The organism is Marinobacter iranensis (genome assembly GCF_029207565.1).
Classification (GTDB): Bacteria; Pseudomonadota; Gammaproteobacteria; order Pseudomonadales; family Oleiphilaceae; genus Marinobacter; species Marinobacter iranensis.
This window is the reverse complement of record NZ_JANCMW010000002.1, coordinates 458,928-514,610: the sequence shown is the minus strand read 5'-3', so window position 1 is coordinate 514,610 and position 55,683 is coordinate 458,928. Positions and strand designations below refer to the sequence as shown.

The following is a 55,683-nucleotide window of genomic DNA, read 5'->3' as shown; positions in this document are numbered from 1 at the left end:
CAACCCGTCGCGGCCAGGGGTATATCTTCAATGCCGTGGACTAACCCCCGCAGCTCCATCCGTAAAAGCCTGTTGACCCTGTTGCTGCCTGCCGCCATTGCGCTAATGGTGGCTGCCTGGATTGTTCACGGCTTGTTGCTGGAGCGAATGGCACGGGGGTTTGTGGAGAATCGCCTACAGGACGAAGTCGCCTTTCTGGAACATCAGTTACGGCAGTCGGGCCCCGAAGAAATCCGGGGCATCGCTGAGGGGGATTATTTTGAAGAAGTGTTCCACCATGCCTTCGCACTTCGCATCGGCAACCAGATTCACAGCTCACCGGAGCTGTGGACGCCAATGCTTGAACCATTATTGGCGGAAGCGCGAAGCGGATTTGTTCGCAAAACCAACCCCGGGACTGAAACAGCCATCGCGGACTTCCTGGCCTTTCGCAAGGCCCTGACCCTGGATGACGAAACGGTCGTCATTGTTGTGGCTGAGGATCTCAGCACCCTGCAACACAGCCAGCAAGAGCTGCACCTTTGGACTGCGGTGGTGTCTGGTATTCTGCTGGTTTTACTGTTGCTTGCCATCTGGTTAGCTATCCGGTTGTCGCTACGCTCCGTTGGCCGCCTTCAGCAAGGCCTCAAGTCTTTACAGACCGGAGCCAGTAATCGACTGGATATGGAAGCCCCGGCGGAGTTCCAACCACTGATCAGCCAGCTCAACCAGCTACTGGACACTCTCGACCAGAGGCTGGCTCGGTCCCGAGACGCCTTGGCCAACCTCTCCCACAGCGTCAAAACGCCCGTGGCTGCCATTCGCCAGGTTCTCGAAGACGACACACGCACCCTGGACCCGGGCATGCGACAACAACTGGCCCAACGGCTTTCCGACATCGACCGGCAGTTAGAGAGCGAAATGCGCCGCAGCCGGTTCGCCGGGCCCCAGGCGGGCATGGCTGCGCAACCCGTCAACCAGTCGCGGGACCTGCTTTGGATGTTGGGCCGACTACATCCCGACAAGAACTTCGAACTGGAGACCAAGCTGAGCCCGGACACTCGCTGGCCAATCGAAGAGCATGACCTGAATGAAATTCTTGGCAACCTGCTGGACAACGCCGGCAAATGGTCTCGCCGGAGTTCTGTGCTGTTCCTGTCCGACACCGGGGATCAGTTGATTGTTACCGTTGAAGACGATGGGCCAGGAGCAGACACTGACGAACTGTCAACATTGGGCAACCGCGGCGTGCGACTCGATGAACAGACCCCGGGGCATGGGTTGGGGCTGGCCATAGTCAGAGAGATTACAGAACGCTATGGTGGTAGCCTAGTGTTCGGTATTGCAGCAACAGGCGGGCTCACAGTCAAGGTACGAATACCCACAGGTAACAGACCATGAAGATCGGCGAAATTTCGAAGGCAACGGGCATTCCGGTGGAAACCATTCGCTACTACGAAAAAATCGGGCTGGTGCCGGAGCCTGAACGGCAAGCGAGTGGTTATCGGCACTACCGGCAAAGCCACCTTGACCGACTGCTTTTCATCAAACGCTGCCGCAACCTGGACATGGCCCAGGACGAAATCCGCGAACTGATCCGCCTTGCAGACCAGCCGGATGCGGACTGCAGCGAAGTGGACGCCCTGCTGGCTCGGCATCTCAACCATGTGCGCGAGCGCCTGCGGGAATTGGCCAACCTGGAAGACACCTTGCAACAACTCCAGAAAGCCTGTTCAGAGGGCCGCACCGTCAGCGAGTGCGGCATTCTGGGCGGATTGGCGGCAGAGCCTGTCGAAGAGCCTTCTGCCGGCGGCCACAACCATGTTCCGGGCACTCATCACCACACGCCGGGAACACGCTGAAACTTTCCCCCACGCCAGCGGTTGACTCTATAGTAGCTACAGGGTTTTAAATGGGCGCATTCTGATAACAGGAGGTATTCATGGCGTGTAGCTGCTCTGCTCCCGAACCCAAATCACCAGCCCCAGGCTTTCGCAAGGCCCTGTGGATTGCCCTGTGGGTCAACCTGATCATGTTTCTGGTAGAAGGTGCTGCCAGTCTTCAGTCCGGCTCCGTGTCGTTGCTGGCCGATGCCATCGACTTCTTTGGTGACAGCGCCAACTACCTGCTGTCGCTATCCGTGCTTTCCATGGGCATGCTCTGGCGTGGCCGGGCCGCCATGGTGAAAGGCATTACCATGGCGGTATTTGGTATTGCCGTGCTGGGCCGGGCAGTCTGGGTTGCTCAAAGCGGCATCACGCCGGAACCCATGACCATGGGAGCCATCGGTTTACTGGCCCTGCTGGCCAACGTCGGCGTTGCTATCATGCTGTTCAAATTCCGGGAAGGTGATTCCGACATGCGCTCAGTGTGGCTGTGTAGCCGCAACGACGCCATTGGCAATATCGCGGTGATGGTGGCTGCACTGGGGGTTTTCGGCACCGGTACCGCCTGGCCGGACCTGGCCGTGGCGACAGTGATGGGCGGCCTCGCCATTACGGCGGGCGTCAGCGTAGTGCGCCATGCCCGCAAGGATATTGAAGGTGCAAAACAGGCGTCAGTCAGCTCCGCCAGCCCGGAAATCCGATAACTCATACTGAAACTCATCATCAGCAATCATTTCGTGGCCGTCATCATCGATACCGCTGGGAAATCAGGGAATAACCAGCGCCACCATCACCGGAATAAAGGCCAGGGCGAACAGCGTACTCAGCAACGCCGTACCCGCAGCCTGTTTCGGAGCGGTATCCAGCAGCGTTGCGATCACCACGGTATTGGCCGCGATTGGCGTTATGGAGATCAGGAAAATCGCCTGGTAAACCGCCAGATTATAAATGCCGAAGAATTGCGCATCCAGCCACCAGAGCACCATCGCGGCTATGGGCCAGGACACAAACTTGCCGAAGAAAGCCAGGCCGGTAAAACGCGGATTGCCCGCCAGCCCACGAAAACTGAGGATGCCCATGCCGATAATCATCATGCCCAGGATGCTGTAGGCGCCGCGCAGGTTGTCGAACAGGGGTGTAAAAACCTCGGGAATGGAGAAGCCTGAAAGGTTCAGCATGACGGCCAGAACAAAGGCATAGACCGACGGCAGCCGCGCCACGCGAACCAGGGCGTCCTTCAGGCTGTAGCGCCCCCGGGCGGCCAGGTAAAAGCCCACGGAATTCTCAAACAGCGTGGTGCCCAGCATGCACACGATATAGAGCGCCAACCCCTCCTGGCCAAACAGCAACAGGGCCACCGGTATACCAAAATAGCCGGTGTTGCCCGTTCCCACAGACAGCGGAATAATACTGGCACTGCCGTCCGTAATAACGCGTTTTGCCACTGCCAGGTGAACCAGGCCAAGAACCGAGCACATGGTGAACGTCAGGAACGGCAACAGAATCACTTCCGTCGACAGGGGGGCTGCCATAACGCCCGAAAACACCACCGAAGGGGTCACAATATACAACATGATACCAGCAATATGCTTGCCACTGGCCTGGAGGTAACGGCCGGCAATCCAGCCCAGGGCAACCGTGACATACAAGGGAAGCAGTTTATAGAAAAGTGCGAGGGCTGCGGCCATGCAGATGCAGACTCCGATAGCAGGTAGGGGGAAGGAAGCGAGTTTAACACTGACCGGAATATTCATTCAGCCGCTAACGCAAACTGGTTTAATTTATTTTAAATATATCTATACAGGTGCCACACTGTGCTTAATGACTTCCCTGGGATGCGCCCATGAAACATGAACCGATTGCCAACACATCTTCATCACCATGCCTGCTGGCGGAAAAAAACCGAGATATCATCTGGCATGAGCCCGCGCCGGAGTCCCACGCGTTACTCAGCGGGCTCAGCCACTGCTTTGGCATTCACCTGAACAACGAAAGCGACCATCCAGACCAACGCTTTCTGAACAAACTTGGCGAGCTGTTCCAGAAATGCCGGATCGAAGCTGAAACCAACCTGGAACGCCATAACCGGCCGTGGGGCAATGTGTACCTGATACAACACGGGGTACTACGGCTGTTTCGGGAGTCACCGACGGGCAAGGTAGCTATTCACCATTTTTTCACCGAAGGGGACCTGATCTGGCCGGTTTTCGGCCGTAGCAGAACGTCACGGAATACCCTGTGTCTGACATCGGTAACCCCTGCGACTCTCTGGGTGGCCGATTTTTCGGCGTTCCGGGCAACTGTGCAGGCACGCGGGGGTGGTGCATGGGAGAAGTTCGCCATTGTGCTGACGGAGGAAGTCGCGGAGCTGACCAGTATGCGGGAGTTTCGAAAACACACAATGCCTGCAAAGGAGAGGTACGGACTATTGCTGGAGGAGTATCCCGAGCTGATCAAGCGGGTTCCGGACAATCAACTGGCGTCCTGGCTGGGCGTGGTCCCGGCGACCTTCTCCAGGCTGAAGAAGGCCACCGGTAACGGTTGAGCGATCGAATATCAGCCGAACAGTTTCACCGCCAATTCCGCAACATGCCTGCCCTGGTAACGGGCGATTTTCAGTTCCTTCTCACTGGGCTGGCGTGACCCGTCACTACCGGCGATCGTAGAGGCCCCGTAGGGGGTACCGCCGCTTACCTCCGACACATCAAAAAACTCCGGAATACCGTAGCCGAGCGGCACAATCACCATGCCGTGGTGAGCCAGGGTGGTCCAGAATGAACTGATGGTATGCTCCTGGCCGCCACCGGTGCCGGTTGAGGCAAACACACTGGCCAGCTTGCCATGGAGTTTGCCCTCCGCCCATAGTCCACCGGTTTGATCCAGGAACGTACGCATCTGCCCGGACATATTACCGAATCGTGTCGGTGTGCCGAAAATAACGGCGTCGTATTCCGGAAGCTCTTTAGGGTTGGCGACGGAAGCCGCCTGATCAGATTTACCGCCCGCTCCCAGGAATGCCTGATCAGACATGGTTTCGGGCACACGCTTGATGGTGACGTCTGCACCGCTGACTTCCCTGACACCTTCCGCCACTGTGTTTGCCATGGTTTCGATGTGACCATACATGGAATAATAAAGAACAAGTACCTTCGCCATAGTTCACGCTCCTTTATGTTTGCAGACAGCTGGTTTGCAACTAAGTAATGTGTTTAGGCTACCGTCTGAACAAGCATCGCAAAACCGGAAGATTTCAGTCAGCTTGTTCAGTTTTTCTGATCGATATTATAACCACGTCATATTCTAGCCATTGCGTACACCTGTACGCTGAAGTACCGTAGTGGCATGACAGACCCAGCCCGGAAAGTGATGCAAACCAATCCCCCGTCAACAGAATCCGTTCACCACCGAATTGAGGAATGGCTGAACATCGCTACCCATGGGCTAGGCGCTGTTCTCAGCGTAATAGGCACGGTTGTATTGATCGTAGCGGCGAGCCACATGGGGGACGTGTGGAAGATTGTCAGCTTCAGCATATTCGGTGCTTCGCTGGTACTACTCTACCTGGCGTCAGCGCTTTACCATGGTGCGCGACATCCACAGTTGCGTGCGCTGTTCAAAACCCTGGACCACTGTGCCATCTTTTTGCTGATAGCCGGCACCTATACGCCGTTCCTGCTGGTCAACATGCGCGGCGCCACAGGCTGGACCCTGTTTGCCATCATCTGGTCCCTGGCCATCACCGGCGTGGTACTGAAGGTTATCTTCAAGAACCGCTTCAAGCTCGCTCGGGTGGGCATCTATATTGCCATGGGCTGGCTGATTATTTTTGCCTCATCGGACCTGATAGCCAACCTTAGTGAAACCGCGCTTTACCTGACCATTGCTGGCGGGGTGGTGTATACCGCCGGCGTTGGTTTCTACCTGGCCGACCGCATTCCCTATATGCATGCGGTATGGCATCTGTTTGTGATTGGCGGCAGCGCCCTTCACTTTAGTGCGGTTTACTATGGAGTGCTCCCCTACCCGGTCTGATCAATAGGCCCAAACCATCGCCATCAGGATACCCCAGGCCAGCAACGATGCCGCCATCACCGTGTAGGTAGCGGACATGGCAACGACATCGTTGTCAGAACGGTGGCACAGGGAACGAATCCCTTGATAGATAAGGGCGCAGGAGAGGAACATGCCCACTGCTACAGCCATCACACTCACCGCCAATATCGGCACTAGCAGCGCCAGAGCAGACAACCACAAGGGTATGGGTGCAATTGTGGCTAACAGATAGGAGTCCTGATAGCTGATCTCCATATTGTGCCCGTCCAGAACCGCACGAATAAGCCAGCCCATAACGAAAAACGTCAGCAATTCCGCCAGGAACAGGATGGTCGTTATGAATCGCCATTCCTTGTCAGCAAACCCGGCCAGAAAAGCGTCGCCATAATGGGTGCCCGCGTAATAGAGCAACACAGGGGGCAGAAACGACATAGGCACAACCACCACCCATGCCAGGAAAGGAATCGAAAAATTCCGGCGTTTGAGCTCCAGCCACACTCCGTTGCCGGAAAAGGGCAATTGCAGTAATTGCGATATCATCATGGCCTACCCCTCACATCCTAACGTGGTCTTTTTGTATTAGCCGAGCCAGCCTACATGGTCAAGAACAGCCAATGACCTTGGACAAGCCAAGCCCTCCACCATCGGAAATGATTGGCTACCCCTATTGCACCAGATTTCCACGAAACTACTCCATTAGGCGTATAACCATTGTAACTTTATGATTTAAATAGGTTATAAGAACATTTCCATCATCCGGCCGCGCGTCTGAAAAACGAGAACCAGCCGGTCTTCCCTGTCCTTGACATTTATCACGATCAGATCCCGTCCTCCGTTTGCAGAATGGCTCCAATAGCCCTCAAGTCACCATCGCCGTGGCCTTGGGTCAGCAACTAAAGGAGCAGTTATCATGGCCAAAACCAACGCCGACATCGAACATTGGGATGTCGAGAACGAGGAGTTCTGGGAACAGGAAGGCAAGCGCATTGCGTCCCGCAACCTGTGGATTTCCATCCCCAGCCTACTGATGGGGTTTGCCATCTGGCTGATGTGGGGGATGATCACCACCCAGATGCAGAACCTGGGCTTTCCATTCACCATATCCCAGCTGTTCACGCTAAGCGCCATTGCCGGGCTTTCCGGTGCCACCTTGCGGATCCCGGCATCGTTCATGATCAAGATTGCCGGTGGCCGCAATACCGTTTTCCTGACCACCGCCCTGCTGATGATTCCCGCCCTGGGCACCGGCATCGCGCTGATGAACCCGAATACTCCGTTCATCGTCTTTCAGGCGCTGGCGCTACTATCCGGTATTGGTGGCGGCAACTTCGCCTGCTCCATGAGCAACATCAGTTCCTTCTACCCAAAGAGCAAACAGGGTTATGGCCTGGGTATGAACGCCGGGCTGGGTAACTTTGGTGTCACCACCATGCAGATTCTGATTCCCATGGTGATGACCGTTGGTGTCTTTGGCGCATTAGTGGGTGGGCCGATGGAGCTGCAAAGTCCCAGTGGCACATTGATTGGGAGAATCGAAGCTGGCACCAACACCTGGATACAGAACGCCGGCTTTATCTGGCTGGTGTTCCTTGTTCCCCTGGCCTTCGCGGGCTGGTGGGGCATGAATAATCTGCGCACCATTACACCGAACCCTGGCAGCCCTGTGTCAGCTTTCGGCAAGATTATCGGTCTTTACGGAGTCGGACTTGCCACTTCATTGGTCGGGGTTTACGCGCTTGGCATCCTGAATATGTGGTTAGCGTTACCTCTCACCATCGCCCTGACACTGGTTCTCCTGCGCCTGATTCCGGGAGACATCAAGCCCAACATCCAGAAGCAGTTTGCCATCTTCAGTAACAAGCACACCTGGTCCATGACCGTGCTGTACATTCTCACCTTCGGCTCATTCATTGGCTTCTCAGCGGCACTGCCACTGTCCATCAGCGTCATCTTCGGCAACATGATGGAAGTGGCCGCTGACGGCACCGTCACCCGTGTCACCAACCCGAATGCTCCCAGCGCTCTCACCTGGGCCTGGATCGGCCCCTTCGTGGGCGCCCTGATACGCCCTGTGGGTGGCTGGATCTCCGACAAGATGGGGGGCTCCATCGTCACCCAGATCATTTCGGTGATCATGGTGGTGGCTTCGGTGGCAACGGGCTACGTGATGATGCTGGCCTACAACTCAACAGACCCCGACAGCTACTTCGCGCTGTTCCTGATTCTGTTCATCGTTCTATTCGCCGCCAGTGGGATAGGTAATGGCTCCACCTTCCGCAGCATAGGTGTGATCTTCGACCAGCAGCAGAAAGGCCCGGTGCTCGGCTGGACCTCTGCCGTCGCTGCCTATGGCGCTTTCATAGCGCCCAGGGTGATGGGCCGGGAAATCCAGGCTGGCACACCGGAAGTGGCCATGTACGGCTTTGCTGTGTTCTACGCGGTGTGCCTGATGGTGAACTGGTGGTTCTATCTGCGAAAGAACGCCTACATCAAGAATCCGTGACGCCGACTTTATTGTTGTGCCACCAGAGGGAATTCATCATGGATAATAGTGTTACGAAGCCACAACAGTACCGGGCCCTGGGTATATCCACCTTTGCCTTCACGCTATGCTTTGCGGTCTGGACCATCTTTTCCATCATCGGCATCAGGATTCGCCAGGAATTCGGGCTGTCGGATACCGAACTGGGTCTGTTAATGGCGACACCGATCCTGACAGGCTCCATCAGCCGGCTTTTTCTGGGCATATGGACGGACCGCTACGGTGGCCGTTGGGTCTTTAGTGTGCTGATGCTGACAACGTCCGCCTGTGTTTACCTGCTAACCTTCGCTAACAGCTACCTCATGTTGTTGGTTGGAGCACTTGGGGTAGGCCTTGCCGGCGGCTCATTCATCGTTGGCGTCACCTACACCGCCGCCTGGTTTGAACGGGAACGCCAGGGCACGGCGCTGGGCATCTTCGGAGCCGGCAATGTGGGCGCCGCCGTCACCAATTTTGGCGCACCCTTTCTGCTCGTGGCTCTGGGGTGGCAGGGCACCGCACAGGTATACGCAACAGTGCTGGCAGTCATGGGAGTGCTATTCATCCTCCTCGCAAAGGAAGACCCTATGGCGAAGGAGCGCGCCAGCAAGCAATCACAATCCTTCCTTGAACAAATGGCGCCACTGAAGGACCTTCGGGTGTGGCGCTTTGCACTCTATTACTTCTTTGTGTTCGGCGCCTTTGTAGCCCTGGCTTTGTGGCTACCCCACTATCTCATCGGGGTTTACGGGCTGAACATCAAAACCGCGGGCATGATTGCCGCACTCTATACCATCCCCGCCTCCCTGTTTCGAATTCTCGGTGGCTGGATGTCGGATCGTTACGGTGCACGCCGGGTCATGTACTGGACGTTTATTGCATCCGTGGTCTGCACCTTCCTGCTCAGTTATCCACCGACCGAATACGTGGTACACGGCATTGATGGCGACATCCGCTTCTTCCTGGAGGTGGGCGTGATTCCCTTCGTGGTTCTCACCTTTGTGCTTGGCTTCTTTATGTCGCTGGGAAAGGCCGCCGTGTACAAGCATATTCCGGTGTACTACCCCAGCCATGTTGGCGCGGTCGGGGGCGTTGTCGGCATGATCGGCGGTTTCGGTGGATTCCTGCTACCGTTGATGTTTGGTGCGCTAAATGACATCACCGGAATCTGGCAAAGCAGCTTCATGCTGATGTTCGTGATTGTCGCTGCCGCCCTGGCCTGGATGCACTATGCCATCCGCACTGCCGAAAGAGTGGAATGGGCTGCCCGGGAAACCAAGACCGATTTGCCGGAACTGGCTTCACCTCAGTTGTTCTATCCGCTGAATAAACCTCCCAGTGACGGCTCCAGATCAACGGGCGACCAGCTACCCCTGAAACACGGCTAACCGTTCAAAGTTGATCCCTGCCAATGAAGCCCCCTACGAAACGGGGGCTTCTTGTCTATAATGCTAGCTTTGAATTGTCCGGGGGCACACCAATGGCCAAGTGGCTGGTAAAAACCGAACCATCTGAATGCAGCATCGATGATTTTGCGAAGGCAGAAAACCAGATCATTCCCTGGGACGGTGTTCGCAATTACCAGGCGCGCAATTTCCTGAAGGAGATGTCGGAGGGCGATGAGGTTTTTGTGTACCACTCCAGTTGCAGGCATATTGGTATTGCCGGGATCGTGAGGGTCGTCAAATCAAGTTACCCGGACCCCACCCAGTTCCGCGCCGATTCGCCCTATCATGATCCCAAAAGCACACGGGAAAATCCTCGCTGGCAGGCGGTGGATATGGCTTTCGTGAGAAAACTCGAGCGCCTCATACCATTGGACGGCATCAAGTCAATGCAGGGCCTGGAGGGCTTGCCGCTGATCAGGCGAGGCAACCGCCTGTCAGTCATGCCGGTCACCGAAGAGCAGTGGCGAATCATCCTCGCCAGCGCCTGAAACACAGTTCGCGCTATCCAACCCGGCCTACTCCCTTTAGAATTCAGGCTCCGCGATCTTTATGGAGCTGTTGTTTTCCATGTCACCCCAACCCAGTCCTGTAACCGGCTTCGAGCAACTGCGCCGCATTGAGTCCAGCCGGATATTCCAGAGCGTTGTTATCGGCATCATCATCCTGTCTGCCCTGACGATTGGCGCCAAAACCTATGAGCTGCCTTCGCTGGTGGAGGGCTCGCTGAGTGTGATGGACAATGCCATCACCATCTTCTTCCTGATAGAAATTCTGTTCCGGTTTGCCGCCTGCCCCAACAAGAAACGCTTTCTGATGGACGGCTGGAACCTGTTCGACACCCTGGTGGTGGTTGGCAGCCTGGTCCCGCTGGACAACTCCGACGCCGTTCTGTTGGGCCGCCTGTTGCGGGTGTTCAGGGTGCTGCGGCTGATTTCAGTGGTGCCGGAACTGCGCTTCCTGATCAACTCGCTGTTAAAAGCCATTCCCAGGATGGGTTACATCGCCCTGCTGATGTTCATTATCTTCTACATCTATGCCGCCATGGGCTCGATGTTCTTCGCGAGCGTAGATGAGAATCTTTGGGGCGATGTCGCCATCGCCATGCTCACCCTGTTCCGGGTAGCCACGTTCGAGGACTGGACGGACGTCATGTACGCCACTATGGAGCAGTACCCGCTCAGTTGGATCTACTACCTGACGTTCATCTTCCTGACGGCGTTCGTATTTCTGAACATGATGATCGGGGCAATTCTGGAAGTAATGAGCGAGGAGCAAAACGCCAAGCAGGCCCAACAGGCCCACGACGAGCGCGACGAGATTGCCCGCCAGTTGAAAGCGGTTCAGGAACAGCTACAGGAATTGACAAAGCAGATATCGGAGAGGTCCGGGGGCCGCTGACCCCCGGCTGCACAAGGGTCAGAAGGGTTTGGCCATAGCCAGGTGGAAAATGGCCATGATCTGGACCAGCGCCAATACTGAAGCAATAAGCCGTACCTGTAGGCTACGGGTTTCCTTCATAGCGAACACGCCAGCCACAATGTAGCCGACCAACAGGAAGATCTTCGCCGTCAGCCATCCGTGCACAAACGGCATCCAGGGCGTTACAAACAGCAGGCTGATCGCCGCCGCCAGCAGCACCGTGTCGTTGGCATGGGGAATCCAGCGCAACGGAGTCTTACGCCAGTCGGGCTTTCCCACGGCATCCAGAAGCAGGCGCAAAGCAAACAACACCACCGTCAGGTAGGCGGCGGTCATATGGACACTTTTCAGAATCAGGTAGCCACTCATAAATTAATCCATTGGGAATCAGATCGATAGCGGCATTGTACGCAAAAGTACCGCCTGATGGGTATGTTCTTCCTATAAACATTCATTTAATGTACACGTTATATTCAGGCAGCCAGTGGAGTCATTGTCATGCAGGCTATTCCCACAACCGACACCGCCGGGGGCGCAAGCATCCGCCAGCTGTTCGGCTACCCGTTCCGCATTTTCTTTCTCTCCATGACCATACTGGCCATGGTTGCTATCCCGGTGTGGGTACTGCAGGTCAGCGGCGCTATTCAGTTGCCGCTGGCCATACCGGGGTTGTTCTGGCACCAGCATGAAATGCTGTTCGGCTTTCTGTCTGCTGCCATCGCCGGCTTTCTGCTGACCGCCGTCTGCGTATGGACCCAAACCGAACGGACCCATGGCCTGCGCCTGGTTATGTTGTGGGGCATCTGGCTTGCAGGGCGGCTGTTACTGGCATTTGGCGCGGGCCTGCCGGATTGGCTGGTTCACGGAGTCAATCTCGCCTTCCTGCCTTTGGTGATGCTGGATGCCGGCTGGCGCATATGGCATGCCAGACAGAAACGGCAATTAATGATCCTGGCGGTCCTCGGATTGCTCTGGCTGATGCAGATCGGCTTTGCGACCCGGTTTGACCCGGCCTTCAGCTATGGCGCCCTGATCATGGCAATGGCGCTGATCAGCATTATTGGCGGCCGTATCACCCCGGCCTTCTCCGCCGGCTGGCTCCGTCAACGGGGGCTGGATGCCTCGCAGGTCAGGACGGTTCCGGCCCTGGACATGGCCGTGCTGTTCAACATGGCGCTGCTGGTGGCCTCTCTGGTGTCCGGATGGCAAACCGTGACAGCCGTTCTCGCCATGACCGCCGCCGTACTGATGGTGGTCCGGCTTGCTGGCTGGAAAGGCTGGCTGTTTCGCAAAGAGCCACTGTTATGGGTGCTGCACCTGTCCATTCTCTGGGTGCCGGTTGCACTGCTTCTGCTCGCCGGTTCCATTCTGGCGGGCTGGCCTGCCAGCGCCTGGACACACGCGGCCGGCACCGGTGCCGTTGGCTGTCTGATTCTGGGCGTTATTGCCCGGGTTTCTCTGGGCCACACCGGCCGCCCCCTGATTCTGCCACGAGGCATGGTCACGGCGTTTGTAATGATTCACCTGGCGGCACTTGTGCGTGTAGTGACTGCTTTCGATGTCATGCCCTGGCATGCGGGTGTGGGTATAAGCTCCCTCCTATGGGTGCTCGCTTTCGGTGTCTTCCTGGCCCGCTATACCCGGATACTGGCATCTCCACGGCCGGATGGCAGGGAAGGTTAGCCCCGCCCCGAATGAGAACGGCCGCAAAATTGTCGTCCCCGCATGCAAACTGCAACCAATGGTCAATAGCCTTAGCCGGAATAACAGCTAAAGTATAAGAAACCATTTTGTAACAGGGACAATGGCATTATGACCCCCGATCACTTTGACAAGGCGGATTTGATCGCCTGCGGGCACGGCACACTTTTTCCAGGAAAGATGCGGCTACCCATCGACGAAATGCTGATGATGGACCGTGTGACTCATTTCAGCGAAACCGATGGACTCTACGGCAAAGGCAGCATGGTGGCCGAGCTCGATATCAACCCGGACATGTGGTTCTTCAAGGTTCATTTTGTCGATGACCCTGTGATGCCCGGCTGCCTGGGCCTTGATGCCATGTGGCAACTGGTGGGCTTTTTCCTGGCGGCCACTGGGGGCGAAGGCAAGGGCCGCGCGCTTGGTTGCGGCGAAGTAAAGTTTACCGGCCAGGTGCTACCCACCAATAAGCTTGTGCGCTATCACCTTGATATCAAAAGGGTCATCCGCCGCAAGCTCACCATGGCAATCGCCGATGCCCGCATGGAAGTAGACGGCCGCGAGATATACACCGCCAAAGATCTGAAGGTTGGCATGTTCAATTCTACGGATGACTTTTAGGAGCCATTAAATGCGTCGTGTTGTTATTACAGGCATGGGGATTGTCTCCAGCCTCGGAACCAATCGAGACGAAGTGACCCGGTCTTTGCGGGATTCGATACCTGGCATCGGCTTCAGTCAGGAAGCCAAGGACAACGGTCTGCGCAGCCATGTGTGCGGCCGGATCGACCTGAACCTGCCAGAGCTGATCGACCGCAAACTGATGCGCTTCATGTGCCCCGCGTCTGGCTATACCTATCTGGCCATGAAGGAAGCCATTGAGCAGGCCGGTCTGACTGATGAGCAGATCCGCGCCAACTCAACCGGCGTGATTATGGGCGCCGGTGGTGCCTCAACGGTGGAGTTGATGGATGCGATTGATACCCATCGCGCCAAGGGCATCCGCCGGGTTGGGCCATATCGGGTGCCGCGCACCATGGGCAGCGCCATCAACGCCTCCCTGGCCACGGCTTTCGGTATTACCGGCGTTAACTACGGTATTACCTCAGCTTGTGCCACCAGTGCTCACTCCATCGGCCACGCTGGCGACCTGATTGCCCTCGGCCGCCAGGATGTGATGTTCGCCGGTGGTGGTGAAGATATCCACTGGACCCTGAGCCTGATGTTTGACGCCATGGGCGCGTTGTCCACCAAGTACAACGACACCCCCGGAAGAGCCTCCCGCACGTACGACAAGGACCGGGACGGCTTCGTAATCTCCGGTGGTGGTGGTGTATTGGTGCTGGAAGCCCTGGAACACGCGGAAGCACGTGGCGCCACCATCCTTGCCGAACTGGTCGGCTTCGGCGCAACGTCTGACGGCGCCGACATGGTGGCACCCAGCGGCGAAGGTGCTGTTCGCTGCATGCAACAGGCCATGAAGAACGTCGACGGCGAGATCAGCTACATCAACACCCACGGCACCAGTACGCCCGCCGGCGATGTGACCGAGCTGAAAGCGCTGAAGCAAACCTTTGGTGACAAGATACCGCCATTGAGCTCAACCAAGCCCCTGTGCGGCCATGCCTTGGGTGCGGCCGGCGTACATGAAGCCATATACAGCCTGATCATGCAGATGGACGGTTTCATTGCACCGTCCGCCAACATCGAAAATCTGGATGAAGGCGCGGAAGGCTACCCCATCGTACGGGAACGGCAGGACAACGTGGACCTGCCCCTGGTGATGAGCAACAGCTTCGGCTTCGGTGGCACCAACGGCACCCTGATTTTCAAGAAAGTCTGATCATCAGGTAGTGGAATACCGGGGCGGGCAAGCATTCGCCGCCCCGGTTGCCTACCCCTTCCTTAAGCCGCCCTTGAGCGGTAGGCACCCGGAGACTTACCCATCCAGCGCTTGAACGCGCGACTGAACGCACTGAGCTCCGAAAAACCCAGTTGCTCGGCAATTTCCACCAGGGACTTGCTGCGGTCCTTCAAGTAGGCCAACGCCCGCTCGCGCCGGATCTCTTCCAGCAGGGCAGCGAAGGTCAGATTCTCTTCCTTCAGCCTCTTGTGAAGCGTATGCCGGCTCATGTGTAGTTGGGAGGCAACGGCTTCCACCCCCACCCGACCACGCTCCAGATGTCCGGCAATCAACGAAGTCACTCGCGCACTGAACGGGGCCTTCGCTGCGAGGGGCTCCATCGGATCTGATTGCATGTTTCTGTCTCCTGATATCTCAATGCAGGCAACGAACACCCGCGGACGTCAGCGTACACATGTTAGCCGAAAATAACCACACTCAACCTTGAGCCGCATCAAGGGAACACACCATCCGATGAGGCAACATGGGTCGCTCCCAACTCTTCAAAACCAATGGCCTTTTCGGAGCCCCAATGCACACCCCAGAGCTGCTCGCCCCTGCCGGCACCGCCGAACACCTTGAAACCGCCTTTGCCTATGGCGCCGACGCAGAAGGCAAATCCTTTGACATCAACCTGATGAACCAACTGGAAGCCCTCTCAAACCGCGGCTACACCGAAGGCTTCCTCCGCCGCCACGTGTCCCAGGAATACCAGAACTACGAACAGGGCTCCTCCCTGAACGGCACTCAGCAGGTGGTCGGCACTATCACTGACGTGGATGACCGATGGCTGACCATCGACGTGAAAAACAAATTCGCCCCCGGTGACTCGCTGGAATTGATCACCTCAGCCGGCAACTTGCGGTTCAGCGCCGAAACCATGGAAGACCACAACGGTGAGACAATGGGATACGCGCCAGGTAGCGGCCATATCGCTCGCATCCCCAAACCCGACTCGCTGCCTGATTCGCTTGATTTCAGTTACCTGACCCGAATCCTGCCATCATCTACGTAGCAGCTTTTGAGTTTGTGGAGACCAGCAATTAGTCGAAGGCATCAGGCGGGGCTGGCTCCCAAAACCGTGCATTGCCAGGGATGGCAATGCCGAGCCCCCATGGATGGGTTCACGGCGTGTTTTGGGAGCCAGCCCCGCCTGATGCCATCCCCTTAGTGCCCCAACGACCGATTAAGGTATAATCACGACACGCGCAATTTAATACCTGACTATTTTACTCTGGTATTGTATACTCGCTCACCAGAAGAAACGGATTTTGCCCTTGGTTATCAACCGGGCAACACCAAATCCGTCACCCAAAAACCGATTGCAGGGCGTACCCACAAGATGGACGACCACTGCAACACCTGAACTTATGACATCCGCCAGGCAGCCCTGCACGAGACTACCGGCGACACCAGGGGCTGCAAGGCCCGAGATGAGAGAATACGGAGCGACGATCATGGCGACCACCGACAAAGAGGTGAACGAGCTGATCAAACGGGAATACGAACACGGTTTCGTAACAGACATCGAATCCGACACGTTCGAACCCGGCCTGAACGAAGACGTCATTGCCCGCCTTTCCGGTATCAAGAAAGAGCCGGAATGGATGCTGGAATGGCGCCTGAAAGCCTACCGTCGCTGGCTGGAAATGGACGAGCCGGACTGGGCCCACGTGGGTTATCCCAAGGTCGACTACAACTCGATCTCCTACTACTCCGCGCCCAAGCGCCCGGAAGACATGCCCCAGAGCCTGGACGAAGTGGACCCGGAACTGCTCAGAACCTACGAGAAACTGGGCATCCCCCTGCACGAGCGTGAAAAGCTGGCAGGTGTGGCCGTTGACGCCGTATTCGATTCCGTTTCCGTGGCCACCACTTTCAAGGAACCACTGGCCAAGGCCGGTGTGATTTTCTGCTCCATATCCGAGGCCATCCAGGACTACCCGGAACTGGTCAAAAAGTATTTGGGGTCCGTGGTTCCCGCTGGCGACAACTTCTTCGCCGGCCTGAACTCTGCAGTCTTCTCCGACGGCACCTTTGTTTACGTGCCCAAGGGCGTGCGCTGCCCCATGGAATTGTCCACCTACTTCCGCATCAACGCGGCCAACACCGGCCAGTTCGAGCGCACCCTGATCATTGCCGAAGACAGCAGCTACGTAAGCTACCTGGAAGGCTGCACCGCCCCTATGCGGGACGAGAACCAACTCCACGCCGCGGTGGTTGAACTGGTAGCCCTGGACGATGCGCAGATCAAATATTCCACCGTCCAGAACTGGTATCCGGGCGACGAGAACGGCAAGGGCGGCATTTTCAACTTCGTCACCAAGCGTGGCGCCGCCATCGGCAAGAACTCCAAGATCTCCTGGACCCAGGTCGAGACCGGTTCAGCCGTTACCTGGAAGTATCCCAGCTGCGTGCTGCGTGGTGACAACAGCGTGGGCGAGTTCTACTCGGTGGCGCTGACCAACAACTACCAGCAGGCCGACACTGGCACCAAGATGATTCACCTGGGCAAGAATACTTCCAGCACCATCATCTCCAAGGGTATTTCCGCTGGTAGAAGCTCCAACGCCTATCGCGGTCTGGTGAAGTTCGGCCCGGGTGCGGAAGGTGCGCGCAACTATACCCAGTGTGATTCGCTGCTGATCGGCGACCGCTGCGGCGCCCACACCTTCCCGTACATCGAGAGCAAGAACAAGTCGGCCATCGTCGAGCACGAGGCGACTACCTCCAAGGTCAGCGATGAGCAGATGTTCCTCTGCCGCCAGCGCGGTATCGACCCTGAGCAGGCCGTTTCCATGATTGTGAACGGCTTCTGTAAAGAGGTGTTCAAGGAGCTGCCGATGGAGTTCGCCGTTGAGGCTGGCAAGTTGCTTGAGGTTAGTCTTGAGGGGTCTGTTGGTTAACTGACTGGCCTGCTGACTTCTGCCCCTCCGATTCAGGTGGAGGTCAGCGAGCAGGTTGGCTGTTCCGAAACACGCCGTGAATACGTCCATGTAGGCTCCTAAAAAACATCCTTGTTTTTTAGGGTTTCGGAACAGCCAACCTGATCACTGACCCGGACTTTGAACGGGCACGAATACAGATCAGTCTGCCGAAGCACGTTAATTCGCTTCGGACGGCAAACACAAAAGTATGCGGAAGCCATCGGTCAGGCCCTTCCGGGATCGTCAAAAACATGGATGTTTTTGTCGAGCGTACATGGACGTATTCACAGCGTATCCCGGAAGGGCCTGCCCGAGGGCTGACTCCCCCACAGTTGGAAGTCAGCCCAAGGCACAAGAATTCAGACATCAGGAAGAGAGAAGCCATAAATGCTGAGCATCAAAAACCTGCACGCATCCGTTGAGGGGGAAGAAATCCTCAAGGGCATCAACCTGGAAATCAAGGCCGGGGAAGTCCATGCCATTATGGGCCCGAATGGCTCAGGTAAGAGTACCCTGTCCCAGGTGCTTGCAGGCAATGAGACGTTTGAGGTGACCGAAGGCGAAATTACCCTGAACGGCGAGAACCTGCTGGACCTGGAAACCGAAGAGCGCGCCCGCGAAGGCATTTTCCTGGCGTTCCAGTATCCGGTGGAGATCCCCGGTGTCAGCAACCTTCAGTTCCTGCGCACCGCCGTTAACGCCATGCGCACACACCGTGGCGAGCCGGAGATGAACGCGGCTGAGTTCATGAAGCTGGCGAAGGAGGTTTCAAAGCAGGTCGATCTTGATCCCGCCTTCCTCAAGCGCGGGGTTAACGAAGGCTTCTCCGGCGGCGAGAAGAAGCGTAACGAGATTCTCCAGGCCCTGTTGCTCCAGCCCAAACTGGCGATTCTGGATGAGACCGACTCAGGGCTTGATATCGACGCCCTGCAGGTGGTTTCCAAGGGCGTCAACGCACTGCGTGCGAAAGACCGCGCCATCCTGATGGTGACTCACTACCAGCGGCTGCTGAATCACATCGTGCCGGACCACGTACATGTTCTTGCCGGTGGCAAAATCGTCAAGTCCGGTGGGCGCGAGCTGGCCCTTGAGCTGGAAGAGCGCGGTTACGGCTGGCTCGGCGTGAAAGACGAAGAAGCCACTCCCAGTGCAGCCAGCTAAGGAGGCCGTGGAATGAAACCAGCACCAACGCTTTCCAGCGCCTTCCTTGAGCCGGGCGGGCAGTCACTGCCAGCACCGCTGCTTGAGCTGCGCGAACAACGGGGTACGGCACTGGTGGATATGCCATTGCCAACCCGCAAGACCGAGAACTGGAAGTACTCCAGCCGGCACCTGAAGCTGTCTGACGAACTGGCCTCAACCCTGCCCGCGACCGGCAAGGACGGCCTTAGTCTTTCTCTTCCGGGTTACCGGGTGGTCTTCCACAACGGCGTGATGATTCCGGAAGCCTCGGATTTTCCGGACCTCGACGGCATCCGCATTCAGCGCTTCGCCGACCTGGACGACGACGAGGCAGCCGGCCTCGCCGAACGCCTGGACAACACCCTCGACACCCGTGCGGTACAAATGGCCAGGTTGAACTCGGCGCGATTTGAAGACGGCCTGTACATCCAACTGGACAAAGAGGCCGTTCTCGACCAGCCGCTGTTCATCGTGCACGAAGTAACCGGCACCGCCTCAGGCTCTGCCTATCCCCGCATCTACGTGGATGCTGCGCGTCACAGCCAGATCACTGTGGTAGAGGAATACCTCTCCAGTGGCGCAGAACCGGTCATGGTGGATACCGTTACCGAATTCGTACTGGGAGACGGAGCCCAGGTCACGAATGTGCGGTTGGTGATGGAAGGCGAGAATGTACAACATATTGGTGCCACCGGTGTTCGCCAGGCTTCCAACTCCCGCTTTGAGAGCCATTGTGTAGGCTTTGGCGGACCACTGCGTCGCCACGACCTGATGGTTCGCCTGGAAGGCGAAGGTGGCGAGTGCAAATTGAACGGCGTGGTTGTTACCCAGGGCAAGCAGCACTACGACAACCATACGTCCATCGAGCACGTGGCCGCCCACTGCAACAGCGAGGAAACCTATCGCAACATCGCGGCGGACGAGTCCCACGCTGTGTTCAATGGTCGCATCCATATTCATGAGGATGCCCAGAAGTCGAACGCGAACATGAACAACAAGAACCTGTTGCTCTCCACCGGTGCCGAGATCGACACCAAGCCCGAGCTGGAAATTTACGCGGACGACGTCAAGTGTGCCCACGGCGCCACTATTGGTCAGTTAGACAAGATATCCCTGTTCTACCTGGTTTCCCGTGGTATCGGGCGCCGAGAGGCCAATACCCTTTTGACTATGGCCTTCATTAACGAACTTGTTGAACAGATTCCGGTTCAGGCAGTCAAAGATGCTGCCCAGCTCCGGCTGAATGATTTTTTTGACCAGACGTTTCAGGAGGCCTGACCGGTTATGACAGACCTTTCCATGGCAAACAAGGCTGGCACAGCGGCGTTTGACGTCGAAGCCATCCGCCGGGACTTTCCGATCCTTGATCAGCAGATCAACGGCAAGCCCCTTGTGTATCTGGACAACGGCGCTTCGTCACAGAAGCCCATCGCCGTGCTGGACGCCATGGATCGCTATTACCGGGAAATGCACTCCAACGTACACCGGGGCGCCCACACGTTAGGAGACCGTGCTACCAGCGCATTCGAAGGTGCTCGCGAGAAAGTTCGTGCCTTCCTGAACGCCGACAGCACCCGCGAGATCATCTGGACGCGGGGCACCACCGAAGCCATCAACGTGGTGGCCAACGGCCTGGCCCGTCGCCTGAAGCCGGGCGACGAGATTCTCGTCAGCCATATGGAGCACCACGCCAACATCGTGCCCTGGCAGATGGTGGCCGAACGCACGGGTGCGAAAGTGGTTCCCGTGCAGGTCACCCCGCAGGGTGAGTTGGACCTGGACTCGTTCAACAGTCTGCTTGGTGATCGCACCCGGGTACTGGCACTGACTCATGTCTCCAACGTACTGGGCACGGTGAATCCGATTGCCCCGCTGATTGAGCGGGCCAAGGCCCACGGCGTGATTACCGTGATCGACGGCGCCCAGGCAGTACCGCACTTCCAGCCGGATGTGCAGGCACTGGGCTGTGATTTCTATGTGTTCTCGTCCCACAAAATGTTCGGGCCGACAGGCGTTGGCGTGCTTTACGGCAAGGCCCAGTTGCTTGAGGAAATACCGCCGTTCCAGGGCGGCGGTGAGATGATCGAGCGGGTGTCCTTCGAACGCACCACCTGGAACGTGCTGCCCTACAAATTCGAGGCCGGCACACCGCCGGTTGCCGAGGCTATTGGTCTGGGAGCGGCCATCGACTACGTGGCGAGCCTGGACCGCAAGGGCATGGAGGCGGCGGAAGCCGCGCTTCTCACACGTGCCAACGAGTTGGTGGCGACCGTTCCGGGCATGGAAGTCATTGGTACCGCCAGCAACAAAATGCCGGTCATGTCCTTTAAAATCGCCGGCCTGCACCCCAGTGATATAGGCACATTGCTGGATCAGCAGGGCATCGCGATCCGTACCGGCCACCATTGCGCCATGCCGTTGATGGACTTTTACGGGGTTCCCGGTACAGCCAGGGCATCCTTTGCGTTTTATAATACACTGGAGGAAGTGGAACAATTATTCACTGCCCTGCAGAAAATTCAGCGTCTGTTTGCCTGATGGAGGTGGAAACATGACAGCCGAAGTCTTCACACCAACCGTGGCCGTCACCATGACGCCAACCGCGGTGAAACACGTACGCAAACAACTGGACAAGAAGCCCGAGGCGAAAGGTATCCGCCTGGCCATCAAGAAAAGTGGCTGTTCGGGCTTCAAGTATGAAACCCAGTGGGTGGAAGAAGCCGCTACGGACGACAAGGTATTTCACATCGACGGTGTGGATGTCTTCGTGAAGGAAGAACACCTGCCGCTGGTGAATGGCATTGAGATTGATTTTGTGACGGAAGGGGTGAATTCCCTGTTCCAGTTCCGGAATCCGAACGCGACCGCTGAATGCGGTTGTGGGGAGAGTTTTACGGTTGCCTGAAGCCGTTGCCTGAAACCCTAGTGTCGGATTACGGCTTCGCCTAATCCGACCTACAAGACTGACCAATGTAGGTCGGATTAAGCGAAGCGCAATCCGACAAAAGACAGAGAAAACGAGGCCCCAAAAGGCATGCAAGAACGGGAAGTGGTCCTGACCAAACGCGAAGTGGAGGCACGACTGGTGCCCACCGGAACGGAAATCATGATTCCGTCGGATACCTTCGTGACCATCACACAGTCATTGGGCGGCAGCTTTACCGTTGCCGTGAATGGCAACCTCGCTCGCATTGAAGGCCACAACGCCGACGCGCTGGGCAAGAAGCCCCTGGAAAGCAGCTTTGACACCCCCGAAGACGGCACCGTGAACGAAAACCAGGTCTGGGAAGCCATGCGCAACTGTTACGACCCGGAGATTCCGGTGAACGTGGTGGACCTGGGCCTGATTTACGAGTGCGAAGTCCAGAACGGCACTGAAGACGGCAACCATGTTTACGTCAAGATGACCCTCACCGCCGCCGGTTGCGGCATGGGCCCGGTGATCACTGAAGACGTCAAGACCAAGCTTGAGCATGTGCCCAATGTCGACAAGGTAACGGTTGAACTGACGTTCGACCCGCCCTGGAACAACGACATGCTCACCGACGAAGCCAAGCTTGAACTGGGGATGCTGTAATGACCGCCTCTGAACAGGAATTTATCAACAACCCGCTGGGCAAAGACACAACCCTGGAAGACGTGGTTGATGGCTTCGAATTCCTGGACGACTGGGAAGAGCGCTACGCGTTCATCATCGACCTGGGCAAGCAGCTACCGCCATTCCCGGATGACGAGCGTACGGAAGAGAATTACGTGCATGGCTGCCAGAGCCAGGTATGGCTGATTCACTATTACGATGAACAAAGCGGCAAGCTGTACCTGCTGATTGATTCCGATGCCATCATTGTTCGCGGCCTTGCCGCCATCATCCTGGTGGCACTGAACGGCAAATCCCCCAGGGATCTGCTGGCCACGGATATCGACGAGCTTTTCGAGCAGTTGGACCTGTTCCGCCACATCTCCCCAACCCGGGGTAACGGCCTTCGCGCCATGGTTGGAAAGATCCGGGACGTTGCGGCGGAAACCGCCGCAGCCTGACGTTCCCTACCAGACTATCGCCACATCATCCCGCTGGATATTGATCTGCCCGCCATAGATGGGAATGCTGCCGTTGCTGAAATCCGGGTGAACATTGTTCACCGTCATGGTGGTGCGGCTGTCCACAAGTTCCGGAGTGGCCCCGGGTGAGTCGAAGAAGCTGTTGCTGCGGTAGAGTTTCAGTTCATCACCCGGCCGCAGCCCGGCGGTGGCCCCGGAATCCAGCGTCACCTTGTTGCCGTCCACACGGGTTACCCGCGTAATAAAAGGCTGGCACGCCAGAGCACTGTTCACGGCGGAGGTCATGTCGTCCATCAGGCCGCCAACCGCACGGCCATAGCTGGTTTCCTGGAACCCGGCCGATCCGAACCCGTCAGAGGAACCTGGGCCCGCGTCCCAGCGGGCTTCAGTCGCGAAGCGCTGCTGGTAGATGGGTGATCCGCTGAAGCCGTCGTAAATCATCAGGTCTGCCACAAATCGCCGGTTCTGGTTTACCGCGCCAATCACCCGCTGCATGCGGTCGATAATGGAACTGCCCCAGGCGTCCGGGTCGGACACGCCCACATCACGAATTACGCCTGCAACCACAAACTGCACGCCCAGTTCCCGCGCCACCTCAATCACGTTGGTGAGGCGGTTATTGAATTTCTGCTGTGTCGGCGCATTCAGAAGATCACCGAACAGACTCTGAGTGGTGGCACCGAAAACCTGGAGATTGCCGCTTTCCCTGAGATCAGCCTGCAGCAGTTGCGGCAAGATTTCGCCGGCGTCGTCAATACGGCCGATCCTGGCCTGGTCCGGGTAGACCATTGGAAAGCCGGTCACGGCAACGCGTTTGCGGAGCTCTGACGCCTCGCCGGCCTGGCATTGACCACTCGCGGACATATCCGCGCGAACCGTCACGCGCAACAGATTCCCCCGGCGGTACTCATCCACCACTTCCACTGATTTTGCCCGCGCGGATGACGCCACCTGCAGGCGGGATTCGGTTACCACGCCGTTCTCCATGGTATCCCGGCTGCTGATCCTGGTCTCATACTGCAGGGATACATCCCGCAGCGCCGCCTTTTTGGCTTCCTGCCGGGCGCTGTCGACATCATTATTATGGATGGTCGCATGTCCGACGCCCTCCAGCACAACGGCCTGGGCGCCGGCGGATACCAGCAAAAGCAGCGCTGTGACAATGGAAATAGCCAACTTCATCGCAAATCGGTCTCTCAATCGAGGTAGTAAAGGGAGTCAACGCCCCGGCTCTGGATATCACCGGCGCTGTCGTTGCCCCTTGGCATCGGAATCGGGCAAAGGTCCTGCACTTCCGTGTCGGAAACGCGGGAGACACAGGCACGGAACCTGGGCTCCAACTTGAGTTCCATCACGGTCTCCACCACGCCGTCACTGTGTTCGTTCACCGCGACCATCTTGGCGCCACGAATATAGCTATCCACATAAGTGCGGAACATGTCGTTCTGAAGCACGAAGTCATTCACCGTCGAGCTGCCGTAGATTACCGTGCCATAGACCCGCTCCGCCAGATTTCGGTAGGCGTCCAACTGGGAGGCACGCCGGGCCAGCAGGCGTTTCCGGGTATTCAGTCGGTCCTTGGACACCTCTTCATAGGTGCCGAACCCGCTCACCCGCACCGTTATGGGGTCGAGCTCTGTTTGTTGCTGCGCTGCACCGGAATTACGGTGCTGGCCTACCGGAGCGCAGCCGATCAATGTCACCACCAATGCAGGTATCAGTATCCACCGCAGGGTCATGTTGGTTCTCCGAAAAACATCAAGTTACCTCACCCATGAAAAATTCACGCCAACCTTTGTAACTGGCTGAAATTCATAATCCAGCTCCCTTTTTCAGTCGTTCAGCGCCCGAAATGCGGCAATAATCCACCGCCATTTACAGTCCGAAAACAAACCGTTACCGCATCACCGGTGAGTCGCGGCAGCAACTGAATTAACCTGAACTGCACGTCATCTTTAATCAAATAATATCATTGCGTCATCAGGACCCATCATGACCGAAAACCGTCTGACCAAGCTTTCAATGGCCATCGGCCTTTCCATCGCGACAACCTCTGCCATGGCCAGCCCGCAAACCTTTATGCCCTCACGCTCCTTTGCCATGGGCGGCACCGGGGTTGCCGTTGCCCACCCGGCAGCAGCCGGCGCCTCCAACCCGGCCATGATGGCAGCAGACCATCACGACTGGTCCGACGACTTTGGCCTGATCCTTCCTTCCGTCAACGCACGGTTTGCTGACGAGGAAGAAACCATCGACCAGATCGATGACATTCAGGACACCATCGACCGCTTCGAAGAACTGGACAAAACCTCCAATCCGCAGGATGCACAGCAAGCGGCCGGCGACCTGAGACGGCAACTGAACAACTTCGACCGCGACACGGTCAGGATTGATGGTGGCCTGGGCATCGCACTGGCTGTACCGACCGACTCTTTCGCGGTTGGCTTCTTCACCAATGGCAATGTCCGGGCCACCGTACGTGGCGAGTTCGACGAGGACGACGAGCAGTTCCTGGCTGATCTGGAAAACGCAACCATTCCGGAACTGATCGCCGCCGACCTGGATCGTGACCTGGAATCCCGGGGCCGCATTCTTGCGTCTGCCGTTGCCGAGGTTGGCCTTTCCATCGCCACATCGATCGACCTGCAGAACGAATCCAGGCTGCATCTCGGCGTATCACCAAAATACGTCCAGCTTCGCACCTTCCAGTACACCGAGACCGTTTCCGGCTTCGAAGACGATGACTTCGACAGTGACGAGTACCAGACCGACAAGAGCGGATTCAACCTGGACGTTGGTGCGGCCTATGCGTTCGGTTCCCATAACCAATGGAACGCCGGTGTCGTAGTCAAGAACCTGATTCCGATGGAGCTGGATTCCGCCGCCAGCCGCCCCGACGAAGAAGAGCGGACCCTTGAGCTCAACCCGATGGCAACCGTCGGCATCGCGCACAAAGGTGACTTCCACGTACTGACCGCTGAGGTGGACCTGACCAAGAAGGAAGCCTTCGGCTACGAGGATGACACCCAGTGGGCTGCCCTCGGCGCGGAATTCGATGCCTTCCGTTACGCTCAGCTGCGCTTCGGCGTGCGCCAGAACCTGGCCAGCAACGACGACAACGACGGTATTGAGGAAGACACCCAGTTCACGGCCGGTATCGGCCTGTCACCGTTCGGCGCCCGTCTTGATATCGGCGCCCTGGTCAGCGATGCCGATCTCGGTGCAGCCATTGAGCTTGGTGCTGCGTTCTGAGCTGACCCGAAAGGCAATCCCCGAATGCCCGGCCCCGCGCCGGGCTTTTTTGTGGGCAGCCGGTTTGCCTGCAACCCCCCTTACCCTGATAATCCCCGGATCACCATCCCACAAGGAGCCATTCCCGATCCATGAAAACCTACCTGGTTGGCGGCGCAGTACGTGATGAACTTCTTGGCCTGCCGGTGAAAGACCGGGACTGGGTGGTCACCGGTGCTACACCGGAAGAAATGCTCCAACGGGGTTTCAAACAGGTGGGCGCGGATTTCCCCGTGTTCCTGCACCCGAAGTCCCGGGAAGAATACGCACTGGCACGAACGGAGCGGAAACAGGGCCGGGGCTACCACGGCTTTACCGTCTACAGCGCCCCGGACGTTACCCTGGAGGCGGACCTGAAACGCCGCGACCTGACCATCAACGCCATGGCGAAGTCCACCGCAGGCGAGATTGTGGACCCCTTTGGCGGTCGTGATGACCTCCGCGGCCGCAAACTGCGACACGTATCCGAGGCCTTCGCCGAAGACCCGCTGCGCATCCTGCGCACGGCGCGCTTCGCTGCCCGCCTGCAGCCCCAGGGTTTCAGCGTGGCGGATTCAACCATGGCACTGATGCGACAAATGGTCGACGACGGCGAAGTTGATCACCTGGTCCCGGAAAGGGTCTGGCAGGAAATCCAGCGGGCGCTCCATGAGAACGAACCCGGCACCTTCTTTGAGGTCCTGCGTGACTGCGGGGCCCTGGCAACCATCATTCCGGAACTGGAGCAGGGCGACACCTTCTCAGCGGCCATCGGTGCCCTACGTTGTGCGCACCGTGGTAACAGCGGAACCGATACCCGTTTCGCCGCATTGATGTCGCCACTGAAGCCTGCCGAAGCGGTCAATCGGGCCGCACAGCTGAAAGCCCCTAACGGCTGCCAGGACCTGGCCCGCCTCACCACCAGCCTGATACCACAGATCCGTGCCATGAAAGCCGGCAAGGCGGAAACGCTGTTGGGGGTTCTGGATGAAGCCGATGTCTGGCGCCGTTCGGACCGGTTTGCCGAACTCCTCAGCGCCCTGAAATGCGCCCTCCCTGACCCGGAACAGGTAAAACTGGGCTGGCTGGAATCAGCGCAACACGCGGCTACCGGCGTTCAGGCAAAAACACTGATGGAACAGGGCTTCAAGGGAAAAGAGCTGGGCGAAGCAATCCGCAACGAGCGGTTGCGGCGTATCTCTGCACTCAACCAGACACAGTAAGGTACCTCATGGCATCACCAACACCTGTAGTACTTATCACCGGAGCGGCACACCGGCTGGGTGCCCACATCGCCAGACACCTCCACCAGCGCGGCTGGAACCTGGTGATTCACTACCGCTCGCGGGAAATTGAAGCCAGTGCCCTTCGTAATGAGCTGAACAACATCAGGCCGGATTCCGCCGTCATTATCCAGGCTGATCTCTCCAGCCCGGGCCAGACAAAAATCCTGGCGAACCAGGCCGTCTCCGCCTGGGGTCGGCTTGATGGCCTGGTGAACAACGCCTCGGTGTTCTACCCCACCCCGACCCCGGAGGCCAGCGCCGACGACTGGAACACCATCATGAACACCAACCTGCGGGCGCCCTTTTTTCTTGGCCAGGCTTGCCTGCCCGCCCTCAAGAAATCCCGGGGCACCATCGTTAATATGATCGACATCTACAGCCAGCGCCCGCTGGCCAACCATCCGCTGTACTGCGCCAGCAAATCCGGCCTGGCATCATTAACGCGGTCCTGGGCCAAAGACCTGGCTCCGGAGGTACGCGTTAATGGCGTTTCCCCGGGAGCCATACTGTGGCCCGAGGGCGAGGCCACCATCGACGAGAATTATCAGCTAAGCATTCTGGCAAAAACGCCCCTGGCCCGCACCGGCTCACCGGATGACATCGCCGGCGCTATTGCCTTCTTCCTGTGTGATGCCCCTTTTGTAACCGGCCAGATCCTGTCGGTGGATGGCGGCCGCAGCCTCAATATGTAAGCGGATTACCCCCGCTCGCTTTGGCCTACCCCGGCTTTCCGATACAATGCATGCAGCTTTTCAAACCTGCCTGACAACCGGAGAGAACCCATGCGTGATGTTGTTATCGTAGCCGCCAAACGTACCGCCGTCGGCAGCTTCGGCGGAGGGCTTTCCAGCCTTCGTGCCGATCAGCTCGGCAGCGCTGTTATCAAGGCCCTGCTGGAAGAGTCCGGCGTTGTCGCCGACCAGGTCAACGAGGTGGTTCTGGGCCAGGTGCTGACAGCCGGCTGCGGCCAGAACCCGGCACGCCAGGCATCCATCAATGCGGGCATTCCCGCCTCGGTACCCGCCATGACCATCAACAAGGTGTGCGGCTCCGGCCTCAAGGCTGTGCACATGGCTGTGCAGGCCATCCGTTGCGGCGACGCCGAGCTGATGATCGCCGGCGGCCAGGAAAGCATGAGCCAGGCACCACACGTGCTACCCAACAGCCGCAACGGCCAGCGCATGGGCAACTGGAACATGGTGGACACCATGATTTCCGACGGCCTATGGGATGCCTTCAACGATTACCATATGGGCGTGACTGCGGAAAATATCGTGGAGAAATACGGCATCACCCGCGAAGAGCAGGATGAATTTGCCGCAGCCTCCCAGCAGAAAGCCGCCGCCGCAATAGACGCCGGTTACTTCGACAGCCAGATTGTTCCTATCACCATTCCCCAGCGCAAGGGCGACCCGCTGATCGTGAACAGGGACGAGGGCCCACGCGCGGGTGTTACCACCGAAAGCCTGGGCAAACTTCGCGGTGCGTTCAAAAAAGATGGAACCGTCACCGCCGGCAATGCGTCTTCCCTGAATGACGGCGCGGCTGCGGTGATTGTCTGCAGCGCCGACAAGGCCAAAGAGCTGGGGCTAGCGCCATTGGTCACCATCAGGGCCCATGCCAATGCGGGTGTCGATCCCACGATTATGGGCACCGGCCCGATTCCGGCCAGCCAGCGCTGCCTGAAATTGGCTGGCTGGTCAGTAGACGATCTGGACCTTGTGGAAGCCAACGAGGCCTTCGCGGCCCAGGCCATTTCCGTCAACCGGGACCTGGGCTGGGACACAGCGAAGGTCAACGTGAACGGCGGTGCCATTGCGCTGGGCCACCCCATCGGGGCGTCCGGTTGCCGGATCCTGGTCAGCCTGCTGCATGAGATGGCCCGCCGGGACGCGAAGAAGGGTCTGGCAACCCTGTGTATTGGCGGCGGCATGGGTGTTGCCTTGGCCGTGGAACGCTGATCACGTAATGCTGAACGTGGTGTTATTCGAGCCCGAGATACCGCCGAACACCGGCAATATCATCAGGCTCTGTGCCAACACCGGCTGCCGGCTGCATCTGATTGAACCCCTGGGCTTTACCCTGGAAGACAAGCAGATGCGGCGGGCTGGCCTGGACTACAGCGAATACGCCACGGTAACAGTGCATCCGGACTACCAGGCCTTTCTGGACACTGAACAACCTTTAAGGCTTTTCGGGCTGACCACCAAAGGCAGTCGTGGTTATCATGAAGTCACATACCAGAGCGGCGACTACCTGATGTTCGGCCCCGAAACCCGCGGGCTACCGTCAGACATCCGCGACGCCATGCCGGAGCCGCATCGCCTGAGAGTGCCCATGCGCCCGGAGAGTCGCAGCCTGAACCTGTCCAACACGGTGGCACTGGTGGTTTATGAAGCATGGAGGCAGTTTGGTTTTGAAGGGGCGCAGTAATCATCATTACCCGAGATGGCCCGTTTTAACCCTCGTACTCATACTGATAGCAGGCGATGCCTGGTCCAATGATGATGCGCAGGACACCCGGGTAATCACCACGCCCTCTACGACCTCAGAAGTCTCTGTGGTACTTGGCAAACAAATCGTCAGGCAACTCTATGACAGCTGCGGGCTGGACATACGTTACCTGGACGTTCCGGCCGCAAGGGCCGTGCTTATGGCGGAGAAAGGCCAATCAGACGGCGAACTCGCCCGCATTCCCATGGCAGTGAAGGAAAACGCTCCCTTACTCCCCCTTGATACCCCTATTGATGAGGCCCGCCTGGTTTCGGTGATTCTTAACGGCGACCCCAAACATTCAGAAGCCTCGCTGGAGGGAAAACGGATTGGCTTTCTCAACGGCTACCGGATGATAGCCTCGGTTTTGCCCGAGGATGTCACGCAAGTTGCCACCAGCGATACCTTTCAGTTAATCAACCTGCTGGAGCGCGGGAGGATTGACGTGGCACTGACCCTGGAATGGGACGCCCTGGCCGCCAAACGCAAGAACCCACGGCTGTCAATTGGCAAACCGCTGCTGAAAGCGCCCATATACCACTGGGTGCATAAGTCCCGGAAAGACGACATCCCCTGCCTCTCCCGGGCTCTGGAATCCATGAAGGCATCCGGCGATCTGGACCGGATAATCACTGACGGCATCGGGCCGGAGGCCGTCCAATAAAAAGCCCCGCCAACCTGAACAGTTGGCGGGGCTTTTGTCACCGTATGGGCGCGAGCAGTATCAGTGAGTCTGCTCTTCCTTCGCCTCTCCGGCGGCTTCTTCCTGCTTGCGCTTCAGTGCCTGGGCGTATATCGCGTCGAAGTTAACCGGCGCCAGCATCAGCGCCGGGAAGCTGCCCTTGCCGACCACACCATCAATGGCTTCCCGCGCATAGGGGAACAGGATGTTCGGGCAATAGGCGCCCAGCATCTGGCCAAGTTGCGGGCCTTCAATTCCCTTCACCAGGAAGACACCTGCCTGCTGGATCTCGACGATGTAGGCAACCTTGTCATCAACTTTTGCCGTCACCGTCAGGGACAGCACAACTTCATACTGGTTGTCGCTGACCTTGTTATGGGAGGTGTTCAGGTCCAGATTGACCTGCGGCTTCCACTGGTCCTGAAAGACCGCCGGGGAATTGGGAGACTCAAACGACAAATCCTTCACGTAAATACGCTGGAGCGCAAACTGGGGTTGAGTCTGGTTTTCGTTGCCTGCTGCGGCCTGCTGATTTTCAGCCATGTTCAATCCTTTCGTTCTCGGTAGGGGCAACCAGGGCCCGTTGTTATGTTAATGCTGCCGGAACAGTGTAGTGCCTGGCTCCGCCCGCTTATGTGAAACAGTGCGACAGTTTACCGTTCAGTTCAAGGCCCCGCAGGGCCGTTACTTCTTCACCAGCGGCAGGTTGTTGCCTTTCCAGTCGGCAACGCCACCATCCAGGCGAACCACGTTGGTGTAGCCTTCCGCATTCAGCTGCTTGACCGCCATCGCCGAATGTTGGCCCATCTTGTCCGCCACGATAATCTGCTTGTCCTTGAACTTCTTCAGTTCTGACGCACGGCTTTTGATACTATTAAGGGGAATATTGATTGCACCGGTAATCCGGCCCTCGTTAAAATCCTTGCGGTCACGGATATCGACGACGACAGCTTCGTCACGGTTAATCAGGTTCACGGCTCCCTGCGCCGAAATTTTCTTGCCGCCACGGCGTGACTCGAGCACAAGTATGGCCAGCAGGAAAGCGACAAACAGAGACACCAGAATGTAATGGTTAACCGCGAACTCGAACACCCTTTCCATGAAAACACCTTGCTGAATAGTTTGTGGCGGGATTATACACACCCTTCCCCACGGACAGAAGGTAACGAAACTGGCCGGCAGGTGCGAAAATGTTTAGAATCGATGTTCGTTTTAGTAAATTTACCAAACTACCATCGGATTAAGTGATGACTGCCACGCGTAAGCCTACCGCACTGATCATTCTTGATGGCTGGGGCCACCGCGACCCGGCTGAAGACAACGCCATCAGCAATGCCAACACGCCATGTTGGGATAAGCTCTGGAAAAATCAGCCGAAAACGCTCATTAATACATCCGGAATGTTTGTCGGCCTGCCCCAGGGACAGATGGGCAACTCCGAAGTTGGCCACATGAACCTGGGCGCCGGACGAGTGGTTTACCAGAGCCTGACGCGCATCGACAAAGATGTGGAAGAAGGTACTTTTACGGAAAACCCAGCGCTCTGCGCCGCCATCGACAAGGCTGTGGGCAGCGACCGCGCGGTACACCTGATGGGCCTGCTCTCTCCCGGCGGCGTTCACAGCCACGAGGACCACATACTGGCTGCCGCTGAAATGGCGGCGAAACGCGGCGCGAAAGAAGTCTATATCCACGCCTTCCTGGATGGCCGCGACATGCCACCCCGCAGCGCAAAAGCATCACTTGAGAAAGCCGCCTCCAAGCTGAAAAACCTCGGTGTGGGCCGCGTTGCCTCTATTGTTGGCCGCTACTACGCCATGGACCGCGACAATCGCTGGGACCGTGTGGAAGAAGCCTACAACGTCATGACCCTGGGTGAAGCAGAGTTCACCTTCGCCGACCCGGTAACCGCACTGGAACAGGCCTACGAGCGCGGTGAGAACGACGAGTTTGTGAAGGCCACCCGCATAAAAACCAGCGGCGATACGGAAGCCACCATCAACGACGGCGACATCGTGATATTCATGAACTTCCGTGCCGACCGTGCCCGGGAGATGACCCGCTGCTTCGTGGAAAAGGACTTCGACGGTTTTGATCGCCGCAAGCACCCGGAACTGGCGGACTTCGTGATGCTGACGGAGTACGCGGCCGACATTAAAACATCCTGCGCCTACCCGCCGGAACAACTGACCAACGGCCTCGGCGAATACGTTTCCAACCTCGGAAAAACCCAGCTGCGAATTGCTGAAACCGAAAAATACGCCCACGTCACCTTCTTCTTCAATGGTGGCCTGGAAACCCCATTCGAGGGCGAAGACCGCATCCTGGTGCCCTCCCCCAAGGTTGCCACCTACGACCTGCAGCCGGAAATGAGCGCGCCCGAGGTCACCGACAAACTGGTGGAAGCCATCAAGAGTGGCAAGTACGACCTGGTGGTCTGCAACTACGCCAACGGCGATATGGTGGGCCATACCGGCAAACTGGATGCCGCCATCAAGGCCGCAGAATGCATCGACCAGTGCGTTGCCCGTATTACCGAAGCACTGGAAGAAGTTGGCGGCGAAGCGCTGATCACTGCGGACCATGGTAACTGCGAGCAGATGACCGACCCCAATTCCGGTCAGGTGCATACCGCCCATACCATTGGCCCGGTGCCGCTGATCTACGTTGGCCCCCGCAAGGTGTCCCTCAAAGACGACGGCAGCCTCAGCGATGTGGCACCCACCCTGCTGAGCCTGATGAGCCTGAAACAACCGGCCGAAATGACCGGGCACAGCCTGGTGGAGATCGGTTGATTGCGCGACTGTGGCTGGTGCTGGCACTGCTTGCAGTCGCCACGCCAGCACTGGCGGAGCAACAGGTTACACCTGGCCAGATCGAAGACCTCAAGGAAGAGATCGCCGACATTGACGAGTGGCTGGCCGATGCCGAAGAAGACCGCTCGTCACTGGAGCGCCAGCTTTCCGGTATCGAGCAGGAAATCGGACGGCTCACCCGCGAACGCCGCGAACTCCGGGAACAGGCCAGGGAACAGCAACAGCGCCTGACCGAACTGGGCGAGGAAGAGGCCGAGCTCACCCGTGTACTGGAAAGCCAGCGCGACAGCCTGAAGATGCAGATCCGCGCCGCCTGGATGGAAGGCGACGCCCCTGCCGTGAAAGTCCTGCTCAACGAGATTGACCCGGACAAGATCGCCCGCACCATGACCTACTACGAGTACCTCAGCCGGGACACCATTGACCGCCTCGAAGCGTTCGCCGCCAATCTCCGCCAACTGAAAGAAACCCGGAAGCAGGTCAAGGCCGGGCGGCTGCGGCTGGCGGAACTGGAAGAAAACGTCGCCGACCGTCAGCAAAAACTCAGCAGCAGCAAAAAAGAGCGGGAACAGACCCTGGCAGCCCTGGAAGCAGACATCAGCGATCGCCGAGACGAGCGCAAGGAGCTGGAAGCGGACCGCAAACGGCTGGAAAAACTGCTGAAAGAGGTGGAAGAAGCCATTGCCAGTATTCCCACCCCCAATGAATCAGACCCGTTCGGATCACTCAGGGACAAGCTGCCCTGGCCAGCGGAAGGCAAGATTGCCAGCAGCTTCGGCGACAGCTATGCCAGCGGCAAACTCAGTTACAACGGCCTGCTGATCAACACCGCTGATGGAAGCGACGTAAAAGCGGTTCATTATGGCCGCGTCGTCTTTGCCAACTGGCTGCGTGGGTTCGGCCTGATCACCATCCTCGACCACGGCGATGGATACATGACCCTCTATGGCCATAGCAGCAGCCTGTTCACAAGCCCCGGAGACTGGGTCGAGGCAGGGGAAGCCATTGCCCAGGCCGGCCGCACAGGTGGCACTGATGAACCCGCGGTGTATTTCGAAGTTCGCCACAACGGTAAGCCGGACAACCCGCTGCGCTGGTTGGGCAACCGCTGAGCCTGATCGTGCTACCCTAAAGGGCTGACAAATCAGCCCGGTAACGCCATACTGTCCGGCAATGCTCAGGAACAAACCAGCCATCGGAACAACACAGGACATGTGAATGAGACGGGTAAGAAGTTTACACCACGCCGCAACCACACGCGCACTCGCCCTTGCTACCTGCTTAACCGCCTTGCCCGGCCTTGTTCACGCCCAGGAAGCCGATGAGGAAACCCGGCGCCTGCTCGAAGGTATCCAGCACGGGGAACAGGTGGAAATACAACTGCCTGATCCGGAAGAGCAACTGCCCCTGGACGACCTTCGCAAATTCGCTGAAGTGTTTGGCCGCATCAAGGACGCCTACGTGGAAGAGGTTGACGACAGCCAGCTTCTCGAAAGCGCCATTAAAGGCATGCTCTCGGACCTGGACCCCCATTCCACCTACCTGGCCCCGAAGGACTACGAACAGCTTGAAGAAAGCACCTCTGGCGAGTTCGGTGGCCTGGGTATTGAAGTGGGCATGGAAGATGGTTTTGTGAAGGTTATCTCGCCCATCGACGACACCCCTGCCCAGAAGGCTGGTGTGCAGGCAGGCGACCTGATCATCAAACTGGGTGACCAGCCGGTCAAGGGCATGTCGTTGGAAGAAGCCGTCAAACTGATGCGCGGCAAGCCGGGAACCGTCCTTACCCTCACCATTATGCGCGAGGGGGAATCGGCACCGATCGAGATTGATGTGGAACGGGACATTATCAAGGTCACCAGCATCAAGTCCCGCATTATCGAGAACGGCTATGGCTATGTACGGATTACCCAGTTCCAGGCGGATACCGGGGCCCAGTTTACCAAGGCACTTAAAGCCCTCGAAGAGGAGCATGGCAGCGAACTGGACGGCCTGGTTATTGACCTGCGTAACAACCCAGGCGGTATCCTGCAAGCTGCGGTAGAGTCCGCCGATGCTCTGCTGGATGAAGGCCTGATCGTTTATACCGAGGGCCGCATCCAGAGCTCACGCCTGCGCTTCAATGCCAAACCGGGCGAGGTGATGCCCGACACCCCCATCGTGGTCCTGATCAACGGCGGCTCTGCCTCCGCCTCGGAAATCCTCGCCGGTGCGCTGCAGGACCACCAGCGAGCGGTGGTGATGGGCACCCAGTCGTTTGGCAAGGGCAGCGTCCAGACCGTTATTCCGCTTGACGAAACCCACGCCATCAAGATGACTACTGCGCGCTACTACACTCCGGACGGCCGTTCCATCCAGGCCAAGGGCATCAAACCGGATATTGAAGTGAAGCCGGCACAGTTTACCGAGCTGGACAGCCAGCCGTTCTTCACCGAGGCGGACCTCAGCGGCCACCTTGAAGGCCAGGATGAAAGCCAGGGCGGAACCCAGAAAACGGAGGAAACAGAGCAGAACAAGAACACCTCACCTGCAAGCAGGGACTTCCAGCTACGCTCCGCTCTGAACCTTCTGAAAGGCCTGGGCATTCTCGGCAATCGCAACAAGCCCGAACAGGGAAGCGCGGATTGAAAGTTCTAGCTACGCTGATTGCAGCCGCACTGGCCGTTTCCCCGGTTGTTGCCGGGGAAAACGACCAGCGGGTTCCGCCCACCATTGCCATCATTATCGATGACATGGGGCACAACCTGGCTGAGGGGGAACGACTGATCGCCCTGGACCAGCCCATTACCCTGGCTTTCCTGCCCTACCGCAGGCATACCAACAGGTTGGCAGAGCTGGCGCACCGAAAGCACAAGGAAATCATGCTACACGCGCCCATGGCCAACACCCGCAATCTCGGCCTGGGCCCTGGCGGCCTGAGCCCGGACATGGACAAGAACAGCATGGCCTCAACCCTGCGCCGGGCCCTGCAATCCATTCCCCATGTCCAGGGCGTGAACAATCACATGGGCAGCCTGCTGACCCAACAGCTAGAGGCCATGGACTGGGTCATGTCCGAACTGGACCACTACCCGGTCTATTTCGTGGACAGCCGCACTATCGCCTCATCCATCGCCGGCGAAGTAGCCGCCGCCTATCAAATCCCCACCCTCACCCGGGATGTGTTCCTGGATCACGAGCAAACGGAAGAATTCGTGGACCGGCAGTTCCAACTTCTCATCAAACGGGCAAAGGAAAATGGCAGCGCCATCGGCATCGGCCACCCGCACAAGGTAACCGTGGATTATCTTGAAAAGCGATTGCCGGAGCTGGACGAACAGGGCATTGCCGTAGCCACCGTCAGCGGCGTGTGGGCCATGAGGAATGGCAACCGGCCGATGTTTGCAGAGGGAGAGAAACGGGCAATCCGGCCCACATTAGCAAATCAAAGTAGGTCGGATTAGCCAAAGCCGTAATCCGACAAACCAACTGCCAACCTAATCCCGAACCACAATCCCCTGAGCCTTCATAAACGCCTTGGCCTCCGGAATCGTATGCTGCCCAAAGTGAAAGATAGAAGCAGCCAGCACCGCATCCGCACGCCCTTCGGTCACACCATCCGCCAAATGCTGAAGCTCACCCACACCACCTGAAGCAATCACCGGCACCGACACCGCGTCACTGATCGCCCGAGTCAGCCCCAGATCAAATCCGACCTTGGTACCGTCCCGGTCCATGCTGGTCAGCAGCAACTCTCCGGCGCCCATGGCGGTCATCTTGCGGGCCCACTCCACGGCATCGAGCCCTGTAGGCTTACGGCCACCGTGGGTGAAAATCTCCCAGCGCGGTTCTTCACCTTCCCCACTGACACGCTTGGCATCAATGGCTACTACAATGCACTGGCTGCCAAAACGGCCAGCGGCTTCGCGGACGAATTCCGGGTTGAACACCGCAGCGGTGTTGATGGACACCTTGTCTGCGCCGGCATTCAGGAGCTTGCGAATGTCCTCAACGGTGCGCACACCGCCACCAACTGTCAGCGGAATGAATACTTCCGCAGCCATGCGCTCCACGGTTTCATAGGTGGTATCGCGGCTTTCATGGCTGGCGGTAATGTCCAGGAAGGTAATTTCGTCGGCGCCCTGTTCGTTGTATTTGCGGGCCACTTCCACCGGGTCGCCGGCGTCGCGGATATCAACAAAGTTCACGCCTTTTACAACGCGGCCTTTGTCGACGTCGAGGCAGGGGATGATGCGTTTTGCCAGAGCCATGATTCGTCTTACCCCTTCAGGCTGTCGCAGAAAGCCTGGGCTTCGGCTACGTCCAGTGTGCCTTCGTAGATGGCACGGCCGGTGATGGCGCCGAGAATGCCCTTGTCGGCCACGGTGGCCAGGCGCTTGAGGTCATCCATATTGGTGACGCCGCCGGAGGCGATGACAGGGATGCCGCCTTCTTCCGCCAGCGCCGCCGTGGCTTCCACGTTAACACCCTGCATCATGCCATCGCGACTGATATCCGTGTAGACGATGGCCTCAACGCCATCATTGGCAAAACGTCTGGCCAAATCGGTTGCCATCACTTCCGACACTTCCGCCCAGCCATCGGTGGCAACACGACCGTCTTTGGCATCGAGGCCTACAATGATATGGCCCGGGAATTTCTTGCACATCTCAGTGACGAATTCCGGTTCCTTGACGGCTTTGGTGCCAATGATGACCCATTGCACGCCAGCTTTGAGGTAGGCCTCAATGGTCTCGGCGGAGCGGATGCCGCCACCGATCTGGATGGGCAGGTCCGGGTATTTACGGGCGATGGCCTGGACGATTTCGCCGTTGACGGGTTCGCCGGCGAAGGCGCCGTTCAGGTCCACCAGGTGCAGGCGGCGGGCGCCGGCTTCAACCCAGCGGGTTGCCATATCTACGGGGTCGTCACCGAACACGGTGGAGTCGTCCATGCGGCCCTGGCGTAGTCTTACGCACTTGCCGTCTTTAAGGTCTATGGCCGGGATGATCAGCATGTTTTCTTTTCCTTTGGACTGGTTTTGGCTTGCTGCCAGCAGTGGAGTTTGATCGCCCGTGCCCCGCCGGAGCGGAGGCCCTGTTCGGGGCACGCTGTTGATACGTCCGTGTACGCTCGACAAAAACATCCATGTTTTTGACGTCCCCGAACAGGGCCTCCGCTCCGGCGAAGCACTACTTTACTATTTGCCTGCTAGCTTTTTCCGGTCCAGTTTGTGAAATTTTTCAGTAACTGCAGCCCCGCCCTTGCGCTTTTTTCCGGGTGGAACTGTGCTGCGAAAATGTTGTCTTTTGCCACAGTCGCAGCCAAATCGACTCCATAATGGCTGCGACCGGCGATGTCATCATTGCCTTCGGCTTCCACGTAATAGCTGTGCACAAAATAGAAACGATCGCCGTCTGCGATGTTATGCCAAAGCGGATGTTCGATGGTCTGGTATACCTCGTTCCAGCCCATGTGGGGCACTTTCAGGCGCTCGCCGTTTTCCACGAGGTTTTCACCGAAATACCGCACTTCTGATGGAAATAGGCCAATGCAATCAACACCGCCGTTTTCTTCGCTACGGGACATAATTGCCTGCATACCAACACAGATGCCCAGGAACGGTCGATCCTGCGACACCTCGCGCACCAGAGTGTCGATACCCAAGCGGCGGATTTCCGCCATGCAGTCACGGATTGCCCCAACACCGGGCAAGATCACCCGGTCGGCTTCACGGATTTTGTCAGCGTTGTCGGTGACCAGTACGGTGGTACCCGGGGCTACGTGCTCTACTGCCTTCTTGGCAGAGTGAAGATTGCCCATGCCGTAATCGATAATGGCAACGGTTTTCATCTGAAGAGAGACTTCCTGAATCGTGGTTTCAATCTTGAACTCTGGGGCCGCTTACAGCGACCCCTTGGTGGACGGTGTGATACCCGCCATGCGCTCGTCCATTTCGATGGCCATGCGCAGGGCGCGACCGAAGGCCTTGAACACGGTTTCGATCTGGTGATGGGTGTTCTTGCCCTTCAGGTTGTCGATGTGCAGGGTGACCATGGAGTGGTTTACAAAGCCCTGAAAGAACTCCGCAAACAGGTCCACGTCAAAGCCACCGACAGCGCCACGGGTGTAGGGCACATCCATCAGCAGGCCGGGGCGGCCGGACAGGTCGATCACCACGCGGGACAGCGCTTCGTCCAGCGGCACGTAGGCGTGGCCATAGCGGCGGATACCCTTCTTGTCGCCCACCGCCTGTTTGAAGGCCTGGCCCAGGGTGATGCCGATGTCTTCCACGGTGTGGTGGTCGTCAATGTGCAGGTCACCCTTGGAGACGATGTTCAGATCCACCAGCCCGTGGCGGGCAATCTGGTCCATCATGTGCTCAAGGAAGGGCACACCAGTGTCGAAGCTGGACTTGCCGGTGCCGTCGAGATCGATTTCAACGGTGATCTGTGTTTCCAGGGTATTTCTTTCTACCCGAGCCTTGCGTTCGGCCATGGGGACTCCAAAGTCATCAATCGGCACATGCCGGAAAAGTGTCTGCGCGCATTATACCTTCTATCGCTCTCCGCGTCCCGCAATGGCCTTTATGACAACGATAGCCGCAGGCATCAGAACGCTTTTTTCAGGTTGTTCATGTAGGTATCCACCAGGCTGTTGAACTCATGCTTGATTACCGGGCTGATGGCCAGCTTCAGCAGGCTCGGCAGCGGCACCGTCAGTTCGGCGCTGGTCTGGAATTTCACCGAGGTGGTGCTGTCGTCTTTCGCCTTTAGGGTCCAGGAGCCTTTTACTACACCGTTGCCCTCGCCTTTGACCGGCTCCCAGGTGATCTTACCGTTGTCCTTGTCGGCGAAATACTTGCACGCGTAGATGGACTGGATGGCATGCTTATCCACGCCTACCTTTTCCATCTCCCAGCGGTAGGTGTTGTCACCCAGGTCCACCAGGTTGTGCACCTTGGGAAAATGGCTTGCCGATGCCGGAACATCCGCCAGCAGCCCGAATACTTCGTCGTATCCGGCGGGCAGGTCCAGTTCCCGGTTCAGCTCTATAGAGACAGTAATAGCCACTGCTTGCTCCTTTTTATCGTTGTAAGATGCGCTTTATGTTGTTGTGCGAAAATAAGGTGTCTATTTTGGCTGATCACTAACGTATTGTCATACACTCAGGCTTTTATTTTGTTACCCCTGGGGTATCCTTGGGCTAATCAAAAGCCCAGTCACCGGACACGAATTAACGGAAGGATGCCAGAATCATGAAAGCTGTTCGTTATGTGGCTCTCGCCATTGTTGGCCTGCTCATTCTTGCGGTTGCTGCCGTCGCTATTGCGGTAGCCGTCATTGACCCGAACACCTACAAGCCACAAATAGAGAAAGTGGTTGAAGACAAAACCAACCTCGACCTGATCCTGGCGGGGGATATCGGCTGGTCCTTCATTCCGTTGGGGCTGGAGCTCAATGACGTTGAGGCAACCCTGGAAGACGAGCGACTGGTTCGCCTTGACCAACTGGTGGCACAGGTCAGCTTCTGGTCCCTGGTGACCATGTCGCCCCGGGTCGACACCTTCCTGCTGAGCGGACTGGACGCCAACCTGTCCGTTAACGAGGACGGTACCGGTAACTGGACCCGGATTATGCCGGAAGGCGAAGAACAGCCACAGCAGGAAGAGCCCGCGTCGGCCGAAGCCGCTGAAGAAACAGCGGAAGAGAGCACCGGCGGCGAGCCCCTGAATTTCAACGTGGAGAGCGTGGAAATCAATAATGCCCGCGTCCACTATGAAGACAAGGGCACAGGCCAGGCTTTTACCCTTGAGGATTTCACCGTTACCGCCAGCGAAATCACCCTGGGCTCCAGCTTCCCATTGAATGTTGCCTTCCGGTTTGCCACCAACCAGCCCCAGTTTGAAGTGCAGGGTGACATCAGTGCCCGACTGGCGGCGAATGAAGCGCTTAACGAATTTGGCGTATCCGGACTGGAAGCCGTCTTTGACATGAGTGGCGAGCCCTTTGGTGGCGAATCCGTACGTGCCGAGCTCGCTGGCTCCCTGGAAGCCAACCTGGAGAACGAAACCGCGACCCTCAACGGCTTTACCGCCAGCCTGGCAGACCTGACACTGAACACAGATCTGACGGTTAACGGTTTTGGTGACAAGCCGAAACTCGAGGGAAGCCTCAGCATCGACGAGTTCTCCCTCAAAGCCCTGCTGGCCGCCCTGGGCCAACCGGCGATTGAAACGGAAGACCCAGAAGTGATGAAGGCCATTGCCTTCTCAACCAACATCGGCGGCCCTGCCGGCACGGTGGAACTGAGCGACCTGACCATCAGCCTGGACGACACCACTTTCCAGGGTAGCGCCAGCTATGCCTTGGCCAACAGCGCCATTGGCCTGAACCTGCAGGGCGATGCCATCAACGCTGACCGTTACCTTCCTCCCGCCAGCGATGAAGAAGCCGCCACCGAGGAAGCACCACAAGGGGGCGGGTCAGCGGAAGAAGGCGACCTGCTGCCACTGGAAACCCTGCGATCACTGGTGCTGGACATTAACCTTGGCTTGGGTGAGCTGATTGTCAGCAACCTCACCATCAAGGAGATCAAATCGGTGATCACCGCACGCAACGGGGTACTGGAAGTGCAGGACTTCAGCGGCAAGCTGTACGACGGCTCCTTCGGCGCCAAAGTAACCCTGGACGCCCGCACCGACAATCCGAAGTGGGCCATAAGCTCAAAAGTCAACAACGTGCAGACCCTGCCGCTGCTGACCGACCTTGCCGAAGTGGATATGCTCGCTGGTGGCGCGAACCTGTCCGCGGATGTGAATACTACCGGCAACCGTATCTCCGCCCTGCGCAACAATGCCGGCGGCGAGATCAACTTCAACCTGGCGGAGGGCGAATTCACCCGCATGAACCTCACCCGCATGGCCTGCCAGGGAATTGCCATGGTCAACCAGGAAAGCCTTAGCACCTCGGATTGGGGCACCAGCACCCCGTTCAACGATATGAAAGGCACTCTGAAGATTGACGGCAACACCCTGAACAACACTGACCTGGTGGCTGCCCTCGCCGGCATGAGACTGGAAGGCGACGGCACCGTGGACCTGGCCGCCTCCAACCTCGATTATGAAATTGGCCTGCGCATCGTCGGTGAAATCCACCGGGACGAAGCCTGCCGGGTGACGGAGTATGTGGAAGACGTTGTGATTCCCGTTGAGTGCCGTGGCGACTTCGCCGAAGACCCGGCTGGCCTCTGCTCCTTTGACGGCTCCCGCTTCCGCGACACCCTGAAAACCATCGCCGCCAACGCCGCGAAAGCAAAAGCCCGTGAAGAAGTGGACGAGGCAAAAGCCAAAGCCGAAGAAAAGGTTTCCGAGAAACTGAAGGAAAAGCTGGGCGAGCAAGGCGGCGAGCAGGTAAAAGACGCCCTCAAGGGCCTATTCGGACAATGAGCGACGGTTTTGCCAACAAGCTGCTGGCCTGGTACGACGAAAACGGCAGGCACGACCTGCCCTGGCACCATGACCGCAACCCATACCGCGTATGGGTTTCGGAAATCATGCTGCAGCAGACCCAGGTCACTACCGTTATCCCCTACTTCGAAGCCTTCATGCAGCGCTTTCCGGATGTGAAGGCGCTGGCCTCCGCGCCGGTGGACGATGTGCTCAGCCACTGGTCCGGCCTTGGTTACTACGCCCGTGCCCGCAACCTGCAAAAGGCGGCCCAGCAAGTGGTTGAGAAACACGATGGGCAATTCCCCAGGGACCTGGAACAACTCCAGACTCTGCCCGGCATTGGCCGCTCGACCGCTGCGGCCATCCTCGCCCAGGCCTACCAGCAACGGGCCGCCATACTGGACGGCAACGTAAAACGAGTCCTGGCCCGCTACCACGCCATTGCGGGCTGGCCCGGCAAAACCAGCGTACTGCACCAACTCTGGGAGCGTGCGGAGGAGCACACGCCCGACGAACGCATCCGCGACTATACCCAGGCCATCATGGACCTGGGCGCCATGGTGTGCACCCGCAGCCGCCCGGCGTGCGAAAGCTGCCCTCTACAGGCCGGGTGCGAAGCCTACGCCAAAGGCGAAACCAGCCTCTACCCCGCCTCCAAGCCCAAGAAAGCCAAGCCCGAGAAAACCACCTGGATGGTGATACTGGAAGACCACGAAGGGCGTATCCTGCTGGAACGCAGGCCACCCAGCGGCATCTGGGGCGGGCTCTGGAGCCTGCCGGAACTGGACCCGGCCTACAGCCCGGAGGAACTGCCAGACGCCTGCGAACAGGCCTTCGGCTTCAACTGCGGTGAACCGGAGCTCACCAGCGGATTCCGCCACACCTTCAGCCACTACCACCTGCACATCCAGCCGGCACGGCTGACCGTCCACAGCCCCGCGCGAGTTAACGACGCAGAGAACCACCAATGGATCCACCGGGACCAAGCCCTCTCCCTGGGCCTGCCAGCCCCCATCCGTACCCTGCTAACAGCGCCGGAACAAACCGTTCTGCTTTGATCTGTTATCATCCCTGCAGATTCAGCAACACGACCTCCAAACAGGAGCAGACATGAGCCGCACCGTATTCTGTCGTAAATACCAGGAAGAACTCGAAGGCCTGGACTTTCCCCCCATGCCAGGCAAGAAAGGCGAAGACCTCTACGAGAACATCAGCAAGAAGGCTTGGGAAGAATGGCAGGCCCAGCAGACCATGCTGATCAACGAAAAGCACCTGAGCCTGATGGACCCCAACACCCGCAAGTACCTGCAGGCACAGATGGAACGCTTCTTCAACAACGAGCCGTTCGACAAGGCCGAGGGGTACGTACCGCCGGAGAAGTAGGCGCCCCCAACCTGCGGAAGCGCCTATGAAAATTTTCCCGGAACGGCCTTGACTCAGGCAACCTAAACCGGTTTAATAGCGCCCCGTTGCACAGCAGTACCGCAACGCGCCCGGATAGCTCAGTCGGTAGAGCAGGGGATTGAAAATCCCCGTGTCGGTGGTTCGATTCCGCCTCCGGGCACCACGAATTCAATAACTTAGCCCGCTTCTAGCGGGCTTTGTTGTTTATTGACCGTTCAAGATACTGTGGTGGCCCAGGATTTCAGCCCATATTGCGAAGCATATGCTTTGCTATAACCAGTTGCTGGATCTGCGACGTACCCTCATATAGGCGGAACAGGCGAACGTCGCGATAGAAACGTTCGACACAATATTCGCTGACGTACCCCGCGCCGCCGTGAATCTGCACCGCGCGATCCGCAACCCGGCCAACCATCTCGGTGCAATAGAGCTTGCAACTCGCCGCATTCATGGGCGCCGGCTCCCCGGCATCGCAGGAGCGCGCGGTCTCTTCAACCATGCATTTGCCGGCGTAATATTCCGTCTGACTGTCGGCAAGCATGGCCTGCACCAGCTGAAAGTTGGCGATCTCCGTTCCGAACTGCTTGCGCTGCAAAGCGTATGTCACGCTTTCATCGATCAGACGCTTGGCGGTTCCGACGCTCAGGGCGCTAATGTGCAGACGGCCGCGATCCAGCACTTTCATCGCAGTCTTGAATCCCTGCCCTTCCACACCGCCAATCAACGCCTCGGCCGGTACCCGGACGTTCTCGAAAATCACGTCACAGGTATGAGCCCCTTTTTGGCCCATCTTCTTGTCTGGCTTACCAAGGGAGATACCCGGAAGGTTGGCGTCCACCAGAAATGCCGACACCCCACGGCCACCTTCTTCACGGGTGCCCGTACGGGCCATCACCGTGAACACGCCAGCCCTGGGCGCATTGGTGATGTAGCGCTTGTTACCATTGATGATGTAATGGTCACCATCAAGACGGGCGGTGGTCGCGACCGAGCCAGCATCGGACCCGGCATCCGGCTCCGTCAGGGCAAACGAACCAATCAGCTCGCCACTGGCCATCAACGGCAGATACCTTGCTTTTTGCTCCTGGGTACCATCAATAACAATGCCTTGGGAACCAATGCCGACATTGGTTCCAAACATCGAACGGAACACCGGCGATGTGTACCCCATTTCCTGAATCACCGCGACTTCTTCGCTCATGGTCAGCCCAAGGCCTCCGAATTCCTCCGGTATGGAAAGCCCGAACAATCCCATGTCCTTCATTTCGTCAATGACGTCTTCAGGGATCCGGTCTTCCTCCGCAACCTGCATTTCCAGCGGAATCAGGCGATCACGCACGTACCGCCGCACGGTGTCTACAAACTGATTGAGAGTATCGCGATCAAGTGCCATAGCGGCCTCCGTAGTACAAGATTGTGCGGGGTGGATTGATTAAACAAACCGTCGTTCTAGGCGGCCCGATACCAGCACACACCCTGCGAATCGACAGAGCAGGTCACTTCACTGGTCTCCCACAGGTAGTTCAGGCACGCCTGGGCTTCGCCCGTGGCCAGACTGAAGATCAACGGATCGTCTTCGGCTATCGGTCTGGAAAATAACAGTCCGAACAGATCCACCACCCGCTTGGAACTTTCCCTGAGTGACTTCCGGAGCACTGCAAAGGAACGCTCCTGCTCGGCAATCAGGGCATCAATGCGTTCATGTAACCCGACAAAACATTCCTGGTGAGCGGGTAACACCAGAACATCATTGGGAATTTCCTCTTTCAACCAACGAAGAGACGCCAGCCAATCGGCCATGGGATTGGCGAGTGGCTCCATCGGGGTGACGGACACATTGGAGGAAATCCTCGGCAGCACCTGATCACCAGAAATCAGCAGCTTCAGTTCCTCACAATAGAAACAGGCATGCTCCGGCGAATGCCCGCTGCCTACCACAACCCGCCAATTGTGCCCGCCAATCTCATGGCTCTGCCCATGTTCCAGGCGATGGTATGCCCTGGGCAGTGGGAAGACCCGTTTTCCGAAATTGCCGTAATGACCGCTATAACTCCGGATCGCGGCAGCAGGCCACCCGGCGCTGCGATGAAAACTGGTGAAGTCCTCCGGCACCTTGTCATCATGGGACTGCGCTTCCAGGATCCGGCAAGTCATGTATTCCATGCGGGTCATCCAGAATTGCGCGGGCTGGAGATCGGCAAGCCAGCCTGCCATACCAACGTGGTCAGGGTGCATATGCGTAACGAATACCCGGTCAATGACCGAGTGCCCCGGGATTTGCCTAATCAACGAGGTCCAGGCAGATTCCGCTTCTGCGGTATACATCCCGGTATCAATCACCGACACGCCGTCATCATCCCTCAACAGCCAGATGTTAATGTGATCCAGCTTTCCGGGCATAGGGATTCTGCTCCAGAAGACATTCGGAGCAATCTCCACCAACTCACCATAATCGGGCACCCTTTCCAGGGGATGGGTTATTCCGCCACTGCCAGGAACAAACACAGGCTCACCTTCATGCAGTCTGGCCATGTCAGAAAGCCTCTGCCCGGGCGGCTTCCTGAAGCTGACGCCAGTTGATCTTGCCGGTACCGGACTTGGGTAGCTCGTCGATGATCTCAACAGCCGTCGGCACTTTGTAAGCCGCCATATTCTGTTTGCACCAGGCAATAATATCGTCACCGGTAAGAGCTACGCTGGCACTCGGTTTCAGGACCACGAGGGCCTTGGCCGTTTCTCCCCTTTTGGTGTCGGGTATACCGATGACGCAGGCTTCATGGATGTCGGGGTGGCTATACATAATGCTTTCTACCTCGGCCGGCCAGACTTTGAAGCCAGAGGCATTGATCATCCGCTTGAGACGATCCACCATGAAAAAATAACCCTCTTCGTCCATGTAGCCCAGATCTCCGGTGCGCAGGAAGTGCTTGCCATCCCGCTCCAGAAACGTCTTCTCTGTGGCTTCGGGGTTGTGCCAGTACTCCCGCATCACCTGGGGACCGTGCAGAACAATCTCCCCGGTCTCCCCCTGAGGTAGCTCCTCCAGCGTGCCCGGATTGACGATACGGGCATCGACATCAAAACTGGCGATCCCCAGACACTGTCGCTTGCCCCGCTCCACCGGGTTCCCCAGGATGAATGCAGCGGTTTCTGTCAGGCCATAGGCCTCGTTGTAGCTGATGTCGAACTCATCTTTAAGGCGCTTTGAAATGGCCTCGGGCATTGCGGCACCACCGCCCATCAGCCGGAACAGGCTGGAAATGTCATGGTTGGCCAAGTCCGGATTGGAGAAGAAGTCGACGATCATGGAGGGCGGAGCACTCCACATATTCACCCGGTGGCGCTCAACCAGTTTCAGTGCGGCATCCCGGTCCCAACGCTGCATGATCACTGCCGTCGAGCCGTTATAGATGGGTCCATTCATGCCGCCCTGCATGCCCAGGAAGTGGAACAGCGGCGCAATCGCCAGCGAGGAAAACGCCGGAGATCCGCCACGCCATACTGCCGACCCAGCCACCGAAGCCAGCACAGAACCATGAGTATGGACACACCCCTTGGGCTTGCCGGTGGTACCAGAGGTATACCCAATCACGCACAGGTCGTCGTGTTTACCCTCAAAAGGCGCCGGGTCCATCCCACGAGCCAGGGCGTCCCGCCAGAGGGTGACTCCCGGATCCGCCAGCTCCTGCCTTGGCGCCGTCACTGCGTCCGGAACAGACACGTCGGTGTGCTCCGTCAGATAATCCGAATAAGCAAGTACGATCAGGTGTTCAATATAACCCGACCTCAGCAACGGGCGGGCATGCTCACAGAGTTCCTGGGCGGCCAAAACAGTTCTTGCGCCACTGTCGGTCACACAATAGTGCAGCTCTTCCGCCAGGTTCATCGGGTTGACGGGCACAACCACAGCCTGCGCCCGCAGAATGGCGTAATAGGCAATCACGAATTGGGGGCAATTCTGTGAGTACAAGGCCACCCTGTCCCCGTGCCCTACCCCACACTCACGCTGAAGATACCCGGCCAGGTGTTCCACCTGCGTCAACAGCTCACCGTATGAAAGTGTCGAGTCATAAAATACGATGGCCGGCTTGTCCGGATAACGTGTTGCCGCGACTTCAAGGTTGTAATAAAGGCTGGTTTTCGGCACGTCGAGCGAACGTGGAAGGCCTTTGGGCCAGTATAGGTTCTGTTCCGGTGTCATCTTGTTCTCCTGTTACTTGCCCGGTTTTCGGATCAATGGCTATAAACTGCCGGTCTACCTATTGCGCCCTCTCCAATATGGTTTTCGCCATGGCGATTACAGGTGCATCCACCATTTGTCCATCCACCTTGAATGCTCCGTCACCGGACTTTGCCGCTTCCATGACCTTGGTTGCCCACTCTACTTGGTGCGCCTCCGGCGCAAAGCCGGACTGAACCGCGGCAATCTGCCTGGGGTGAATGCACAGCATCCCGGCAAACCCCATATTGCGGGCCCTGCGCGCCCGCATTGTCACCGCCTGTTCGTCGTCGAATACCGGGAATACCGTGTCGATCGGAGGCAGCAAGCCGGCGGCACGGGAGCACACCAGTATCTGGTAACGACACTGATCCAGGATTCTCTCCGCACCCTCGGTATTGCCTTCAATACCCAGATCATCACTCAGATCCAATCCGCCATAGCTCAAGCGCTCGACGGCTGGTGTCGCTGCAATGGTACTCAATGCCAGCAGCCCCTTGGCGGATTCAATCAGCGGAATAACCGGCTTGCCGGCGTGTGCGAGAGCCATAATATCTTCCGCTGATTCCGCTTTCGGCAGCATGATGCCAGCGACCTTTTCATGGCGGGCACACAGAGCAACGTCACTATCAAAGCCGTCGGTCCCCCTGCCATTGATTCGGACGTAAATCCCCGGGCCGTCGTGATGCATGAGGAAGTTCTCGAGAGACTCCCTCGCCACCGCCTTGGCATCGGGAGGAACGGAGTCCTCCAGATCCACGATCACTGCGCCGGCACCGCTGGCCAGCGCTTTTTCGATTCGCTCTGGCCTGGTTGCCGGCACAAAAAGCATGGTTTTCAATTTACGGTCTATCATTTCAGGGTCCTGTTGTCGTGTTCCTGCCAGCGCTCAGATCACGCCTCGCTGTTCCAGTTGACCAATTTGCTCCTCGCTGTATCCCAGTTCCGACAGAATGGCACGGCTATGCTCACCTATCTCAGGCACGGCGGATACCGCACCGGCAAACCAGAGGCCGGGCGACTTCAACGCCGGCACATCGCCCACCGGTGTTTCCACACTGATCCAGCGGTCCCGCGCTTGCAGTTGTGGATGCTTCCAGACCCGCTGCATATCATTCACCGACGCATTGGCGATGCCGGCGACATCCAGGCGCTTCACCACTTCCGCCAGTGACAGCCCTGAAAATACCTCCCGTATCAAACCACCCAACTCATCGCGATGGACGGACCTCTGGGGATTGGTGGCAAACCGGGGCTGCTCCGCCAGCTCTGGCTTTTGCAAAACCTGCTTGCAGAACTCCCGCCATTCCCGGTCATTCTGCAACCCCAGCATCACAGTCTCACCATCACCGACCGGAAAAGGTCCGTAGGGGAAAATCGTGGAATGGGATGAACCCGCCCGGGGCGGCGGCATTGCGTCATCAAAGCTGTAGTACATGGGATACCCCATCCACTCCACCAGACTCTCCAGCATCGATACGTCGATGTGGCTGCCTTTACCCGTCCTGCCCCGCAATAGTAGGGCCGACAGGATGTTGCTCTGGGCATACATGCCTGCGGCGATATCGGCCACCGAGCAACCGGCCTTTACCATGCCCTCAGGGTCCGGTGTGCCTGTCACCGAGAGGAACCCGCTCTCGCTCTGGATCAGCAAGTCATAGGCTTTCTTGTCCTGCAGGGGACCGCCGTGGCCGTAGCCAGAGATGTCACAGACAGTCAGCCGGGGATAACGCAGGTGAAGCTCCTCGAATGAGAGCCCCATCCTGGCCGCTGCCCCCGGAGCCAGGTTCTGAACCAGTACATCCGCGTCTGCCAGCAACTGGAACAAGACTTCCAGCCCCTCGGACGATTTCAGGTCCAGGCTCAGGCTCTCCTTGGAACGGTTGACCCACACAAAGTGCGACGACATCCCCTTGACCCGGTCATCGTACTGGCGCGCGAAATCCCCTGAACCCGGGCGTTCAACCTTGATCACCCGTGCCCCCTGCTCGGCAAGGTGCCGGGTACACAACGGAGCAGCGACCGCCTGCTCCAGAGATACGACGTTGGTTCCCTCCAGGGGAAGGACTCCGCTATTGTTATGGTTCACTTTCACTTCCCGAATGTCAGGTGTATCACTGTGGGGGTCAGAACGATCGCGGCAGTCCCAACAGATGCTCGGCAACGTAGGAAAAAATCATGTTGGTGGATATCGGCGCCACCTGATACAGGCGAGTCTCCCGGAACTTGCGTTCCACATCGTATTCGTTGGCGAAACCAAAGCCGCCGTGGGTCTGCAGACACACATTAGCCGCCTCCCAGGAGGCTTCCGCTGCCAGGTATTTGGCCATATTGGCGCTGGCACCGGCGGGGAGGCCATTGTCATATTCCTCACAGGCACGCCAGCGCATCAGGTCAGCCGCTTCAACATTGATATGAGCCTTGGCAATCGGGAACTGCACGCCCTGATTCTGCCCGATGGGGCGGCCGAACACTTCGCGGTCACTGGCATACTGCCGGGCCTTGTCGATGAACCAGCGGCCATCGCCAATGCACTCCGCGGCGATCAGGGTGCGCTCGGCATTGAGGCCATCAAGGATGTAACGGAAACCCTTGCCTTCTTCACCAATCAGGTTCTCAGCGGGAATTTCCAGATTGTCGAAGAAAAGCTCATTGGTTTCGTGATTCACCATATTGGCAATCGGCTGTACCGTCAGACCATTCCCTACGGCGTGATGCAGGTCCACGATAAAGATCGACATGCCCTCGGATTTGCGACGAACTTCTTCCAGCGGGGTGGTACGGGCCAGCAGGATCATCAGGTCGGAATGCTGAACCCGGGAGATCCACACCTTCTGACCATTCACCACATATTTGTCACCCTGACGAACGGCGGTTGTCTTGATCTTGGTGGTGTCGGTACCGGTCGTAGGCTCGGTCACCCCCATGGATTGCAGCCGCAACTCACCCGCGGCGATTTTCGGCAGGTATTTCTGTTTTTGCTCTTCGCTGCCATTACGCAACAACGTGAACATGTTGTACATCTGGCCATGCACGGTACCTGAATTGCCGCCAGCCCGGTTCACCTCTTCCAGGATCACCGAGGCTTCTGCCAGGCCCAGGCCCGAACCGCCATATTCCTCGGGAATCATCGCCGCCAGCCAGCCGGCTTCCGTCATCGCATTCACAAATTCTTCGGGGAACGCTTTGCGCTCGTCGATGCCTCGCCAATAGGCCGCATCAAAGTTCCCGCACAGTCCGCGCACGCCTTCTCGGATATCTTCGTACTTCTGCAGGGCAGGGTTGATCATTGGTTTTTCTCCTTGAATTCAATTTCACCTTGATGGGCAGGCCCGTCCTCATTCGCGGCCCATAGCTGAGCCTTACCCTGACCGACAATCTGCCCTTCAACATTGAAGGATTTGTTCACGGTCAGGGGGCGCAAGCCACGATACGACAGCCGCACCGGCGTCAGATCGGGATTGGCGTCGGTAAACGCCTGCACCATCAGCGTGGCAATCAGCGGCCCCTGGACCACCAGGTCGGGATAGCCCTCTTCCTGCGTGGTATAGGGCTTGTCGTAATGGATTCGGTGACCGTTAAAGGTCACCGCCGAGTAGCGGAACAGCAGCAATGGAGACGGAGTTATCCGGTTGCTCCACTGGGCATCGGGAACGGGCTGGTCCAGAGACAGTCTCGGGGCTGCCGGGGCCTTGTAGACGATGTCCTGTTCTTCACTCAGGCACAGCTCACCGTTCTGGTGGTACTCGTGCCGGACAGTGACAAACAGCAACTTCCCTGAACGCCCGTGTTTTTCATTCACCGAGTGGATAGTCGATGAACGTTCGGCGGAGCGGCCAATCACCAGGGGTTTGTGAAATTCGACACGACCACCGGCCCACATGCGGGTATTGCCATCGGATTTTGGCAAGAACCCACCCGGCGCTATGTGGCCATCGTGGCCAGTACCCGAAGGCGGAACGGGAATCTGAAAGAACGCCCAATGCCACAGCGGAGACAATTCGTCTCCAGCCCCTGGCATGGGCCGGTCCAGCATTGCGGCAATTCGAGCGGCCAGGGCTGAATCCAGGGCATCGACGCAGGTTTCCCGCTTACCAATCCAGTTTTCCGGAGCGTCTGACATCACACTTCCTCTATCAATACGGCTTCTAGTTTTTGGATATTTGTAATAATGCCGATATACGACAGAGGAGAGAATTCGATTTTGCACAAGGGTGCGTTTGGTTTCCATGAACACCCCGGTGGTTTAGACTGGGAATCCCTTTGTTAGCTTGCTGTCGAAACCTCATCATGCACTTTGATATTCCCGATTTACGCCTTTTTATCCACGTTGCAGAAGCCAGCAGTCTGACAAGCGGGGCCAAGCGTGCCAGCCTGTCAACGGCTGCGGCCAGCATGCGCATCAAATCCCTTGAGGGGCAGTTGGGAAGCCGGCTGTTCTATCGCGATAGTCAGGGCGTGGAACTGACCCCTGCGGGTCACGATCTGCTGGTTCATGCCAGGGCCATCATGCGGCAGGTTGACTACATCAAGGACGAGTTCTCCCAATACGCGGAAGGCGAGTCGGGGCATTTGCGGATTTTTGCCAACACCACGGCGGTGAGCGACTTCATGCCTGACGTCCTGGCGCGTTTTCTGGTGACCCGTCCGGGGGTCACTGTGGATCTTCAGGAGCGCCTGACGCACGATATCATTCGGGGAGTGATCGATGGCTCGACTGACCTGGGAGTAGTTGCCGGTCCGGTGAATGCAAACAAGAAGCTTGAGATCATCCCCTTCAGCGTCGACCGGCTGGTGGTTGTCACCCCTAAAGATCACGAACTGGCAGCACGCCGGACCATTTCGTTTCGGGAAACCCTCGACTACCCCCACATCGGTTTGCGTGAGGGCAGCACCCTGTTCAATTTTCTCAAGGAACAGGCCGGCGAAACCGGCTCACCCCTTCAGATGCGCATCCAGGTCTTTGGCTTCGAGTCTGCCTGCAGGATGGTCAGCCGCGGCGTGGGCATCGGCATCCTGCCCCGTTCCATCGCACACCGTTATGCCGATTTCCTCGACATCGCCACCATCGACCTGGAGGACGACTGGGCGGAGCGGGAACGCAGCCTGATTGTCCGCGAGCTGGATGCATTGCCAAGGTGCGGCAAGGAGTTGGTGGAGGAGATACGTTCGCAAATCAGCCTCACGACGACACCCTGACAATCGTCGACTTTATCTCCTTTAGTGTCCGGCTTTCTTCAGAATCAGCATGTCCGAAACGCCGTCCTGGACCACCTCGTCCTGCTCATTCACCAGCTGCAGCCGCCGATTCACCCTGCCGACGCGCTGACTGGTTCCTTCCTCAAAATCGAGGATGGTCAGCCGAAGTCTCAGCGTCATACCGACCGTTATCGGCTTGACGAACTTCCAGTCGCTGATGGACATCATGGCCACCGCCGACTTCTCGAAGATCCCCAGGGTGTGCATCATTCCCGTGGCTATCGCGATGCCATAGGCACCATGGACCAACCGCTCGCCAAAACGGGTTTTACTGGCGAAATGCTGATCACAATGTATTGGATTCCAGTCGCCGGAAAGCATCGAAAAGAATGTCATATCCGTTTCGGTGACGGTCCTTCCGCTGCTTTCGAAAACTTCCCCCTGCCTGAGATCTTCAAAATAAAGACTGTGATCCATTCTCACTCCCCAGAGCCCGTGGCCCGTCATGTTCTCGTGTAATCGTTCCTGAAAGACAATCAACCGCGCTCGAAGATGGCTGCGACACCTTGTCCACCGCCGACACACATTGTTTCGAGACCATAACGACAGTCTCGCCGTTTCATCTCATGCAGCAAACTGGTCATGATGCGAACACCGGTTGCTCCGATCGGGTGCCCGAGAGAGATTCCGGAACCGTTAACGTTGAGGCGGTCGTGGTCATCCCAGCCCCACTCCTTCAGGACTGCAAGCACTTGGCATGCGAAGGCTTCGTTCACCTCCACCAGTCCCATATCGTTAAAACCGAGACCAGTCTTTCGGAAGAGTTTTTCCACGGCAGGCACTGGACCGATACCCATAGTCGCGGGATGACAACCGACAGCAGCCCATCCCACCATAAAGGCCATTGGATCGAGATCAAGTTCAGCCAGTCGATCTTCCGCGACAATGAGGCAGGCGGCGGCTGCGTCACTCTGCTGGCTGGCATTCCCTGCAGTCACCGTCCCGCCCTCGATAATGGGTCTGAGGTTTGCGAGTGTTTCCACAGAAGTTCCGGGACGAATGCCTTCATCCCGCGAGAACAGGAGAGGATCCGCTTTGCGCTGGGGAATACTGAGCTGGACAACTTCTTCATCGAAGCGACCTTCATCCCAGGCGGCAGCCGCCCGCTGGTGACTGCGCGCGGCATAGGCATCGGCTTCCTCGCGGGAAATATGGTACTTCTCTGCCAGATTTTCTGCGGTTTCTATCATGCCGGAGATATAACCGAAACGATCCTCGGGCTGAGAGCGCTCACGGCCGCGGTCAAGACGGTCATGCATTGTGGAGGAGCCTGCTTTCTTTCCCCAGCGCATGTCGGTGGAGTAGTATTCAATATTGCTCATGCTTTCCACGCCACCGGCCACCACAACATCGCAGGCGCCGGACTCCACCATCATCACCGCATTAATAATGGCCTGCAGGCCACCGCCACAGCGACGATCCAGCTGCATCCCCGGCACATGCTCCGGTAACCCGGCCTGCAATGCAGCCCAACGGCCAACACAGGGAACTTCACTGTTGGCATAGGACTGCGCGATCACCACATCCTCGATCAGGGCAGGATCGATCGCTGACCGTTCGATGGTTTCCCTGACCACCGTAGCGATCAGATCCTCAACCGATACCGGCCTTAATGCCTTGCCAAATGCGCCCACACCGGTGCGCACCGGAGTAACAATGGCGGCTCGTCTTTTTTGCATGATGTCACCTCAGGGGGTCTTGTTGCTCAGGTAAAGGGTCTAAACCTTAGAATTACTCACTCAGCGC

Annotated in this window: 58 protein-coding genes, 1 tRNA gene and 1 pseudogene (2 of these 60 running past the window's edge); 36 read left to right on the top strand and 24 right to left on the bottom strand. The window is 57.8% G+C overall.

The annotated features are described in order from the left end of the window. From NLU14_RS05650 to NLU14_RS05635, 4 genes are all read left to right on the top strand, one after another. On the top strand, window positions 1–44 hold the 3' portion of the coding sequence (locus tag NLU14_RS05650; protein ID WP_275705204.1) for a response regulator transcription factor. Its footprint begins 622 nt before the window's first position; 44 of the gene's 666 nt are visible here — the last part of the coding sequence; its start codon lies off the left edge, out of view; its stop codon occupies window positions 42–44. Next, entirely contained in the window at window positions 31–1,380 is a 1,350-nt protein-coding gene (locus NLU14_RS05645) for an ATP-binding protein (RefSeq protein WP_275705203.1), read from the top strand. The genes NLU14_RS05650 and NLU14_RS05645 overlap by 14 nt, the downstream gene beginning before the upstream one ends. Continuing rightward, a complete protein-coding gene (cadR, locus tag NLU14_RS05640) occupies window positions 1,377–1,841 on the top strand; it encodes a Cd(II)/Pb(II)-responsive transcriptional regulator (RefSeq protein WP_275705202.1) in 465 nt (154 codons plus the stop codon). Before NLU14_RS05645 ends, cadR begins: the two co-directional genes overlap by 4 nt. 80 nt (window positions 1,842–1,921) lie before the next feature. After that, window positions 1,922–2,569, top strand: coding sequence for a cation efflux transmembrane domain-containing protein (locus tag NLU14_RS05635; protein WP_275705201.1), 648 nt, complete (start codon window positions 1,922–1,924; stop codon window positions 2,567–2,569). Between the two features lie 63 nt (window positions 2,570–2,632). Here NLU14_RS05635 and NLU14_RS05630 read toward each other — a convergent pair whose 3' ends face one another. Beyond that, entirely contained in the window at window positions 2,633–3,553 is a 921-nt protein-coding gene (locus NLU14_RS05630) for an AEC family transporter (RefSeq protein ID WP_275705200.1), read from the bottom strand. Between the two features lie 155 nt (window positions 3,554–3,708). Here NLU14_RS05630 and NLU14_RS05625 point away from each other — a divergent pair, with 155 nt between their 5' ends. Beyond that, the gene (locus tag NLU14_RS05625) at window positions 3,709–4,410 is read left to right on the top strand and encodes a Crp/Fnr family transcriptional regulator (protein ID WP_275705199.1); all 702 of its coding nucleotides are present in this window, start codon (window positions 3,709–3,711) and stop codon (window positions 4,408–4,410) included. Between the two features lie 11 nt (window positions 4,411–4,421). Here the strand turns inward: NLU14_RS05625 and wrbA are convergent, their stop codons facing one another. Next, a complete protein-coding gene (gene wrbA / locus NLU14_RS05620) occupies window positions 4,422–5,021 on the bottom strand; it encodes an NAD(P)H:quinone oxidoreductase (protein WP_275705198.1) in 600 nt (199 codons plus the stop codon). A gap of 210 nt (window positions 5,022–5,231) precedes the next feature. Between wrbA and trhA the strand changes: the two genes are divergently transcribed. Continuing rightward, entirely contained in the window at window positions 5,232–5,897 is a 666-nt protein-coding gene (trhA, locus tag NLU14_RS05615) for a PAQR family membrane homeostasis protein TrhA (RefSeq protein ID WP_275705197.1), read from the top strand. Here trhA and NLU14_RS05610 read toward each other — a convergent pair whose 3' ends face one another. Beyond that, the gene (locus NLU14_RS05610) at window positions 5,898–6,461 is read right to left on the bottom strand and encodes a Yip1 family protein (RefSeq protein ID WP_275705196.1); all 564 of its coding nucleotides are present in this window, start codon (window positions 6,459–6,461) and stop codon (window positions 5,898–5,900) included. It abuts the gene before it with no gap. Between the two features lie 367 nt (window positions 6,462–6,828). Here NLU14_RS05610 and NLU14_RS05605 point away from each other — a divergent pair, with 367 nt between their 5' ends. The 4 genes from NLU14_RS05605 (at window position 6,829) to NLU14_RS05590 (ending at window position 11,285) form a co-directional block, all read left to right on the top strand. Next, entirely contained in the window at window positions 6,829–8,421 is a 1,593-nt protein-coding gene (locus NLU14_RS05605; protein WP_275705195.1) for an MFS transporter, read from the top strand. A gap of 35 nt (window positions 8,422–8,456) precedes the next feature. Further along, window positions 8,457–9,827 carry an MFS transporter gene (locus NLU14_RS05600; RefSeq protein WP_338040784.1) on the top strand — a complete coding sequence of 457 codons (1,371 nt, stop codon included), beginning with the start codon at window positions 8,457–8,459 and terminating at the stop codon, window positions 9,825–9,827. A 92-nt stretch (window positions 9,828–9,919) separates the two neighbouring features. Then, complete coding sequence (locus NLU14_RS05595; RefSeq protein ID WP_275705193.1) at window positions 9,920–10,375, top strand: EVE domain-containing protein; 456 nt, start codon at window positions 9,920–9,922, stop codon at window positions 10,373–10,375. Window positions 10,376–10,454: 79 nt separating this feature from the next. After that, entirely contained in the window at window positions 10,455–11,285 is an 831-nt protein-coding gene (locus NLU14_RS05590; RefSeq protein ID WP_275705192.1) for an ion transporter, read from the top strand. 18 nt (window positions 11,286–11,303) lie between these two features. Here NLU14_RS05590 and NLU14_RS05585 read toward each other — a convergent pair whose 3' ends face one another. Continuing rightward, a complete protein-coding gene (locus NLU14_RS05585; RefSeq protein WP_275705191.1) occupies window positions 11,304–11,675 on the bottom strand; it encodes a SirB2 family protein in 372 nt (123 codons plus the stop codon). Between the two features lie 129 nt (window positions 11,676–11,804). Here NLU14_RS05585 and NLU14_RS05580 point away from each other — a divergent pair, with 129 nt between their 5' ends. From NLU14_RS05580 to fabB, 3 genes are all read left to right on the top strand, one after another. Beyond that, window positions 11,805–12,989: an NnrS family protein gene (locus tag NLU14_RS05580; protein ID WP_275705190.1), complete on the top strand. Its 1,185-nt coding sequence runs from the start codon at window positions 11,805–11,807 to the stop codon at window positions 12,987–12,989. Between the two features lie 129 nt (window positions 12,990–13,118). Then, window positions 13,119–13,628, top strand: coding sequence for a bifunctional 3-hydroxydecanoyl-ACP dehydratase/trans-2-decenoyl-ACP isomerase (fabA, locus tag NLU14_RS05575; protein ID WP_275705189.1), 510 nt, complete (start codon window positions 13,119–13,121; stop codon window positions 13,626–13,628). Window positions 13,629–13,638: 10 nt separating this feature from the next. Continuing rightward, window positions 13,639–14,850, top strand: coding sequence for a beta-ketoacyl-ACP synthase I (gene fabB / locus NLU14_RS05570; protein WP_275705187.1), 1,212 nt, complete (start codon window positions 13,639–13,641; stop codon window positions 14,848–14,850). Between the two features lie 62 nt (window positions 14,851–14,912). Here fabB and NLU14_RS05565 read toward each other — a convergent pair whose 3' ends face one another. Then, a complete protein-coding gene (locus tag NLU14_RS05565) occupies window positions 14,913–15,266 on the bottom strand; it encodes a helix-turn-helix transcriptional regulator (protein WP_275705185.1) in 354 nt (117 codons plus the stop codon). Window positions 15,267–15,520: 254 nt separating this feature from the next. Here NLU14_RS05565 and NLU14_RS05560 point away from each other — a divergent pair. The 8 genes and pseudogenes from NLU14_RS05560 to NLU14_RS05525 all read left to right on the top strand — a co-directional run. Further along, a pseudogene (locus NLU14_RS05560) lies at window positions 15,521–15,925 on the top strand (U32 family peptidase C-terminal domain-containing protein); the annotation flags it as partial. Window positions 15,926–16,367: 442 nt separating this feature from the next. Then, complete coding sequence (gene sufB / locus NLU14_RS05555) at window positions 16,368–17,816, top strand: Fe-S cluster assembly protein SufB (protein WP_275705183.1); 1,449 nt, start codon at window positions 16,368–16,370, stop codon at window positions 17,814–17,816. A 408-nt stretch (window positions 17,817–18,224) separates the two neighbouring features. Continuing rightward, on the top strand, window positions 18,225–18,998 hold the full coding sequence (sufC, locus tag NLU14_RS05550; protein ID WP_275705182.1) for a Fe-S cluster assembly ATPase SufC: 774 nt from the start codon (window positions 18,225–18,227) through the stop codon (window positions 18,996–18,998). A gap of 12 nt (window positions 18,999–19,010) precedes the next feature. Continuing rightward, entirely contained in the window at window positions 19,011–20,297 is a 1,287-nt protein-coding gene (gene sufD / locus NLU14_RS05545) for a Fe-S cluster assembly protein SufD (RefSeq protein WP_275705181.1), read from the top strand. Window positions 20,298–20,303: 6 nt separating this feature from the next. After that, window positions 20,304–21,557, top strand: a complete 1,254-nt coding sequence (locus NLU14_RS05540; protein ID WP_275705179.1) for an aminotransferase class V-fold PLP-dependent enzyme — start codon at window positions 20,304–20,306, stop codon at window positions 21,555–21,557. Window positions 21,558–21,570: 13 nt separating this feature from the next. Beyond that, complete coding sequence (locus NLU14_RS05535) at window positions 21,571–21,924, top strand: HesB/IscA family protein (RefSeq protein ID WP_275705178.1); 354 nt, start codon at window positions 21,571–21,573, stop codon at window positions 21,922–21,924. 129 nt (window positions 21,925–22,053) lie between these two features. Further along, window positions 22,054–22,596: a putative Fe-S cluster assembly protein SufT gene (gene sufT / locus NLU14_RS05530; RefSeq protein WP_275705177.1), complete on the top strand. Its 543-nt coding sequence runs from the start codon at window positions 22,054–22,056 to the stop codon at window positions 22,594–22,596. Further along, the gene (locus NLU14_RS05525; protein WP_275705176.1) at window positions 22,596–23,057 is read left to right on the top strand and encodes a SufE family protein; all 462 of its coding nucleotides are present in this window, start codon (window positions 22,596–22,598) and stop codon (window positions 23,055–23,057) included. The genes sufT and NLU14_RS05525 overlap by 1 nt, the downstream gene beginning before the upstream one ends. A 6-nt stretch (window positions 23,058–23,063) precedes the next feature. Here NLU14_RS05525 and NLU14_RS05520 read toward each other — a convergent pair whose 3' ends face one another. Continuing rightward, window positions 23,064–24,260 carry a flagella assembly protein FlgT gene (locus NLU14_RS05520; protein ID WP_275705174.1) on the bottom strand — a complete coding sequence of 399 codons (1,197 nt, stop codon included), beginning with the start codon at window positions 24,258–24,260 and terminating at the stop codon, window positions 23,064–23,066. A 14-nt stretch (window positions 24,261–24,274) separates the two neighbouring features. After that, window positions 24,275–24,817 (bottom strand): LPP20 family lipoprotein, encoded by a 543-nt coding sequence (locus NLU14_RS05515; RefSeq protein WP_275705173.1) that lies wholly within the window; start codon window positions 24,815–24,817, stop codon window positions 24,275–24,277. Between the two features lie 253 nt (window positions 24,818–25,070). On the opposite strand from NLU14_RS05515, the gene traF reads away from it, so the two are divergent. From traF to NLU14_RS05485, 6 genes are all read left to right on the top strand, one after another. Then, window positions 25,071–26,330, top strand: a complete 1,260-nt coding sequence (gene traF / locus NLU14_RS05510; protein WP_275705172.1) for a conjugal transfer protein TraF — start codon at window positions 25,071–25,073, stop codon at window positions 26,328–26,330. Window positions 26,331–26,461: 131 nt separating this feature from the next. Next, window positions 26,462–27,571, top strand: coding sequence for a tRNA nucleotidyltransferase/poly(A) polymerase-related protein (locus NLU14_RS05505; RefSeq protein WP_275705171.1), 1,110 nt, complete (start codon window positions 26,462–26,464; stop codon window positions 27,569–27,571). An 8-nt stretch (window positions 27,572–27,579) separates the two neighbouring features. Continuing rightward, the gene (locus tag NLU14_RS05500) at window positions 27,580–28,326 is read left to right on the top strand and encodes a pteridine reductase (RefSeq protein ID WP_275705170.1); all 747 of its coding nucleotides are present in this window, start codon (window positions 27,580–27,582) and stop codon (window positions 28,324–28,326) included. A gap of 90 nt (window positions 28,327–28,416) precedes the next feature. Continuing rightward, entirely contained in the window at window positions 28,417–29,595 is a 1,179-nt protein-coding gene (locus tag NLU14_RS05495; RefSeq protein ID WP_275705169.1) for an acetyl-CoA C-acetyltransferase, read from the top strand. 7 nt (window positions 29,596–29,602) lie between these two features. Next, the gene (gene trmL, locus NLU14_RS05490; protein ID WP_275705167.1) at window positions 29,603–30,067 is read left to right on the top strand and encodes a tRNA (uridine(34)/cytosine(34)/5-carboxymethylaminomethyluridine(34)-2'-O)-methyltransferase TrmL; all 465 of its coding nucleotides are present in this window, start codon (window positions 29,603–29,605) and stop codon (window positions 30,065–30,067) included. Next, window positions 30,051–30,791 (top strand): substrate-binding periplasmic protein, encoded by a 741-nt coding sequence (locus NLU14_RS05485; protein WP_275705165.1) that lies wholly within the window; start codon window positions 30,051–30,053, stop codon window positions 30,789–30,791. The genes trmL and NLU14_RS05485 overlap by 17 nt, the downstream gene beginning before the upstream one ends. A 60-nt stretch (window positions 30,792–30,851) precedes the next feature. Here the strand turns inward: NLU14_RS05485 and secB are convergent, their stop codons facing one another. Together secB and NLU14_RS05475 are read right to left on the bottom strand one after the other, a co-directional pair. Further along, the gene (secB, locus tag NLU14_RS05480; protein WP_275705163.1) at window positions 30,852–31,352 is read right to left on the bottom strand and encodes a protein-export chaperone SecB; all 501 of its coding nucleotides are present in this window, start codon (window positions 31,350–31,352) and stop codon (window positions 30,852–30,854) included. 141 nt (window positions 31,353–31,493) lie between these two features. Continuing rightward, a complete protein-coding gene (locus NLU14_RS05475) occupies window positions 31,494–31,910 on the bottom strand; it encodes a rhodanese-like domain-containing protein (protein WP_275705162.1) in 417 nt (138 codons plus the stop codon). A gap of 146 nt (window positions 31,911–32,056) precedes the next feature. On the opposite strand from NLU14_RS05475, the gene gpmM reads away from it, so the two are divergent. From gpmM to NLU14_RS05455, 4 genes are all read left to right on the top strand, one after another. Beyond that, window positions 32,057–33,604, top strand: coding sequence for a 2,3-bisphosphoglycerate-independent phosphoglycerate mutase (gene gpmM / locus NLU14_RS05470; RefSeq protein WP_275705161.1), 1,548 nt, complete (start codon window positions 32,057–32,059; stop codon window positions 33,602–33,604). Next, complete coding sequence (locus NLU14_RS05465) at window positions 33,604–34,737, top strand: murein hydrolase activator EnvC family protein (protein WP_275705370.1); 1,134 nt, start codon at window positions 33,604–33,606, stop codon at window positions 34,735–34,737. The genes gpmM and NLU14_RS05465 overlap by 1 nt, the downstream gene beginning before the upstream one ends. A gap of 106 nt (window positions 34,738–34,843) precedes the next feature. Next, window positions 34,844–36,253 (top strand): S41 family peptidase, encoded by a 1,410-nt coding sequence (locus NLU14_RS05460; RefSeq protein ID WP_275705160.1) that lies wholly within the window; start codon window positions 34,844–34,846, stop codon window positions 36,251–36,253. After that, entirely contained in the window at window positions 36,250–37,068 is an 819-nt protein-coding gene (locus NLU14_RS05455) for a divergent polysaccharide deacetylase family protein (protein ID WP_275705159.1), read from the top strand. Before NLU14_RS05460 ends, NLU14_RS05455 begins: the two co-directional genes overlap by 4 nt. A 33-nt stretch (window positions 37,069–37,101) precedes the next feature. Here NLU14_RS05455 and hisF read toward each other — a convergent pair whose 3' ends face one another. The 5 genes from hisF to NLU14_RS05430 form a co-directional block, all read right to left on the bottom strand. Next, window positions 37,102–37,875 carry an imidazole glycerol phosphate synthase subunit HisF gene (gene hisF, locus NLU14_RS05450; protein WP_275705158.1) on the bottom strand — a complete coding sequence of 258 codons (774 nt, stop codon included), beginning with the start codon at window positions 37,873–37,875 and terminating at the stop codon, window positions 37,102–37,104. 8 nt (window positions 37,876–37,883) lie between these two features. Further along, complete coding sequence (gene hisA / locus NLU14_RS05445) at window positions 37,884–38,621, bottom strand: 1-(5-phosphoribosyl)-5-[(5-phosphoribosylamino)methylideneamino]imidazole-4-carboxamide isomerase (RefSeq protein ID WP_275705157.1); 738 nt, start codon at window positions 38,619–38,621, stop codon at window positions 37,884–37,886. Between the two features lie 194 nt (window positions 38,622–38,815). Continuing rightward, complete coding sequence (gene hisH / locus NLU14_RS05440) at window positions 38,816–39,457, bottom strand: imidazole glycerol phosphate synthase subunit HisH (RefSeq protein WP_275705156.1); 642 nt, start codon at window positions 39,455–39,457, stop codon at window positions 38,816–38,818. 51 nt (window positions 39,458–39,508) lie between these two features. Then, window positions 39,509–40,102, bottom strand: a complete 594-nt coding sequence (gene hisB / locus NLU14_RS05435) for an imidazoleglycerol-phosphate dehydratase HisB (protein ID WP_135803146.1) — start codon at window positions 40,100–40,102, stop codon at window positions 39,509–39,511. Between the two features lie 113 nt (window positions 40,103–40,215). After that, window positions 40,216–40,677: an SRPBCC family protein gene (locus NLU14_RS05430; protein ID WP_275705154.1), complete on the bottom strand. Its 462-nt coding sequence runs from the start codon at window positions 40,675–40,677 to the stop codon at window positions 40,216–40,218. Between the two features lie 185 nt (window positions 40,678–40,862). On the opposite strand from NLU14_RS05430, the gene NLU14_RS05425 reads away from it, so the two are divergent. The 4 genes from NLU14_RS05425 to NLU14_RS05410 all read left to right on the top strand — a co-directional run bounded on the left by NLU14_RS05425 (window position 40,863) and on the right by NLU14_RS05410 (window position 44,622). Further along, a complete protein-coding gene (locus tag NLU14_RS05425) occupies window positions 40,863–43,052 on the top strand; it encodes an AsmA family protein (protein WP_275705153.1) in 2,190 nt (729 codons plus the stop codon). Next, a complete protein-coding gene (gene mutY / locus NLU14_RS05420; protein WP_275705152.1) occupies window positions 43,049–44,113 on the top strand; it encodes an A/G-specific adenine glycosylase in 1,065 nt (354 codons plus the stop codon). Before NLU14_RS05425 ends, mutY begins: the two co-directional genes overlap by 4 nt. Window positions 44,114–44,165: 52 nt before the next feature. After that, the gene (locus NLU14_RS05415; protein ID WP_275705151.1) at window positions 44,166–44,438 is read left to right on the top strand and encodes an oxidative damage protection protein; all 273 of its coding nucleotides are present in this window, start codon (window positions 44,166–44,168) and stop codon (window positions 44,436–44,438) included. A gap of 108 nt (window positions 44,439–44,546) precedes the next feature. Beyond that, window positions 44,547–44,622, top strand: a tRNA-Phe gene (locus NLU14_RS05410). Window positions 44,623–44,700: 78 nt separating this feature from the next. Here NLU14_RS05410 and NLU14_RS05405 read toward each other — a convergent pair. The 7 genes from NLU14_RS05405 to NLU14_RS05375 are packed head-to-tail and all read right to left on the bottom strand — an operon-like array spanning window position 44,701 to window position 52,801. Next, entirely contained in the window at window positions 44,701–45,852 is a 1,152-nt protein-coding gene (locus NLU14_RS05405; RefSeq protein ID WP_275705150.1) for an acyl-CoA dehydrogenase family protein, read from the bottom strand. Between the two features lie 56 nt (window positions 45,853–45,908). Beyond that, a complete protein-coding gene (locus NLU14_RS05400; protein WP_275705149.1) occupies window positions 45,909–46,991 on the bottom strand; it encodes an MBL fold metallo-hydrolase in 1,083 nt (360 codons plus the stop codon). Between the two features lies 1 nt (window position 46,992). Beyond that, window positions 46,993–48,660 carry a long-chain fatty acid--CoA ligase gene (locus NLU14_RS05395; protein ID WP_275705148.1) on the bottom strand — a complete coding sequence of 556 codons (1,668 nt, stop codon included), beginning with the start codon at window positions 48,658–48,660 and terminating at the stop codon, window positions 46,993–46,995. Window positions 48,661–48,718: 58 nt separating this feature from the next. Further along, window positions 48,719–49,534, bottom strand: a complete 816-nt coding sequence (locus NLU14_RS05390) for an HpcH/HpaI aldolase/citrate lyase family protein (RefSeq protein WP_275705147.1) — start codon at window positions 49,532–49,534, stop codon at window positions 48,719–48,721. A 33-nt stretch (window positions 49,535–49,567) separates the two neighbouring features. Beyond that, the gene (locus NLU14_RS05385; protein WP_275705146.1) at window positions 49,568–50,767 is read right to left on the bottom strand and encodes a CaiB/BaiF CoA transferase family protein; all 1,200 of its coding nucleotides are present in this window, start codon (window positions 50,765–50,767) and stop codon (window positions 49,568–49,570) included. A 37-nt stretch (window positions 50,768–50,804) separates the two neighbouring features. Further along, on the bottom strand, window positions 50,805–51,968 hold the full coding sequence (locus NLU14_RS05380) for an acyl-CoA dehydrogenase family protein (RefSeq protein ID WP_420845033.1): 1,164 nt from the start codon (window positions 51,966–51,968) through the stop codon (window positions 50,805–50,807). After that, the gene (locus tag NLU14_RS05375) at window positions 51,965–52,801 is read right to left on the bottom strand and encodes an HTD2 family dehydratase (protein WP_275705145.1); all 837 of its coding nucleotides are present in this window, start codon (window positions 52,799–52,801) and stop codon (window positions 51,965–51,967) included. The genes NLU14_RS05380 and NLU14_RS05375 overlap by 4 nt, the downstream gene beginning before the upstream one ends. Window positions 52,802–52,968: 167 nt before the next feature. Here NLU14_RS05375 and NLU14_RS05370 point away from each other — a divergent pair, with 167 nt between their 5' ends. Next, the gene (locus NLU14_RS05370; protein ID WP_275705144.1) at window positions 52,969–53,877 is read left to right on the top strand and encodes a LysR family transcriptional regulator; all 909 of its coding nucleotides are present in this window, start codon (window positions 52,969–52,971) and stop codon (window positions 53,875–53,877) included. A gap of 21 nt (window positions 53,878–53,898) precedes the next feature. Here NLU14_RS05370 and NLU14_RS05365 read toward each other — a convergent pair whose 3' ends face one another. The 3 genes in view from NLU14_RS05365 to catC are tightly spaced (at most 59 nt apart) and all read right to left on the bottom strand, a layout consistent with a single transcriptional unit that may run on beyond the window. Continuing rightward, window positions 53,899–54,354 (bottom strand): MaoC/PaaZ C-terminal domain-containing protein, encoded by a 456-nt coding sequence (locus NLU14_RS05365; protein ID WP_275705143.1) that lies wholly within the window; start codon window positions 54,352–54,354, stop codon window positions 53,899–53,901. A 59-nt stretch (window positions 54,355–54,413) separates the two neighbouring features. Further along, entirely contained in the window at window positions 54,414–55,616 is a 1,203-nt protein-coding gene (locus tag NLU14_RS05360) for an acetyl-CoA C-acetyltransferase (RefSeq protein WP_275705142.1), read from the bottom strand. Window positions 55,617–55,668: 52 nt separating this feature from the next. Further along, a protein-coding gene (catC, locus tag NLU14_RS05355) for a muconolactone Delta-isomerase (RefSeq protein ID WP_275705141.1) crosses the window boundary here: on the bottom strand, window positions 55,669–55,683 show its 3' portion. Its footprint extends 267 nt past the window's final position; only the last 15 of its 282 coding nucleotides appear in the window; its start codon lies off the right edge, out of view; its stop codon occupies window positions 55,669–55,671.

Coding starts and splice junctions, on each gene's coding strand:
- NLU14_RS05645 (WP_275705203.1), top strand. CDS start 31: ATGCCGTGGACTAACCCCCGCAGCTCCATCCGTAAAAGCCTGTTGACC.
- cadR (WP_275705202.1), top strand. CDS start 1,377: ATGAAGATCGGCGAAATTTCGAAGGCAACGGGCATTCCGGTGGAAACC.
- NLU14_RS05635 (WP_275705201.1), top strand. CDS start 1,922: ATGGCGTGTAGCTGCTCTGCTCCCGAACCCAAATCACCAGCCCCAGGC.
- NLU14_RS05630 (WP_275705200.1), bottom strand. CDS start 3,553: ATGGCCGCAGCCCTCGCACTTTTCTATAAACTGCTTCCCTTGTATGTC.
- NLU14_RS05625 (WP_275705199.1), top strand. CDS start 3,709: ATGAAACATGAACCGATTGCCAACACATCTTCATCACCATGCCTGCTG.
- wrbA (WP_275705198.1), bottom strand. CDS start 5,021: ATGGCGAAGGTACTTGTTCTTTATTATTCCATGTATGGTCACATCGAA.
- trhA (WP_275705197.1), top strand. CDS start 5,232: ATGCAAACCAATCCCCCGTCAACAGAATCCGTTCACCACCGAATTGAG.
- NLU14_RS05610 (WP_275705196.1), bottom strand. CDS start 6,461: ATGATGATATCGCAATTACTGCAATTGCCCTTTTCCGGCAACGGAGTG.
- NLU14_RS05605 (WP_275705195.1), top strand. CDS start 6,829: ATGGCCAAAACCAACGCCGACATCGAACATTGGGATGTCGAGAACGAG.
- NLU14_RS05595 (WP_275705193.1), top strand. CDS start 9,920: ATGGCCAAGTGGCTGGTAAAAACCGAACCATCTGAATGCAGCATCGAT.
- NLU14_RS05590 (WP_275705192.1), top strand. CDS start 10,455: ATGTCACCCCAACCCAGTCCTGTAACCGGCTTCGAGCAACTGCGCCGC.
- NLU14_RS05585 (WP_275705191.1), bottom strand. CDS start 11,675: ATGAGTGGCTACCTGATTCTGAAAAGTGTCCATATGACCGCCGCCTAC.
- NLU14_RS05580 (WP_275705190.1), top strand. CDS start 11,805: ATGCAGGCTATTCCCACAACCGACACCGCCGGGGGCGCAAGCATCCGC.
- fabA (WP_275705189.1), top strand. CDS start 13,119: ATGACCCCCGATCACTTTGACAAGGCGGATTTGATCGCCTGCGGGCAC.
- fabB (WP_275705187.1), top strand. CDS start 13,639: ATGCGTCGTGTTGTTATTACAGGCATGGGGATTGTCTCCAGCCTCGGA.
- NLU14_RS05565 (WP_275705185.1), bottom strand. CDS start 15,266: ATGCAATCAGATCCGATGGAGCCCCTCGCAGCGAAGGCCCCGTTCAGT.
- sufB (WP_275705183.1), top strand. CDS start 16,368: ATGGCGACCACCGACAAAGAGGTGAACGAGCTGATCAAACGGGAATAC.
- sufC (WP_275705182.1), top strand. CDS start 18,225: ATGCTGAGCATCAAAAACCTGCACGCATCCGTTGAGGGGGAAGAAATC.
- sufD (WP_275705181.1), top strand. CDS start 19,011: ATGAAACCAGCACCAACGCTTTCCAGCGCCTTCCTTGAGCCGGGCGGG.
- NLU14_RS05540 (WP_275705179.1), top strand. CDS start 20,304: ATGACAGACCTTTCCATGGCAAACAAGGCTGGCACAGCGGCGTTTGAC.
- NLU14_RS05535 (WP_275705178.1), top strand. CDS start 21,571: ATGACAGCCGAAGTCTTCACACCAACCGTGGCCGTCACCATGACGCCA.
- sufT (WP_275705177.1), top strand. CDS start 22,054: ATGCAAGAACGGGAAGTGGTCCTGACCAAACGCGAAGTGGAGGCACGA.
- NLU14_RS05525 (WP_275705176.1), top strand. CDS start 22,596: ATGACCGCCTCTGAACAGGAATTTATCAACAACCCGCTGGGCAAAGAC.
- NLU14_RS05520 (WP_275705174.1), bottom strand. CDS start 24,260: ATGAAGTTGGCTATTTCCATTGTCACAGCGCTGCTTTTGCTGGTATCC.
- NLU14_RS05515 (WP_275705173.1), bottom strand. CDS start 24,817: ATGACCCTGCGGTGGATACTGATACCTGCATTGGTGGTGACATTGATC.
- traF (WP_275705172.1), top strand. CDS start 25,071: ATGACCGAAAACCGTCTGACCAAGCTTTCAATGGCCATCGGCCTTTCC.
- NLU14_RS05505 (WP_275705171.1), top strand. CDS start 26,462: ATGAAAACCTACCTGGTTGGCGGCGCAGTACGTGATGAACTTCTTGGC.
- NLU14_RS05500 (WP_275705170.1), top strand. CDS start 27,580: ATGGCATCACCAACACCTGTAGTACTTATCACCGGAGCGGCACACCGG.
- NLU14_RS05495 (WP_275705169.1), top strand. CDS start 28,417: ATGCGTGATGTTGTTATCGTAGCCGCCAAACGTACCGCCGTCGGCAGC.
- trmL (WP_275705167.1), top strand. CDS start 29,603: ATGCTGAACGTGGTGTTATTCGAGCCCGAGATACCGCCGAACACCGGC.
- secB (WP_275705163.1), bottom strand. CDS start 31,352: ATGGCTGAAAATCAGCAGGCCGCAGCAGGCAACGAAAACCAGACTCAA.
- NLU14_RS05475 (WP_275705162.1), bottom strand. CDS start 31,910: ATGGAAAGGGTGTTCGAGTTCGCGGTTAACCATTACATTCTGGTGTCT.
- gpmM (WP_275705161.1), top strand. CDS start 32,057: ATGACTGCCACGCGTAAGCCTACCGCACTGATCATTCTTGATGGCTGG.
- NLU14_RS05460 (WP_275705160.1), top strand. CDS start 34,844: ATGAGACGGGTAAGAAGTTTACACCACGCCGCAACCACACGCGCACTC.
- hisF (WP_275705158.1), bottom strand. CDS start 37,875: ATGGCTCTGGCAAAACGCATCATCCCCTGCCTCGACGTCGACAAAGGC.
- hisA (WP_275705157.1), bottom strand. CDS start 38,621: ATGCTGATCATCCCGGCCATAGACCTTAAAGACGGCAAGTGCGTAAGA.
- hisH (WP_275705156.1), bottom strand. CDS start 39,457: ATGAAAACCGTTGCCATTATCGATTACGGCATGGGCAATCTTCACTCT.
- hisB (WP_135803146.1), bottom strand. CDS start 40,102: ATGGCCGAACGCAAGGCTCGGGTAGAAAGAAATACCCTGGAAACACAG.
- NLU14_RS05425 (WP_275705153.1), top strand. CDS start 40,863: ATGAAAGCTGTTCGTTATGTGGCTCTCGCCATTGTTGGCCTGCTCATT.
- mutY (WP_275705152.1), top strand. CDS start 43,049: ATGAGCGACGGTTTTGCCAACAAGCTGCTGGCCTGGTACGACGAAAAC.
- NLU14_RS05415 (WP_275705151.1), top strand. CDS start 44,166: ATGAGCCGCACCGTATTCTGTCGTAAATACCAGGAAGAACTCGAAGGC.
- NLU14_RS05405 (WP_275705150.1), bottom strand. CDS start 45,852: ATGGCACTTGATCGCGATACTCTCAATCAGTTTGTAGACACCGTGCGG.
- NLU14_RS05400 (WP_275705149.1), bottom strand. CDS start 46,991: ATGGCCAGACTGCATGAAGGTGAGCCTGTGTTTGTTCCTGGCAGTGGC.
- NLU14_RS05395 (WP_275705148.1), bottom strand. CDS start 48,660: ATGACACCGGAACAGAACCTATACTGGCCCAAAGGCCTTCCACGTTCG.
- NLU14_RS05390 (WP_275705147.1), bottom strand. CDS start 49,534: ATGATAGACCGTAAATTGAAAACCATGCTTTTTGTGCCGGCAACCAGG.
- NLU14_RS05380 (WP_420845033.1), bottom strand. CDS start 51,968: ATGATCAACCCTGCCCTGCAGAAGTACGAAGATATCCGAGAAGGCGTG.
- NLU14_RS05375 (WP_275705145.1), bottom strand. CDS start 52,801: ATGTCAGACGCTCCGGAAAACTGGATTGGTAAGCGGGAAACCTGCGTC.
- NLU14_RS05370 (WP_275705144.1), top strand. CDS start 52,969: ATGCACTTTGATATTCCCGATTTACGCCTTTTTATCCACGTTGCAGAA.
- NLU14_RS05365 (WP_275705143.1), bottom strand. CDS start 54,354: ATGGATCACAGTCTTTATTTTGAAGATCTCAGGCAGGGGGAAGTTTTC.
- NLU14_RS05360 (WP_275705142.1), bottom strand. CDS start 55,616: ATGCAAAAAAGACGAGCCGCCATTGTTACTCCGGTGCGCACCGGTGTG.